Raw genomic sequence first — 57,671 nt, 5'->3', positions numbered from 1 at the left:
TCCCCCGCGATGCTCGTGCTGGTGCTGATCATGGTGATCGACGGCTTCATCCTCGGCCGTCGGGTCAACCGGCTGGTCGACGAGAAGTTCCCGGACAACACCGAAGGTGGCTGGAAGCTCGGTTTCTACGCGGCCAGCCGCGCCTCGCAGTTGCGTCGCATGCGCGCACCGCGCCCGCAGGTGAACCGCGGCGACAAGGTCACCTGAGCCCGGTGCGCACCCTGGTGCTCGGCGGCATCCGATCGGGTAAGTCGCAGTGGGCTGAAACCGCGCTCGCCGCCGAGGCGACCGACGCGCAACCGGTGTGCTACCTGGCCACCGGGCCTTCGACCGTTGACGATCCCGAGTGGGCGGCCCGGGTGGCGGCCCACCGCTCGCGCCGTCAGGGCCGGTGGTCCACTGTCGAAACCACAGACGTCGCAACGCGATTACGTGCGCACCCCGCCGCAACACTGGTCGACGACATCGGTACATGGCTGACCGCGGCGATGGACCGCTCGGGCGCGTGGACCGGCGGCTCGGTCGCCGCGGACGTCGATGACCTGCTCGACGCGGTCGACGGCTTCCCCGCTCCGCTGGCGGTGGTGAGCCCCGAGGTGGGGCTGACCGTCGTGCCGGCGACGGCGGCCGGTCGCCGTTTCGCCGACGAGCTGGGATCGCTCAACCAACGGCTCGCGACGGTCTGCGATCGGGTCGTACTCGTCATCGCCGGGCAGCCACTGGCCGTGAAGGACCCGGTGTGACGGGCTTCCCGGCGGTCAAGCCACCCGATGCCGAGGTCGCCGCCGCCGCCCGTGCGCGCCAGGGCCAACTGGCCAAACCTGCAGGCTCCCTGGGCAGGCTCGAAGACCTCGCGGTCTGGATCGCGTCATGTCAGGGGGTGTGCCCGCCGCGGCCGCTCGAGCGGCCCCGAGTGGTGGTGTTCGCCGGTGACCACGGCGTCGCCTCGGCGGGAGTTTCGGCCTACCCGGCGGATGTCACCGCGCAGATGGTCGCCACCTTCGACGCCGGCGGCGCGGCGATCAACGTGCTGGCCGAGGCCGCCGGCGCGACCGTGCGGGTCGTCGACATCGCGGTCGACACCGAAGAACCGCACTCGCCGTCGATCGGTGCGCACAAGGTACGCCGGGGCAGCGGCGACATCACGGTCGAGGACGCGTTGAGCGCCGACGAGGTCACCGCCGCGCTCGAGGCCGGCCGCCGCGTCGTCGACGACGAGGTCGATTCGGGTGCCGACCTGCTTATCGCGGGCGATATGGGCATCGGAAACACCACCCCGGCAACGACTTTGATCGCGGCGCTCACCGACACCGAGCCGGTCGTACTGGTCGGGCGAGGCACCGGGGTCGACGACGCGGGCTGGGCACGCAAGGCCGCCGCCGTCCGTGACGCGCTGTATCGGTGCCGCAACAGCCTCACCGATCCCGTTGCGCTGCTGCGTATCTGCGCCGGCGCCGATCTCGCCGCGATCGCCGGCTTCTGTGCGCAGGCGGCCGTGCGGCGGACGCCGGTGCTGCTCGACGGCCTGGTGGTGACGGCGGCGGCCCTGCTGGCCGAACGCCTGGCACCCGGCGCCCGCCACTGGTGGCAGGCCGGGCATCTGTCCACCGAACCCGCCCACGAGGTGGCGCTGAACCGGCTCGGACTCGAGCCGATCGTCGACATGCGCATGCGTCTCGGCGAGGGCACCGGGGCCGCGGTAGCACTGCCGGTCGTGCGCGCGGCGGTGGCCACGCTGACGTCGATGGCGACGTTCGACGAAGCCGGCATCACGCGCGTGACCCAGGAGAACTAACCGGTGATCCGTTCGCTTGCAGGGGCTTTCGCGTTCGGCACCGTCGTACCGGTACGGAGTTCGACCGCGATCGGTCGCGGTGTGTTGACGGCGTTGCCTGTGGCCGGCGCGGCGGTCGGCGGGCTGGCGGCGGCCACGGTGTGGGCGGCGTCGTGGGCGTTCGGGCCTGGAGCCCTGGCCGGGGCGCTGGCGGTGGCCGTCGTCGTCGCCGCGACGCGTGCCCTGCACATCGACGGTCTCGCCGACACCGCCGACGGTTTGGGCTGCTACGGCCCGCCGCAGCGTGCCCTCGAGGTGATGCGGGACGGCTCGGCGGGCCCGTTCGGCGTGGCCGCGGTGGTCTTGGTCATCCTGTCGCAGGCCTTCACGTTCGGCGGCCTGACCGCGATCGGGCTGGTGGTGGCGGTCATGGCGGGGCGGGTGGCGGCGGTGCTGGCGTGCCGTCGAGGCGTGCCCGCCGCGGCGGGAAGTGCGCTGGGCGCTCGCGTCGCGGGCACGCAATCGGCGTTGGTGGTCGCCGCGTGGGCGGTCGTGGTCGCCGGGTTGGCCGCGCTCGCGGCTCCCCGGCTCTGGCAGGGGCCACTGGCCGTCGTCGTCGGACTCGCGTGCGGCGCGGTGCTCGTGGCGCACTGCGTGCGGCGCTTCGGCGGCATCACCGGCGACGTACTCGGCGCCGCGATCGAGGTGACGACCGTGATCACGGCGTTGGGGCTCGCGATCCGCTGAAGCCGCCGGAGCGCCCCGGCTCAGCCGAGCCGGGCCATCCAGCCGTGCGTATCGGCGAACGTGCCGCGTTGGATCCCGGTCAACGTGTCGCGCAGCGCCATCGTGATCTCCCCCGGCCCGCCGTCGGCGATGGTGAACTCGCCCTCGGCGTGCTTGACGGTGCCGACGGGGGTGATCACCGCGGCGGTCCCGCACGCGAACACCTCGGTGATCTCACCCGCGGCCGCCTTCTTCTGCCACTCGTCGACGTCGATCTTGCGTTCCTCGACCGCGAAGCCAGCGTCGGATGCCAACTGCAGCAACGAATCCCGCGTCACACCGGGCAGGATCGAGCCGCTCAGCTCGGGGGTGACCAGCCGTGCCGACCCGCCGCTGCCGAAGACGAAGAACAGGTTCATCCCGCCCATCTCCTCGACGTAGCGGCGTTCGGCGGCGTCCAACCACACCACCTGGTCGCAGTCGTTGTCCGCGGCCTGGGCCTGGGCGAGCAGCGAAGCGGCGTAGTTGCCGCCGAATTTGGCGGCGCCGGTACCGCCCGGGCAGGCCCGCACGTATTCGGTGGAAAGCCACACGGAGACCGGTTTGATGCCGCCCGTGAAGTAGGCACCCGCAGGAGAGGCGATGACCATGTAGCGGTATTCGGTCGCCGGCCGCACACCGAGTCCGGGCTCGGTGGCGAATACGAAGGGCCGCAAATACAGCGACTCTTCACCACCGGCGGGTGGGACCCATTGCTCGTCGACGGCAATGAGTTGGCGCAGCGACTCGATGAAGACGTCGTCGGGCAGTTCGGGAATGGCGAGCCGCCGCGCCGACGTGCGCAGCCTGCGCGCGTTCGCCTCGGGGCGGAACGACACGACCGAGCCATCCGCCCAGCGGTAGGCCTTGAGCCCTTCGAAGATCTCCTGCGCGTAGTGCAGCACGATCGCCGACGGGTCGAGTTCGATCGGGCCGTAGGGGATCACGCGCGCGTTGTGCCAGCCTTCACCCTCGGTCCCGTCCTTCTTCCAGTCGATCGAGACCATGTGATCGGTGTGGTAGCGGCCGAATCCTGGATCGGCCAGGATCGACGCCCGTACCTCGTCGCTCGCCCGGTTCGCATTGCGCTCAACCGTGAACTCGAGGGGGCCGTCAGTCATGCGCCGATTGTATATCCGGGCGCTACCGGGTTTTTGCCGCGACGAACGGGGGCTTGACCACCTCGCACTCGACCGCGCGGCCGCGGACGTCGACCGCGACGCGGGCTCCGTCGGCGATATCGGCCGCGGTGTCGAGCAACGCCAGCCCGATGCCGACTTTCAATGTGGGAGAGAAGGTTCCCGATGTCGTCACCCCGACGGGCCGATCCCCGTCGAGCACGGTGAGATCGGCGCGCAACACTCCCCGGCCGACGGCCTTCACACCGCGCAGCAGCCGGGGCGGGCCGGCCTCCTTCTCGGCGAGCAGCGCGTCGCGCCCCCAGAACGCGTCCTTGCGCCAGCCGATGGCCCACCCGCAGCGGGCCTGCAGCGGCGAGAAGTCCGGCGACAGTTCGTGGCCGTGCAGCGGATAACCCATCTCGGTGCGCAGGGTGTCGCGGGCCCCCAGCCCCGCGAGCTCGCCACCGGCGGCGGTGACGGCCTCGAGCAGTGCGTCGAAGACCACGCCCGCGCTGTCCCACGGCGGCAGCAGCTCGTAACCGTGTTCGCCGGTGTAGCCGGTACGGCAGACCCGCAGGGGTACGCCGGCGAACTCGGCGTCGGCGTAGCCCATGTAGTCCATGTCGGTGGGCAACCCCAGCGCGCCGACCGTCTCGGCCGATTTCGGTCCCTGAACCGCAAGCACCGCGTACGACCGGTGTTCGTCGGTGATGGTGAGGCCTGCAGGCGCCCGCTCGCGCAGCGCTTCGACGACCGCGGCGGTGTTGGCGGCGTTGGGCACCAGGAAGATCTCCTCGTCGGAGACGTAGTAGGCGATCAGGTCGTCGATCACCCCGCCGGAGTCGTTGCAGCACAACGTGTATTGCGCCTTGCCGGGGCCGATCCGGCGCAGGTCGTTGGTGAATGCGGAGTTGATGTAATCGGCGGCGCCCGGACCGCGCACCAACGCCTTTCCCAGATGGCTGACGTCGAACAGCCCGACGGAGGTACGCGTCGAGTTGTGCTCGCTGACCGTTCCCGCGTACGAGACGGGCATCAGCCAGCCGCCGAACTCGGCGAAGTTCGCTCCGAGTTCGCGGTGGCGGTCTTCCAGCGGGCCCTTGGACACGTCGTTCATCTCACCGTGCGTCACGCCGATCCACCCTAATGGGGCCGCGAAGTTGGCACACTTGTGCAGGTGGTCGACCTCGACGCGCTGCAAGCCGCCGGGATCGCCGACGCTCATGCGCGGGCCGGGCTGATCGCCTACCTCGACTCGCTGGGCTTTTCCGCCGAGGAGATGGTCGAGGCCGAACGCCGCGGCCGGCTCTTCGGTCTGGCCGGCGACGTCCTGCAGTGGTCGGGGCCCCCCACCTACACCCTGCGGGCGGCCGCCGAACAACTCGGCGTCGACCTCGCCGACCTCGCCCACGCCTGGCAGGCGCTCGGTCTGCGCGTCGCCGGCCCCGACGTGCCCGCGCTGAGCCGCGCCGACGTCGACGCGCTGGCGTCGTGGCGGACGATCAGCGCGGTGACCGGCTCGGACGCCGCGCTCAACTTACTCCGGATCATCGGTGCGACGATGGCGCGCCTCGCCGAGGCCAGCGGAACGATGATCCGGCTGGCGCAGCCCGATCTGTTGATGACGCACACCCACGACGAGCTGACCACCGCACGCGCCTACCGTTCGGTCGCCGCGCTGGTGCCCGGAATCTCGGCGCTGATGGATGCGGTGTGGCGCCACCACATCACCAGCGCCAGGGCTTACTTCGAGGACGTCATTCACGACGCGTCGGCGATGGTGACCTGCGGCGTCGGGTTCGCCGACCTGTCGGGGTTCACGGTGCTGACCCAGCGGCTGAGCCCGACGGAGCTGTCGGATCTGCTGGTCGAGTTCAGTGGCGCGGTCAGCGATGTGGTGCACGGCGACGGCGGCCGGGTGGTCAAGTTCATCGGCGACGAGGTGATGTGGGTGAACTCCAGCCCGGAGCAGCTGGTCAAGGCCGCGACCGACCTGGTCGAGTATCCAGGGGCGCGCGAGAGCGGCCTGGGGGTTCGTGCCGGCCTGGGGTATGGGCTGGTGCTCTCGATCGGAGGCGACTACTTCGGCACCCCCGTCAACCTGGCAGCCCGACTGGTCAGCGCGGCGGCGCCCGGCCAGATACTTGCCGCGCGTGATGTGCGCGGTGCGCTGCCCGATCACCCTGCGGCCCAGCTGGAACCCTTGACGCTCAAGGGGTTCGAGGGTCCGGTCACGGCCTACGACCTTCACGCGGGCTCCTGAAGCTAGGGTTGGGTTTCGTGAGCCCTGCAACCCCCGGATATCAGACCCCGACCGTCACCGTCAGCACCTCGCTGCCCAAACGCAAAGCCGATGGCTCGGTGCTGGTCGTCCCCGTGGTGAACGGGGACGACGACTCAGCGGTGAAGGTGGTGCCCAGCCCGCCCCTCAACGCCGCGGCGGTCGCCGAGATCGAGTCCGCGCTGGCGGCGCTGAACGCCAAGGGCGGCTGCGAGCAGGTCACGCGTGTCGTCGCACCGTCGCTTCCGGTGGGCAGCGTGCTGGCCGTCGGGCTCGGTAAGCGACGGGACGGGTATCCGGCCGATGTCATCCGCCGCGCGGCCGGGGTGGCGGCGCGGTCGCTCAACGGCACCGAGTCGGTGCTGACCACGCTGTCGGGCGTGGACCTCGCGGCGGCGGTCGAGGGCCTGATTCTGGGCGCATACCGGTTCAGCGACTTCCGCAGCGACAAAACCGCACCCAAAGACGCCGGCCTGCGCGAGATCACCGCGCTGACCTCGGACAGCAAGTCGGCCACCAAGGAGGCCGCACAACGTGCGGCGGACATCGCGACCGCGGTGGCCACTGCCCGCGATTTCGTCAACACTCCGCCCAGCCACCTGTTTCCCGACGAGTTCGCCCGGCGCGCAAAAGCTTTGGGCGAAGCAGCCGGGCTTGCGGTCGAGGTTTTCGACGAGAAGGCGTTGGAGAAGGCCGGTTACGGCGGCATCATCGGCGTCGGCAAGGGTTCGTCGCGGCCACCGCGGCTGGTGCGGCTGACCCACAAGGGCGCCCGCCGTAAGGGGAAGCGCGTCGCGTTGGTCGGCAAGGGCATCACGTTCGACACCGGCGGCATCTCGATCAAGCCCGCGGCGAACATGCACCACATGACCTCCGACATGGGCGGTGCGGCGGCCGTCATCGCCACGGTGGTGCTGGCGGCCAAGCAGAAGCTGCCGATCGACGTGATCGCCACGGTTCCGATGGCCGAGAACATGCCGTCGGCGACCGCGCAGCGGCCCGGTGACGTGTTGACGCAGTACGGCGGCATCACGGTCGAGGTGCTCAACACCGACGCCGAAGGCAGGCTGATCCTGGCCGACGCGATCGTGCGCGCGGGTGAGGACAAGCCGGACTATCTGATCGAGACCTCGACGCTGACCGGCGCCCAGACCGTCGCCCTCGGCGCCCGGACGCCGGGCGTCATGGGCAGCGACGAGTTCCGCGACCGGGTGGCCGGTATTTCGCAGTCGGTCGGCGAGAACGCCTGGGCGATGCCATTGCCCGAGGAACTCAAGGACGATTTGAAGTCGACGGTCGCCGACCTCGCCAACGTCAGCGGTTCGCGCTATGCCGGCATGCTCGTGGCGGGTACCTACCTGCGCGAGTTCGTGCCAGAGGGCGTGCAGTGGGCCCACATCGACATCGCGGGCCCGGCGTACAACACCGGAGGGCCGTGGGGCTACACGGGTAAGGGCGGCACGGGTGTGCCGACGCGGACGATGTTCGCGGTCCTGGAGGACATAGCCGCGAGCGGCTGATCAGACGGAGGCCGCGAGCGGCTGATCAGGAAGTAGCCGCGAGCGGCTGATCAGACGGAGGCCGCGAGCGGCTAATCAAGCAAAAGCCGCGAGCGGCTGATCCTCTCCGTGAGACCGACGAAATGGCGGCTTTTACGCGCAAAAACCCGCCATAACGTCGGTCTCGGCGCTTCGTCTCGCTCGGCGCTGATCGGTCTCGGTGCTGCTAGACGACCTTGCCGCGCGCGGCGCTGCGCATCACCTGCGGAAGCAGATGTGCGACGCCGTAGACGATGTGGGCCTCCGGGGCCACAGGGCGGATGGGCTTGTTCTTCTTGACCGCCGACACGATCGCGTTGGCGACCTTATCCGGACCGTACCGCCGCCGGGAGAACGCCTTCTCGAGCTGCGCGCGACGGGCTTCGGCCTGCTCGCGCTTGGCGGCCGGTATGTCGAACCGGGTGGTGTGCACGATGTTGGTGTCGATGACGCCGGGACACACCGTGGTCAGCCCGACACCCGCCTGGTCCAGTTCGGCGCGCAGGCAGTCGCCGAACATGAAGACCGCGGCCTTACTCGTGGCATAGGCGTTCATCGACTGCTGCGGTGAGTACGCGGCCATCGAGGAGATGTTGACGACGTGCCCGCCAAGCCCGCGGTCAACCATCCTGCGCCCAAAGGCCCTGCAGCAGTTGACGACTCCGCCGAAGTTGATGGCCAGCACGCGGTCGTACTCCTCGCGCGGGGTATCGAAGAACATGCCAGCGTGCCCGACGCCTGCGTTGTTGACCACGACGTCGGGCACCCCGTGTTCTGCGCACACCTTTTCGGCGAACCGCTCGACGGACTCTGCGTCCGACACGTCCACGGTGTAGGCGTGCGCGATTCCGCCGCGCGCGGCGACGTGGGCCGCGGTCTCCTTCGCGGTGCCCTCGTCGATATCGCTGACCACGATTTCAGCGCCCCCGCGGGCGAATGCCAGCGCCGTCGCACGGCCGATGCCGCTACCCGCACCTGTGACGGAAACCAGTGTGTGGCTGAAGTGTTCGCGTGGCGTGCCGACCTGCGCGCGCAGGAGTTCACGCGCGGGTGGCTTGCCGGCGAGAAAATCGACGAGCTGTCCGACCGACAGGGCGATGGCTCGCGGATGCGACATCGGCGACCAGTGCCCGGCGGCGAGGTCGCGCCGCCACAGCCGAGCCACCCATTTCTTCGTGTCGTCGTAGACGTGCGGCCGCACGAACGGATCTTTGGTGTTGACGATGAGCTGCACCGGGACGTCGACGTAGTGATCGCGACGTCCGGGCTTCATCGACCGCAGGTAGTTGGCGCCGTAGACCTTGACGCTCTTCGCGGCGTCGGCCTTGTAGGTCGCGGAATGGTGCAGCTGCTCACGCGGGATGCCGTCGCGCACCAACAGGATCTGGCGCACCAGGTTCGCGACGAAGCCACGCACCGCCAGCGGTGCGGTCACCGGGATCGAGAAGAAGCCCATGTAGGCGAAGGACAGGAACTGACTCAGGGCGCGAACGAATCGGCGCGGATGCCACGGGCGCAACAGGCTGCTGGTGACGAAGGCGTTGAGATGGTCGATGCTGGGACCGGAGATCGAGGTGAACGACGCGACCCGGTCGCCGGCACCGGGTCGGGCCAGGAACTCCCACATCGCCGCCGAGCCCCAGTCGTGGGCGAGTACGTGCACCGGCTCGCCCGGGCTCACCGCGGCGACGACCGCGTCGAAGTCATCCGCGTACGCAGACATGCGGTAGGCCGAAACCCGTTTGGGCCCAGTCGAGTTCCCGACACCGCGATTGTCATACCGCACGATGCGGAACCGGTCGGACAGCAAAGGCACAACGCCGTCCCACAGCACGTGCGAGTCGGGCCACCCGTGCACGAAGACCAGGGTCGGCCCCTGCGGATCGCCTTCTTCGTAGACGGCGATTCGCACGTCGCCGGTGCTGTCGACGAACCGCGTAGCGATGTCCCCCATCGCACCTCCCGTGACTTGGCGGAACCGCCGGTACCGTATCAGTGCCTTCTGTCCCTCACGCAAGCGTTCGTCAGCGCTCGTCGAGTTCCCGTCGAGCAGCGCGCCGACGCTCGATGCGGCGCTTCTCGTCGTAGTCCCGCATCCGCTGCGGGTAGCCGACTTTCTGCACGTCGTACACCGGGATCTTCAGTCGGTCGGATAGCCGCCGCGCGCCGGCGTCTCCCCCGGCGCGTCGCCGCGTCCATTCCCCGTCGGCGGCAACCAGCACCACGGTGACGTCGGTGACGGTGGTCTTCGGTTCGACGAACGCTTCGACGCCGGTGTGCGTGGCGACCCACTGCCGGAGATAGTTCAGATCGGCGGCGGGGTCGGCACCCGAACCCCTGCCTTTACGCTTCCCGCGCCCAAACCTGTCGAGGACTCCCACTCGCGTCCGCGCTCCCTCCGGTCATCTCTTTTCGATAGTGCCAGAACAGTGGGTCGGACGGTCTGCGGCGAACTGCGCGTCCGGACGTGACAGGATGGGTATGCAGACAATCACCCAGCACGACTGACGACCGTTCAAGGGAGCGAGGTAGTCAATCACATGGCCATCACCGTTGAGATGCCCGCACTCGGTGAGAGCGTTACCGAGGGGACTGTCACCCGATGGCTCAAGCAAGAGGGTGACACGGTCGAACAAGATGAGCCATTGCTCGAAGTTTCCACCGACAAGGTCGACACCGAGATCCCCGCGCCCGCTTCCGGTGTGCTGAAGAAGATAATCGCCCAAGAGGACGACACCGTGGAGGTGGGCGGCGAGTTGGCGGTCATCGGTGATGCCGACGACGACGGCGACTCCGGAGGCTCCGACGACTCCGAGGAAGCGTCGGAGGAGGACCAGGGGTCCGGCGACGACGAGCAGCCCGCCGAGGAGGAGAAGCCCGCCGAGGAACCGGCCGCGCAGCCCGAGCCCGCAGCCGAGGAGACCGAAGAAGAGCCCGAGTCCGACGACGAGGACAAGGAAAAGCCCGCCGCGAAGTCGTCGGGTAAGTCTTCGGGTAAGTCGACTCCGGTGCTGATGCCCGAACTCGGCGAGTCGGTGACCGAAGGCACCGTGACCCGCTGGCTGAAGAAGGTCGGCGACAGCGTGGAGGTCGACGAACCGCTGCTCGAGGTGTCGACGGACAAGGTCGACACCGAGATTCCCTCGCCCGTGGCGGGCACCTTGATCTCGATCACCGCCGAAGAGGACGACACCGTCGAGGTGGGCGGCGAGCTGGCCAAGATCGGTGATGCCGACGCAGAAGCCGAGCCCGAGCCCGAGCCGGAACCCGAACCGGAGCCTGAGCCTGAGCCTGAGCCGGAACCAGAGCCTGAGCCCGAACCCAAGGAAGAGAAGAAGCCGGAGCCGAAGGAAGAGAAGAAGCCGGAACCGGCGCAGGAGTCCAAGCCGGAACGGAAGCCAGAACCAGAGCCAGAACCCAAATCCGAGCCCAAGTCCGAACCGCAGCCGGCGAGCGAGTCCGGGCCCTACGTCACTCCGTTGGTGCGAAAGTTGGCCGCGGAGAACAACGTTGACCTCGCCAGCGTGAAGGGCACCGGGGTCGGCGGCCGCATCCGCAAGCAGGACGTCCTCGCGGCCGCGGAGGCCGGCAAGGAACCGGCGGCGTCGACCGAACAGGCGGCCGAGGCCCCGGGCAGGTCGCCCGCAGCGAAGGCGCCCGCGAATACCGACGCGTCGGCGGCGTCGCTCGCACACCTGCGCGGCACCACCCAGAAGGCCACCCGGATCCGGCAGCTGACCGCGAAGAAGACGCGCGAATCCCTGCAGGCGACAGCGCAATTGACGCAGACCCACGAGGTCGACATGACCCGGATCGTGTCGCTGCGGGCGCGGGCGAAGGCGGGGTTCGCCGAACGCGAGGGCGTCAACCTGACGTACCTGCCGTTCATCGCCGTCGCCGTGATCGACGCGCTCAAGGCGCATCCCAATGTCAACGCCAGCTACAACGAGGAAACCAAGGAGATCACCTACTACGACGCCGAGCATCTCGGTATCGCGGTCGACACGGAGCAGGGTCTGCTCTCGCCGGTGATCAAGAACGCCGGTGACCTGTCGCTGGCCGGGCTGGCCCGCGCGATCTCCGACATCGCCGCGCGCGCCAGGTCAAGTGACCTCAAGCCCGACGAGCTGTCCGGCGGGACGTTCACCATCACCAACATCGGCAGCCAGGGCGCGCTGTTCGACACGCCGATCCTGGTGCCGCCGCAGGCGGCGATGCTGGGAACCGGCGCGATCGTCAAGCGGCCGCGGGTAATCGCCGACGAGTTCGGCAACGAGTCGATCGGTGTGCGTTCGGTGTGCTACCTGCCGCTGACATACGACCACCGGCTGATCGACGGTGCCGATGCGGGGCGCTTCCTGACCACCATCAAGCGTCGCCTAGAAGAGGGCGCGTTCGAGGCCGATCTGGGTCTCTAGAACGCCTCGAGAGAATCTCGTGTCCGAACCCGTCATCGCGATCGCGGGATCGTCCGGTCTGATCGGCACGGCTCTGGTCTACGCGTTGCGCGCCACCAACCACCGTGTGCTGCGCATCGTCCGGCGCGCACCGTCGAACGCCGACGAGGTGTTCTGGAATCCCGACACCGGCGAATTCGACCCGGCGATGCTGGCCGGGGTGGACGCCGTGGTCAACATGTGCGGGGTCAACGTCGGCGAGAAGCGATGGTCGGGCGCCTTCAAGCAGAGCCTGCGGGACAGCCGCATCGGCCCGACCGAGGTGCTGGCCACCGCGGTCGCCGAGGCCGGGGTTCCGGTGCTGGTCAACGCCAGCGCGGTCGGCTATTACGGCGACACCGGTTCCCAGATCACCGACGAGACGGCCCCGGCAGGTGACGGGTTCCTCGCCCACCTGTGCGTGGACTGGGAGGCCGCCACCTGGCCAGCTCGTCAGGACGGCGCCCGGGTGGTGTTCGTGCGCTCGGGGCTGGTGCTGGCACAAGCCGGAGGCATACTCGGCAGGCTCAAGCCGCTGTTCTCCGTGGGACTGGGCGCTCGGCTGGGCAACGGCCGCCAGTACATGCCGTGGATCAGCCTCGAGGACGAGATCCGCGCGCTGCTGTTCGCGATATCGCACGACGAGCTGTCGGGTCCGGTGAACCTCACCGGCCCGGCGCCTGTCACCAACGCCGAGTTCACCACGGCGTTGGGCCGCGCCGTCAACCGCCCGACACCGCTGATGGTGCCGGGGTTCGCGTTGCGCGCCGCGATGGGCGAGTTCGCCGACGAAGGTCTGCTCGGCGGTCAACGCGCCATCCCCGCCGCGCTCGAGCGGGCCGGATTCGTTTTCCACCACAACACCATTGGTGAAGCATTGGCGTTCGCCACCGCGCGCCCGGAGTAGCGTCGAGGGCATGACGCATTCGATCCGGTCGGCGACGGTGCCGGTCGAGGTGCGCCGACTCGGTTCGGTCGACTACGAGAACGCCTGGCAGCTGCAACGAGCGATCGCCGACCAGCGCGTGGCGGGCGGCCCGGACACCCTGCTGCTGCTCGAGCACCCACCGGTGTACACCGCCGGGCGACGCACGCTCGCCGAGGAGCGGCCGAACCCCGGGGCCGACGGCACTCCCGTCATCGACACCGACCGCGGCGGAAAGATCACCTGGCACGGCCCGGGCCAACTCGTCGGCTATCCGATCATCGGCCTTGCCGAACCGCTCGACGTCGTCAACTTCGTGCGACGGCTCGAGGAGTCGCTGATCAAGGTCTGCACCGACCTCGGTGTGCGGACCGGCCGGGTGGAGGGCCGCTCCGGAGTGTGGGTCGCTGCCGATGAGAACGGCCCGGCCCGCAAGATCGGCGCCATCGGCATCCGGGTGTCGCGGGCGACCACCCTGCACGGATTCGCGCTCAACTGCGACTGTGACCTGACGGCGTTCAACGCGATCGTGCCGTGCGGCATCGCCGACGCCGGGGTGACTTCGCTGTCAGCCGAACTGGGGCGCCGCGTCGCGGTCTCCGACGTCATCGACCGGGTGGCCGACGCCGTGTGCGATGCGCTCGACGGTCGGCTAGAGGTAGCGTTGACGTAGTGACTGTCGTTCCTGAAGGTCGGAAACTGCTGCGTCTCGAGGTCCGCAACGCCGAGACGCCGATCGAGCGCAAGCCGCCGTGGATCAAGACCCGCGCCAAGATGGGCCCGGAGTACCAGGAACTCAAGGCGCTGGTGAAGCGCGAGGGTCTGCACACGGTCTGCGAAGAAGCCGGCTGCCCCAACATCTTCGAATGCTGGGAGGACCGCGAGGCCACGTTCCTGATCGGCGGTGAGCAGTGCACCCGTCGCTGCGATTTCTGCCAGATCGACACCGGCAAGCCCGCCGAACTCGACCGCGACGAGCCCCGCCGCGTCGCGGAGAGCGTGCAGGCGATGGGATTGCGCTACTCGACCGTGACCGGGGTGGCCCGCGACGACCTGTCCGACGGTGGGGCGTGGCTGTACGCCGAGACGGTGCGCGCAATCAAGACGCTCAACCCCAATACCGGTGTCGAGTTGCTGATCCCCGACTTCAACGGTGAGCCGGACCTGCTGCAGCAGGTGTTCGAGTCCCGTCCAGAAGTGTTGGCGCACAACGTCGAAACGGTCCCGCGGATCTTCAAGCGCATCCGGCCCGCGTTTCGCTACGAGCGCAGCCTCGACGTGCTGACCGCGGCGCGCGACTTCGGGCTGGTGACGAAGTCGAACCTGATCCTCGGGATGGGCGAGACGCCCGAGGAGGTGCGGGCCGCGCTGACCGATCTGTACGACGCGGGCTGCCACATCGTCACGATCACCCAGTACCTGCGGCCGTCGGTGCGTCACCACCCGGTGGAGCGTTGGGTGCACCCCGACGAGTTCGTCGAGCATGAGCAGTTCGCGCAGCGCCTCGGCTTCGCCGGTGTGTTGGCCGGACCCCTGGTGCGCTCGTCGTACCGTGCGGGTCGGTTGTACGCCCAGGCCAAATCGGCGTCCGTATCCTGAAGCAATGGCGAAATCCCGCGATCCAAAGGCACTGAAGGCTGCGAAGGCCGAAGCCAAGGCGGCTCGTAAGGCGGCGTCCAAACAGCGCCGCAGCCAGCTGTGGCAGGCGTTCCAGATTCAGCGTAAAGAGGACAAGCGTCTGCTGCCGTACATGATCGGCGCATTCGTGCTGATCGTCGCCGCTTCGGTGGCGCTCGGCATCTTCGCGGGCGGCTTCACCACCTACATGATGATTCCGCTCGGCATAGTGCTCGGGGCGCTGGTCGCGTTCATCATCTTCGGCAGGCGCGCGCAGAAGTCGGTGTACAGCAAGGCCGAGGGCCAGACGGGCGCAGCGGCCTGGGCGCTGGACAACATGCGGGGCAAGTGGCGGGTGACGCCCGGTGTCGCGGCGACGGGCCACTTCGACGCGGTGCACCGGGTGATCGGCAGGCCGGGAGTCATCTTCGTCGGTGAGGGGTCGCCGTCGCGCGTGCGACCGCTGCTGGCGCAGGAGAAGAAGCGCACGGCTCGACTGGTCGGCGACACCCCGATTTACGACGTCATCATCGGCAACGGCGAGGGTGAAGTACCGCTGGCCAAACTGGAGCGCCACCTGAACAAGCTGCCCGCGAACATCACCGTCAAGCAGTTGGACGCTCTGGAGTCGCGGCTGGCCGCGTTGGGCACCAAGGTCGGGCCTGCCGCGATGCCCAAGGGCCCGCTGCCGGCGCAGGCCAAGATGCGGGGCGTGCAGCGCACGGTGAGGCGGCGGTAGGGCAGCTCCGGCCGGCACGCGGTATGTGCACCGCATGTGAGTGGGCAGGCTATTTCGCGAATCGACGCACCGTCCTGCGCGCGGGCGCGGTGGTCCTCGCCGCGACCGCAGCCAGCGCCTGCTCTCTGAGTGACCCGTCCGGGGCCGGCTCCGAGACCACGGCTGCCGACGGCGTCGCCGACTACGTGTTCCGCAACGGCCCGATCTACACCGTCGCAGGCCCCGCGCGGTGGGCGCAGGCGGTGGCGGTGCGGGGCAACACCATCACCCACGTCGGCGACGAGGCGGGCGCGATGGCGCTCGTCGGTCCCGACACCCGGGTGGTCGACCTGGAGGGCCGGCTGCTGATGCCCGGCTTCGTCGAGGGCCACACCCACCCGTTCCTCGGCGCCTTCCTCACGTCGGGTGTCGACCTGCAGGTGCCCACGGGTGCCGACGCGCTGGCCGCGATCGAGCAGTACGCGAAACAGCACCCGACCGGACCGGTGCGCGGATTCGGTTGGCGCGTCGACATGTTCGGTCCCGACGGACCTAATCGCGCCGACCTCGACCGTGTGCTGCCCGACCGGCCGGGCTTCTTCTTCGCCATCGACGGGCACAGCCTGTGGGCCAACAGCAAGGCGCTTGAGATCGCAGGCGTCGGCCGCAACACGCCGGATCCGATTCCGGGTTTCAGCTACTACGTACGCGACGGCAACGGCGATCCGACCGGCTATGTGCTCGAGGTCAACGCCGTTCTCGGTCTCGTCGATGCGATCGAGCCGATCTCACCGCAGACCATGGGGCGGCTGCTCGAAGAATGGCTGCCCAAGGCGTCCGCGGCCGGCATCACGTCGGTGTTCGACGCCGGCGTGCCACCCATCGGCTCGGATCAGGGCGCGCTGATCGGCTTGTACACCGACGTCGAGGACCGCGGTCAGCTGCCGTTCCGCGTGGTGGCCTCGTACAGCGTGCGATCGGCGCCGGTGGACGACGTCGTACAGGCGATGACCGACATCAGGGATCGGTTTACGACCGACCTGGTGCGCGCCGACGTCGTCAAGATCGTCGGTGACGGAACACAGGGCGGATACACCGCATGGCTTATCGAGCCCTATGCGGACAAACCCGATTCCACGGGCGGGTCCCCGTTCACCGAGCAGCAGTGGCACCAGCTCATCGGTCAGATCGACGCCGCGGGTTTCGACGTGCACGTACACGCCTGCGGGGAACGCACCGCCCGCGTCGCCCTCGATGCGATCGAGCGCGCCGCGGCCGCCAATCCCCCGCGCGACCGCAGGCATGCGATCGCCCATCTGGTCTACGTCGAGGACCCCGACAGCCGTCGCTTCGGCCAACTCGGCGTCGTCGCCCAGTTCTCGGCCAACTGGATGTCCGCCGATCCGGACACGCTGCAGAACATGGCTGCCCGGTACGGGCCACCACGACAGAACCTGATGTATCGCCCCCAAGACGTCTTGAAGTCGGGCGGGCGCATCTCGCTGGGTACCGACTGGCCGGCCGCGGGCTATTTCTCGACCTACAAACCGCTCGATGCGATCCAGATCGGTGTCACCCGTCAGCTGATCGGCCAACCGGATGCGCCGGTGCTGGCGCCCGCGAACCAACGGCTGACCGTCGCGGAGGCGGTGCACGCCAACACGCTGGGCGCGGCCTATCAGATCCGGATGGACGACAAGGTGGGTTCGCTCGAGGTCGGCAAGCTCGCGGACATGATCGTCGTGAGCGAGAACATCCTCGCGATCGACCCGCACGACATCGCCGGGGCGAACGTCACGATGACGATGATGAACGGCCAGATCCGCCACGAGGTGTGACGTTCGGCCGCCGAAAGTGAACTTCTGTGCGAGATCCGGCCGGTGTTTCGAGCACAACTTCAGAATCGCGCGCAGGAACGGTAACGGAACAGCGCGGCCCTACCGCCGGACCACCGCCGTGTTGCTGAAGCGGTCCTGGTAGCCGCGGAAGTCCCTATCGGTGAACAGCGCGGGTATGACGAAGAACACCAGCAGCCCGCGCACCGCGGCACGGCCGACGCCGACGTGCTGGCGGTGGTCGACCGAGGCGACCCGCAGACCGAGCGCCCACTGCCCGGGGGTGAAGCCGTACAACCGCACCGAGACGATGCCGAGCAGCAGCCACACCGCCGCGATGGACGTCGACCCCAGCGGTGAGTACAGGAGATCGTCCTTGCTGATGAATCCGAGGTTCACGGCGAGCCCCACCAGCCCGTATGCGATGAACCAGTCGAGCATCAGCGCGCCGATTCGCCTGCCGAACCGGGCGATGGACCCGGGGCCGGTCTCCGGTAAACCGAGGCGCTTGCCGGGATAGTCGTTGGGTCCCGCGTCGCTGGTCGGATCCGGTCCCGACAGCCAGGACCCGAGTGTGCGGGCCATACACTGAAGGATATGGGACTGAAAAGAAGTCCATTGGCCGCCTGCGACTGGCCCTGATGTGATTGCGTAACTTCAGCGCAACATTCGGTTGACGACCGTGCAACATCGTGTCCTTAGCGTCAACGCGCGAGTTACTGGATAAAGGAGACAACTCAGTGGCAGAAAAGACGGCCGACGACATTCTCAAGCTCATCAAGGACGGGGAAGTCGAGTACGTCGACATCCGATTCTGTGATCTGCCCGGCGTCGTCCAGCACTTCTCGATCCCGGCTTCGGCCTTCACCCAGGACGTCTTCGAGGACGGCCTGGCCTTCGACGGCTCGTCGGTCCGCGGCTTCCAGTCGATCCACGAATCCGACATGATGCTGCTTCCGGATCCCGAGACCGCACGCATCGACCCGTTCCGCGCCGCCAAGACGCTGAACATGAACTTCTTCGTGCACGATCCGTTCACCCGCGAGGCCTACTCGCGCGATCCCCGCAACGTCGCACGCAAGGCGGAGAACTACCTGGCCAGCACTGGCATCGCCGACACCGCGTACTTCGGCGCCGAGGCCGAGTTCTACATCTTCGACTCGGTGACCTTCGACTCGAGGATCAACGGCACCTTCTACGAGGTGGACTCGGAGTCGGGCTGGTGGAACACCGGTGAGCCGCTGGAGGCCGACGGAAGCCCCAACCGCGGCTACAAGGTCCGGCCCAAGGGCGGCTACTTCCCCGTCGCGCCCTACGACCACTACGTCGACCTGCGCGACCAGATGGCGACCAACCTGCAGAACGCGGGCTTCGTTCTCGAGCGTGGCCACCATGAGGTCGGCACCGCGGGCCAGGCCGAGATCAACTACAAGTTCAACACCATGCTGCATGCGGCCGACGATGTGCTGCTGTTCAAGTACATCATCAAGAACACCGCCTGGCAGGCCGGCAAGACGGTGACGTTCATGCCCAAGCCGCTGTTCGGTGACAACGGCTCCGGTATGCATGCGCACCAGTCGCTGTGGAAGGACGGCCAGCCGCTGTTCCACGACGAGTCCGGCTACGCGGGACTGTCCGACCTCGCCCGCCACTACATCGGCGGCATCCTGCACCACGCGCCGTCGCTGCTGGCGTTCACCAACCCGACGGTGAACTCCTACAAGCGGCTGGTTCCGGGCTACGAGGCGCCGATCAACCTGGTGTACAGCCAGCGCAACCGGTCGGCGTGTGTGCGTATCCCGATCACCGGCAACAATCCGAAGGCCAAGCGCCTCGAGTTCCGCTGCCCGGACAGCTCGGGCAACCCGTACCTGGCGTTCGCGGCCATGCTGATGGCAGGCATCGACGGGATCAAGAAGAAGATCGAGCCGCTGACGCCGGTCGACAAGGACCTCTACGAGCTGCCGCCGGAGGAGGCCGCCAACATTCCGCAGGCGCCCACCTCGCTGTCGGCGGTCATCGACAAACTCGAAGAGGACCACGACTACCTCACCGAGGGCGGGGTGTTCACCGAGGACCTGATCGAGACGTGGATCTCCTACAAGCGGGAGAACGAGATCATGCCGATCCAGATCCGGCCGCATCCGTACGAGGTTGCGCTGTACTTCGACGTGTAACCGGTAAACAGCAGTCGACACTTCGGGCCGGGCGAGTCAAATCGCCCGGCCCGAAGTGCGTCTGCGCGTAGGGTAAACGCGCATGACGACCACCTTCGATGCCCGTCTTGCCAGATACTCCTCACCTGTTCTGAGCATCTTCCGGATCATCTTCGGTCTGCTCTTCACACTGCACGGCTCGATGAAGCTCTTCGGCTGGCCCCTCGGTGCGGCCGTACCGGTTGGAACCTGGCCCGCGTGGTGGGCCGGGCTGATCGAATTCGTCGCGGGCCTGCTGATCACCGTGGGTCTCTTCACGCGGATCGCCGCGTTCATCGCCGCGGGCCACATGGCCGTCGCGTACTTCTGGATGCACTGGCCACCGCTGGAAGGCCCGGCCGCCAGCTTCTGGCCGTTCGACGCGCAGATGGGCGGCAACGGCGGCGAGGCGGCGATCCTGTACTGCTTTGCGTTCCTGCTCTTGGCGACGACCGGTCCAGGTGCCTGGTCGGCCGACGCCCGCCGCCGCACCCGAGTCGGTGGCGCGGCGCCCGGACGCGTGGTCACCGGCACCGCCGCACCGGCCGCCACTGCGGGGCCGGCCGCCACTGCTGCGCCGGTTCGGCGTCGCGGCCTGCTGAGCCGCTTCCGGCGGTGACGTGATCGCTGGCTGGGGTTAGCTGTCGAGCCGAAGGTCCTTGCGGAACCGCTTCATCCCGTCGATCTTCTCGGCCAACGAAGCCTGCGGGCCGGCGTAGAACATCCACGGCATGGTGATGATGCCGGTGATGCCGCCTGCTTCCGCGCGGTCGAAATGATCGGGGGTGAACGCGTCGGTCAGCGGGGTCAGCACCTCGAAACCGTCCATGGTCAAACCCTTTTCGGCGCGTAGATCGCGCAGCGTGGCGACACGTTCGAGGGCACGGTCGGTGGTGATCAGATCGCCGATCCAGCCGTCGTGGCGCGCCGCGCGGCGAAGCGCGATATCGGAGAGCCCGCCGACGTACACCGGGATCGGCGGCGGTGTCGGCTCCATCTCCAGCTTCGGCGTTGTGTAGAACGCACCGTCGAACTCCGTCCAGCCCGGTTTCCAGAGTTCCTTCATCAGCTCGAGCATCTCGTCGGTGCGTTTACCGCGCCGCGCGAACTGCTGACCCATCAGCGTGAACTCCTCCTCACACCAGCCGACGCCGATGCCGAGTTCGAGTCGGCCGCCGGCCAGGACGGCTGCGGTGCCGATCGCCTTCGCCGCCGAGTAGGGGTCGCGCATCGCGGGCAGATACACCGTGGTGACGAACCGCGACCGTGACGTGACGAGGGCCAGCCCGCCGATCAGCACCCACGGATCGGGCCAGTCGGTGAACGGCTCCCAGCGCCTGCTGCCGTCCTTGGTGTAGGGGTACGGGGTCTCCAACGTCTCGAGGTTGACGACGTGATCCGGGATGCCGAGGCCTTCGTAGCCGAGGTCGTCTGCCGCCTTGGCGATCTCGACGACCTCTGCGGCGTCGAGGAAAGCCAGGCTGACATAGAACTTCATCCGGCGTCCCTCGCCCACGCCGGCTGGATGAACACACCCTCAGCCTCCACCGTGGCCCCCTGTGCGTCGAGCAGATATCCGCGGGCGAACGTCTTGACCCCCTCGGACCGTTCCACGAACGCCTCCGCACGCAGCGGTCCAAGCGGTGTGCCGCGCAGATAACGCAGCGAGATGGTGCCGGTGAACTTCGGCTGGGTAAGGCCGTCACTGGCGGCCTCGCCCAGTAGATGATCGAGCACCAACGCGCAGATGCCACCGTGCACCCACCCCGGCGGCCCCTCATAGGCGCCGCTCAGCGTGAACTCACTCCAGCAGCGACCATCCTGTTCGTGGTGGATCACCATCGGCGGTGCGATCGCATTACGCAGTCCCACAGCGGGATTCGCCCACGCCAGCGGGCGGCCGGTGACCTCGTGCCGCAGGGTGGAGGACACCGGGCGCTGTGTGCTCTCGAGAATCTGTGTGACGGCCTCGATCTTGGCCTGCGCGTCCGCGACGGCGGTCTCGTCGATCTCGGTGTGCAGGCTCGCATAGATCAGTCGGCGCACTGCCTCGGTCAGCGGACCGTACAGCGCACGCTGGCGCTCGTACTCCTCGTCGGTGATCACGTCGAACCCGAAATCCATGCTCACGCATCGAACACTATAAAGAGCAACTGGCCGGTGCGCACTCAGCCACTCGTCGAGTGCCCTCCCCACCGGAATCCGACCGGGTTGGTCTCGAGCGGCTGTGACATCGAAAATTTCCTTCTCAATAAAATGCCGAGCCGAATTATTGCCTCAGCAACATTTCTTCATAGGTATTCAGCAACATGCGTTCGCCGCATCTTGAGAAAGAGAAACCGTGAATCCGATGTTTGCCAACAGAAGGGTTTCCTTTTCCTAGGCGTCAGAATAGGGAAACACCCGATTCCTCCAAGCAAATTCACAGGTAGCGTCCGGCCCTGGACCAGCTGTATCAATAAGGGGGCGTCATGGGCTACGCAAAGCATGTCGGTCGGGTCGGGGCGTTGGCCGTCGCGTTGGGCGTGGGCGTAGCTATGGCAAGCGGCACAGGCGTGGTATGGGCTCAAGATGACAGCGCTTCGGTCGGTACAGATAACGAAAGTCAGCAGACGAATTCGGTGAATTCCCCGGAGGCAGAGACTGCTACGGACCTGCCCAAAGCCGCGCAACAGCCGGATGCCTCGTCCGACGAACGAATCGCAGCACCCCCTGAGCCGCCAGCCGACTCGAAAGGCTCTCTAAAGCTCGACGATGGTGTTGTCATCTCGGCGAACGGGGAGGTTCGCAGCGGCGCCCAGACTAGCCAAAACGACGGCCAGACTAAGCAGGACGACGAGTCGGCTGAGGAGACGGTCGCAAAGGGCACAAGCGATGAAGAAGAGCCCGGCTCAAGCGCACAGCCAGCGCCGCCCCAGATTCCTGAACCCATGATCTCCGAGCCGCTTCCTGAAGCGGCGCCGAAGCGGAGCCAATCGGAAGCCGTCGTTACTGTGAAAGACGATGGTAGGCCGCTAGGCGCAGTCGCGATGAGCATCGAACCCCCGGCGTCATTCACTTCGTTCAACGATCCGCCGGCTCGGATAGCCGTCCCAGTCGTGAATTCGACGCCGCTTCTCGGCGCGCGTATCGAGCCGATTGTCACTTCCCTAGCCCACACGGTGCCCGCCAGTGGGTCCATCGTGGTCGGCGCAGCGCCGACAACACCCACCGAGCCGGCAAGTGTGGTAACTCGGGTGCTCGCGACGCTGTTGGACGCCTTCTCGTCAGGCTCGCCGGAGCTTCCGGTGAACTCCCCTGTCATGTGGGTGCTGGCGGCGGCTGCGAGCCGTCGGTTCGGCGCCGGCCCGGACATAGCCGAGGCCGAAACTTTCAAGATCGACGATATCGACAACAGCCTCATGCTCGCCGCCGCCGCGAACGGCGCCCCTACGGTGGATTTCGTGGCGTCCTCGCCCACCAAGACCGGTGTGATCAAGGGCCAGTTGATCGCGAACGACCCCGAAGGTGATCGTCTCACCTACGCCGGATCCACCATGACGGCCAAAGGCAGCGTGGTCGTCGACAGGAAGGGCAGAGTCACCTATACGCCCACTACTGTCGCCCGCCACAACGCTGCGGCTCCCGACGCGGCCCTGACGGGTGCCGGCGAAGACAACTTCACCGTCACGGTCGATGACGGCCAGGGAAACTCCGTGCAGGTTCCGGTTTCCGTCACGATTCTTCCTGCTAATTCGGCGCCCACCAACGGCGCTGTGTCGCTGGGGAAGCCGAATCCGGTGACGGGCGAGGTGACGGGAACCCTTACTGCGAGAGACCGCGACGGTGACGACCTGAGCTTCAGTGGCCCGCTGACAACCAGCAAAGGGTCGATCGCGTACAACAGCGCCAACGACACCTTCACGTACACACCAACCCTCGAAGCTCGCCAAGCCGCGAGCGTTCCGAAAGCAGCCAAGACCGCTAAGACGGACACGTTCACCGTGACGATTTCCGACGGCTACGGGGGTACTGGAACCGTCACGGTCAATGTGGCCATCGCTCCGATCGCCCCGAACCAGCCACCGACGGTCACCACCTCGTCGGGTGCCACCTCCTACACCGAGCAGGCGGCGCCGAAGACGATCGACAGCGGACTGACGCTCGCCGACGCCGACAACAGCACGCTGACCGGCGCAACGGTATCCATCGGTAGCCCGAATTCCGCTGAAACACTTGCGTTCACTGCGCCAGCGGGCAGCGGCATCACCGGTAACTACAACAGTGCCACGGGACAACTGACCCTCACCGGGTCGTCCAGCGTCGCCAACTACCAAACCGCGCTGCGCTCGGTCACCTACGAGAACACCAGCGACACCCCGCCCGCGACGCGCACCGTCACCTTCACCGTCGCCGACGGCACCGCCGCCAGCACACCGCGGACCAAAACCGTCGCCGTCACCGGTGTCAACGACGCACCCACGGTCACCACGTCGGCGGGTGCCACCTCATACACCGAACAGTCCGCGCCGAAGGCGATCGACAGTGGACTGACGCTCGCCGACCCAGACAACACGACACTGACTGGCGCGACGGTGTCCATCGGCAGTGCGAGTTCGGCTGAGACACTTGACTTCACCGCACCAGCGGGCAGCAACATCACCGGCAGCTACAACAACACGACCGGAGTGCTGACCCTCACCGGCACCTCCAGCGTGGCCAACTACCAAACCGCACTGCGCTCGGTCACCTACCACAACACCAGCGATACCCCGTCCGCGACGCGCACCATCGGCTTCACCGTCACCGACGGCACCACTCCCAGCGCTGCGGGAACCAAAACCGTCGCGGTCACCGCAGTCAATGACGCGCCGACAATCACCACGTCGGCGGGCGCCACCAACTACACCGAGCAGGCCGCCCCCACAGCAGTCGACACCGGCCTCACCCTCAGCGACGCGGACTCCGCGAACCTGACCGGGGCAACGGTGACCATCGGTAGCCCGAATTCCGCTGAGACACTTGACTTCACCGCACCAGCGGGCAGCGGCATCACCGGCAGCTACAACAAAACGACCGGAGTGCTGACCCTCACCGGCACCTCCAGCGTGGCCAACTACCAAACCGCGCTGCGCTCAGTCACTTACCACAACACCAGCGACACCCCACCGGCCACACGCACCATCAGCTACACCGTCACCGACGGCACCACCCCCGGCACCACCGCCACCAAAACCCTGGCCATCACCGCGGTCAACGATGCACCCACACTTTCCAGCAGCAGCGGCGATGTCACCACCGCCCCAGGCACACCGGTCACCCTGGACTCGATGATCACCATCACCGACCCCGACGACACCACCCTGACTGGGGCCACCGTCACCATCACGTCTGGTCTGCAAACCGGCGAGGACGTCTTGGAGTTGAGTCCCAACCCACAAAGCGGGATCACCGGCACCTACAACGCGGCCACCGGAGTGCTTACCTTGACCGGCCCCGCCACCGTCGCCGACTACCAAGCTGCCCTGCGCGCCGTCACATACACCAATACCGACACAACCCCCATCACCAACCCACGCACCGTTTCCATCACCGTCACCGACGGCGACGTCTCAAGCAATGCCGTCAACCACCAAGTCGCAGTCACCGTCAGCAATCTGGCACCTGCGGTGACAACTTCGGCCGGCCCTACCGACTACATCGAGCAGCAGCAGCCCGTGGAGGTCGACAACGGGTTAAGCATCAGCGATGCTGATTCGACAACCCTGTCGAGTGCAGTCGCGGAGATATCCACAGGCTTCCAGTCCGGTGACACGTTGGCGTTCACCGCCCCCGCGGGCAGCGGCATTATGAGCAGCTACAACAACATGACAGGCGTGCTAACGCTGACCGGCACCTCGAGTGTTTCCAACTACCAGCAAGCGCTGCGCTCCGTCACGTTCGCGTCAACCACCGATGCCCCCGTCGCGACCAAGGTGATCACCTTCAAGGTCAACGACGGGATAGCGGCCAGTTCACCGGCGACCAAGTCCATCTCGGTGGAGGCCGAAAACGACGCGCCACGGCTCACCAACAGCCCAGGCGCTACGACGCTTCACCTAGGATCACCGGCGGTCATCGACAGTGGCCTGACCATCACCGATCCGGACTCATCGACGCTCGAGGCTGCCGTCGTCGCGATCGTTTCGCCGAGTGACGGCGACACGCTGACATTTACCGCACCCGCGGGCAGCGGCATCATCGACGCTGACCAACGGGCCGAAATCCTGGTGCTGACCGGCACCGCGTCCGTGGCCGATTATCAGGCCGCGCTGCGGTCGGTGACCTACCAGAACACCAGCGGGAATCCGCCAACGGAACGGACTATTGCATTCCAGATCAGTGATGGTGCGGACGTCAGTCAGATCGCGACCAAGGTCGTCTCGACCACCGCGAACAACGTTGCACCCCAAATCATTACCACTGTCGGCAACACCTTGTACACCGAGCAATCCGCACCCGTGGCAGTCGATGGCGGCCTGACACTGATTGACACCGATTCGGCGTCGCTGACGGGGGCCACCGTGCGACTCGACGAGGTGCAACTGGGTGACACCCTGGCATTTACCGCACCCGCGGGCAGCGGCATCACCGCCACTTACAACGAATTCACCGGAGTGCTCGCGCTGACCGGCACTTCCAGTGTGGCCAACTACCAGCAGGCGCTGCGCAGTGTCACGTTCACGTCAACAAGCGATGCCCCGGAGACAAGCAAGACTTTCATCTTCGCAATTAGTGACGGTGTTGCCACCAGTGCAGCGGCGACCAAGACCATCACCGTCACCGCGGTCAACGACGCACCCGCCCTGTCGAGCACCAGCGGCAACGTCGCCGTGCCGCCAAACACAACGGTCAGGCTGGATCCCACCATCACAGTGTCCGACCCAGACGGCGAAATCCTCACCGGCGCCACCGTCGCCATCACCGGCGGGTTCCAGTCCGACGGAGACGTCCTCGCCCTGACGCCCAATCCGCAAAACGGCATCACCGCGGCCTACAATGCTGGCACCGGTGTGCTTACCCTGACCGGCGCCTCCAGCGTCGCCAGCTACCAGGCCGCGCTGCGCGCGATCACCTACACCAACACCAGCGCCACACCCACCCCGACACCACGCACCGTCGCGTTCACAGTCACCGACGGCAACCTCCCAAGCAACGCCGTGGTGCACCAAGCCACGATCAGCCCGGTTAATGCGCCACCGACCGCGATGGCGACGTTTGGCGCACCCGACGCGAGTCGTGCGGTCAGCGGCAACCTCAATGCCACTGATCCCAACAACGATACGTTGACCTACACCCTCACCGGCGCACCGTTGCGGGGTGAGATCGACCTCGGCTCCGACGGAGCCTTCATATACCGTCCGAACCCGGAAGCCACCCTCGCCGCCTACCTCGGGTCGGGTCCAGGCGCGGACTCGTTCACCGTCGCGGTGTCCGACGGACACAACCCGCCGGTCGAAATCACCGTCAACACCCTGCCGATCGAGCCATCGCCGGGCGTGGTCGAATCGTCCTTCTCTGTTGGCGTCGGGATGTTGGATCCATACATTGAGGTGTTCGGCTCAAGGGTCTACGTAGCCGGCAACGGCGTATGGGGAGTTTACGATGCCGCGACTGGAGACCCAATCGCCCAAATCGTTATGGGCGGAGTCGCCGCCACCGTTCAGTCGGCGATCAGCGAGGATGGTCTCGTTTACGTAGCCTCGGCGTACGACGACAGGGTGTTCATATACGACGCGATCAGCGGCGAGTTCATCGACGCTATAGAGCTCGAGGAGGCGCCGCAGTCAATAGTCGTGCGGGGAGGCCGTGCCTACGTCGCACACGCTAACTCATATTCAGTCATAGAAAACGGCACCGTGACGACGCTGCCGCTGGACGCCGACGGCATCCCCGTCGACACGCGGGGATTCGCCATCGGAGTCAAGGGGATTTACAGCCCCTCTGTCGACGGTGTGGCTATCTTTGACCGGCAGACCTCGACCGTTCTCGGCACTGTTCCAATCGACTCTCTCATCGATCCGGTGGACATGGCCCTCAGCAGCGACGGCAAACGCCTGTACGTGCTCCTCGGCAGCTCGACGGTAGCCGTAGTGAAACTCGCCAAACCGGACATTCCGGATCCGACGGCGAGCACGCCGCCGCCGGGCCAGCCACCCGGTCAGGGTCCCGGTCCAAACTTGACCCCGCAATACACTGTGCACACTACGAATTACGTCACAGGCGCAATCTCCGGAAGTGTGTCGGTTCCGCCGCCCGCCAGCGATCCTGGTGGCACGACGACATACGGAGGTTCAACGACGGGGCCGTTCGGTACCTTGGTCGTCAACCCCGACGGCGGCTTCGTGTTCACACCCAACTCCGACGCGCGAGACTTTGCCGGGGAAACTCCCCAGACGGACAGCGTGGTTGTCTTCGTCACAGCGACAGACAGCTACGGCAATACAATCGCCATCCCGGTGACCATCCAACTGATCCCCGCCGGTTTCACCCCACCCGGCGTGTCGAGCCCAGTCCGGTTCGTCAACCTCCTCCAGAGGAAAGAGGCAAGTTCAGCCAAGGACGTCGGGTTCAACCTCGTCGACATCCAGGTGTTAAGGACCGAGCCGAAGCCGTTCCTTGAGGGAGACCATTGGGAGTATCAGGTCCAACACTGGACTCTCACCGGGCAACCACCTCAGGTCTATGACCCAGAGACGGATTCGATGGTTACCCCGGAGGTGTATGTCGTCTCACTTCTCAATCCTCTGGAGGACGACTTCACCGGTAATGGCTACGTAATCGGCTATCGGAAGATGGAACTCGGGGAAAGCATCCACATCAAATACGATTACGTCCCTCCAGCGGGGGCGTATGTCACCTATGCGGTGGTGGCTTTCCGGCCTGGCACTTTCCCCGAAGAACTGTTCCACACCCGGATACCCGGCCAGGTCGGTGGCTACATCTTCGATAACGAGATACCCACTGAGGTGTATAACTCCTGGTTATACGACTTCAATTACACCGAAGAAGAGTTATCAATGCAGGAGATCAGGGCTGCCTATGAAAGGCAGCATGGGGCCCTCGTAATGACCGCACAGGTCGCGAAGAACTTCGCCAAGAGTTTCTATGGTGTGAACCCGCCAAGCACCGGCAAGCTGTTGCTGTTCGCCGTGAAAAACGGAGACATCTTCACTCTCGTCGAGAATCCCGAAGAATGGCCCGACAATACCAACATGCTTCTTCTACAAAGTCCGACCCTCGTTGGCGATCCGCCTACAATCGGCATACCGTAGATCGGCGGCCGGTGCATCAACAAATAATGGCGCTGCCGACGACTTCGTCAGCCCGACTCGTACTTCTAGTCGCTATTCAAGTCGACCCGACGTAGATACTCATTCGTTGAACCTATCCTCCGAAAACCTTGCGCACCACTGCTTTTGCACGCCTCGTCACCCGCAGGTAATTGTCGAGGAACTCTCCCCCGTCGTCGGTGTCCCACCCCGCGGCCACCGCGACGGCGTTCAGCTGCCGCCCGGGCCCGGGCAGCTGATCGGTCGGCTTACCCCGCACCAGCACCAGCGCGTTACGCGCGCTGGTCGCCGTCAGCCAGGCCTGCCGCAGCAGTTCGACGTCGCCCTCGGCGATCAGTTCCGCGGCGCCGATCGCGTTCAGCGACTGCAGCGTCGAGGTGTTGTGCAGCGCGGGCACCTTGTGCGCATAGCGCAACTGCAGCAGCTGCACGGTCCACTCGATATCGGCGAGGCCGCCGCGTCCGAGTTTGGTGTGGGTGTTCGGGTCGGCTCCGCGCGGCAGCCGTTCGGCGTCCACCCGCGCCTTGATCCGCCGGATCTCCTGCACCGCTTCGGCAGACACACCGCCGGGTGGGTAACGGATCTTGTCGATCATCAGCAGGAACCGCTCCCCCAGGTCGAGGTCGCCGGCCACGCGATGGGCCCGCAGCAGCGCCTGCACTTCCCACGTCTGGACGTAGCGCTGGTAGTAGGCCTGATACGAGGACAGGGTGCGCACCAGCGGGCCGTTGCGGCCCTCGGGGCGCAGGTTCGCGTCGACCTCCAGCGGCGGATCCGAACTCGGCGTCCCGAGCAGGGCGCGCACCTGCTCGGCGACCGTCACCGCCCATTTCACCGCGGCCGATTCCTCAACGCCCTCTTCGGGTTCGCACACGTACATCACGTCGGCGTCGGAGCCGTAGCCCAACTCGCCACCGCCCAGCCGACCCATGCCGATCACCGCGATGCGGGCCAGCGGACCCTTGTCGGTCGTCTGGGCGCGGATCACCGCCTCCAGCGCGGCCTGCAGCACCGCCACCCACACCGAGGTCAGCGCGCGACACACCTCGGTGACTTCGAGCATGCCGAGCAAATCGGCCGACGCGATGCGCGCGAGCTCACGCCTGCGCAATGTACGCGCCGCCGCGATGGCTCGCTGCGGATCGGAATACCGTGCGGCCGAAGCGACCAGAGCCCGTGCCACCGCTTCGGGTTCGGCCTCGAGCAGCTTGGGCCCGCTCGGACCGTCGGCGTAGGACTGGATGACTTCCGGCGCCCGCATGAGCAATTCCGGGACGTACGCCGAGGTGCCGAGCACCTGCATGAGGCGCTTGGCGACGGCCCCCTCGTCGCGCAGCGTCGCCAGGAACCACCGCTGTTCGGACAGGGCATCGCTGATGCGGCGGTAGGACAGCAGCCCCGCATCGGGATCGGGCGTGTCCGAAAGCCAGTTGAGCAGCGTGGGCAACAGCACCTGCTGCACGCGGCCCCGGCGGGCGCTGCTGCCCGTCAGGGCGGCCAGATGCGTCAACGCGCTCTGCGGGCCTTCGTAACCCAGCGCGGCCAGCTGTCGCTCGGCGGCCTTCTGGGTCATCCCGTCCGAAATGCTCACTGCCGGTTGACCGACCGACTCCAGAAGCGGTTGGTAGAACAGCTTTTCGTGCAACCGCGACACCCGCAGGCTCTGGCGCTTGAGCTCTTCGCGCAACACGCCAAGCGCATCGCGCGTGCCGTCGGGCCGCACGTGCGCGGCCCTGGCCAGCCAACGCAGCGACTCGTCGTCGTCCTCGTCGGGAAGTAGGTGGGTGCGCACCATCCGCTGCAGCTGTAGCCGGTGCTCGAGCAGGCGCAGGAATTCATACGACGCGGTGAGGTTGGCGGCGTCGTCGCGCCCGACGTATCCGCGCTCACCGAGTGCGGCCAGCGCGGCCACGGTCGACGCGACGTGCAGCCGCTCGTCGTTGCGGCCGTGCACCAATTGCAGGAGCTGCACGGCAAATTCGACGTCGCGCAGCCCGCCGGTGCCCAGTTTGATCTCCCGCGAGCGTTGCCCTGCAGGCACGAGCTCCTCGACCCGCCTCCTCATCGCCTGCACTTCGGGGACGAAGTCCTCGCGCTCGCTGGCCGTCCACACCATCGGCATCAGGGCGTCGACGTACGCCTGACCGAGTTCAGGGTCGCCCGCGGCCGGCCGCGCCTTCAGCAATGCCTGGAACTCCCACGTTTTGGCCCAGCGCTCGTAGTAGGCGACGTGCGAGTCCAGCGTGCGCACCAGCTGGCCGTGTTTGCCTTCGGGCCGCAGCGCCGCGTCGACTTCGAAGAACGCGTCGGCCGCGAACCGCATCAGCTCGCCGGCCACCCGGGTAGCCAACGCGTCAGCGGGCTCGGCGACGAAGATGACATCGACGTCGCTGACGTAGTTCAGTTCGCGCGCACCGCATTTGCCCATCGCGATGATCGCGATCCGGGGCGGTGACTCGCCCCCGGTCGTCTTGATCGCGAGGTGCAGCGCGGCGGCCAGTGCCGCGTCGGCGAGGTCCGACAGGTGCTCGCCGATGGTCGGGAAGGGCAGGACCGGTTCGTTCTCCACCGTCGGTGCCAGGTCCAGGCTGGCCAGCACCAGCACCCGGTCGCGGTAGAGCTTGCGCAGCGGCTGCAGCGCGGTCGACGTGTCGGACGCCTCGTCGGCCAGCGCGACGAACATCTCGCGCAGCGCGTCACGGGTCGGCAGGGCGACGTCACCGGCGAGCAACCGCCAGTTCTCCGGAGTCGCGATGAGGTGGTCACCGAGGGCCAACGAGGAACCCAGCAGGCTGAACAGCCGGCCCCGCAGGCTTTTGTCGGTGAGCAGAGCCCGGTTGAGTTCGTCCCAGCCATCGCCCAACGCCTCGGCCAACCGGACCATCGTGCGCAGCGCGGTATCGGCGTCGGGGGCACGCGACAACGACCACAGAAGCTCGACGTGCGCGTCGGTGTTCCAACCCAACAGGTCGAGTTCCGCGGGCGCGGTGGGTTCGACGAGCCCCAACCGGCCTGCGCTCGGCAGCTTCGGACGCTGCGTCGCTGGTTTGGCCACGCCTAAAAGGTAGCGCAGCACCTATGTCGGCTAACCACCTACAGAGACAGGTAGGCCTTCAGCTCGAACGGTGTGACATGGCTGCGGTAGTTCTCCCACTCCGCGCGCTTGTTGCGCAGGAAGTAGTCGAAGACGTGCTCGCCCAAGGCCTCCGCGACAAGTTCGGAGTTCTCCATCTGCTCGAGCGCGGCGCCGAGGCTGCCGGGAAGCTCCTTATAGCCCATCGCGCTGCGCTCTTCGGGGGTCAGCGTCCACACGTTGTCCTCGGCCTCGGCAGGCAGCACGTAGTTCTTCTCGATACCGCGGAGCCCCGCAGCCAGAAGCACCGCGAACGTCAGGTACGGGTTGCACGCCGAGTCGGGGCTGCGCACCTCCACGCGCCGCGACGAGGCCTTGCGCGGGGTGTACATCGGCACGCGCACCAGCGCCGAGCGGTTCGCCGCCCCCCAGGACGCCGCCGTCGGCGCCTCACCGCCGTGCACGAGGCGCTTGTAGGAGTTCACCCACTGGTTCGTGACGGCGCTGATCTCCTTGGCGTGCTCGAGGATCCCGGCGATGAACGACTTGGCGACGTCGGAGAGCTGCAGCGGGTCGTCGGGGCTGTGGAACGCGTTGGTGTCGCCCTCGAACAGGCTCATGTGCGTGTGCATGGCCGAACCGGGATGTTCGGCGAACGGCTTGGGCATGAACGACGCCCGCACCCCGTCCCCGAGCGCGACCTCCTTGACGACGTAGCGAAACGTCATCACGTTGTCGGCCATCGACAGCGCATCGGCGTAGCGCAGGTCGATCTCCTGCTGGCCGGGCGCGCCTTCGTGGTGGCTGAACTCGACCGAGATGCCCATCTGCTCGAGCGCGTCGATGGCGTGCCTGCGGAAGTTGGGCGCCGAATCGTGCACGGCCTGGTCGAAGTAACCGCCGTTGTCGGCGGGCACGGGCGGGGTGCCGTCGTCCTCGCCCGGCTTGAGCAGGAAGAACTCGATCTCCGGGTGGACATAGCAGGAGAACCCGAGATCGCTGGCCTTGGCCAGCTGCCTGCGCAGCACGTGGCGCGAGTCCGCCCACGACGGGGAGCTGTCGGGCATGGTGATGTCGCAGAACATCCGGGCCGAATGATGACGGCCCGAATCGTCGGCCCACGGCAGCACCTGGAAGGTGGACGGGTCGGGGCGGGCCACCATATCGGCTTCCGAGACCCGGGCGAAGCCCTCGATCGACGAGCCGTCGAACCCGATCCCCTCTTCGAAGGCGCCCTCGAGTTCGGCCGGGGCGATCGCGACCGACTTGAGGTATCCGAGCACGTCGGTGAACCACAGCCGGACGAAGCGGATATCGCGTTCCTCCAGCGTGCGCAGCACGAATTCCTTCTGCCGATCCATGATCGCAGCGTAGGCACCGGCTGTTAAATCGGTGTTACACGGCGGCTGCATTCGATGGGCTGATCACCAGATCCGGCGCATCTGCGCACCCGTTCGACGGTGCCGCAGCTGGGCTCGGCGCTCATCTGGGGTGAGCACCTGTGTGCCTTCCGGGAGATGGTCGAGCACGTCGGCGACCGGCACCTTCGTGACCGTGACGTCGGGGAACTCCTCGGCCTTATAGAACCGTGCCTGCAGGATCCCCCACGGCCAGTCGGCCTTGTCGAGCCAGTTGTGCACGCCGGGGTCGCGCTTGGACACCACGCCGCGAAACCAGCCGTCGGGGTCGATCCGCGCCTGAACGTCGTTGAGACTGGATTGCCGGTTCACCCAGTCCACCGTCGAGAACCGGTCGTCGGCCACCAGGATCTGCCAGTAGTAGCAGTTGGCCGGCACGGGGAACTCGACGATCAACGCCTCCTCGTCGGCGATCTGATGGATGCCGTCGTAGTAGGCCTGCTTGGTGGCCAGGCCACCACCCTGCTGGATCCACTGCGACCGCAGGAGCACATTGAAACCGTGGTGCTCCCGGTAGTACCGGACCAGCTCCATGTCGAAGTCGATCATGCCCTTGATCCAGTCGCCCAGTTCCGAGAACCGCCGCGCGATCTCGGCAGGTGACATGTCCTCACCTGCGTCGTCGAGGCGGTTGATCGCGACCTGGGCGTCGATCTCTGCGTTCCAGTCGCAGGCGCATTTGCGCATCAGCAGCTTGCCGACGTCGGGGTTGAGCGACCACCAGTCGCCGTCGTAGGAGTCGGGACGTTCGGCGGACATGATCACGCGGAAGGAACCGTCCTCGGCGATCGTCAGGTCATCCAGGTCGTGGGTGATGGCCTGGAACTTCATCTGCCGCTCGACACCCTTGAGACTCTTCATCATTCCGGGTGCCTGCTGGGTGACCTCGACGAACCGCACTGTGCCGCGACGACCGACGAGTTCGTAGACGCCCGACCCGTCGACTTCGGCGCTCAGGTACACGTAGTCCGGGTTGGGCCCGCCCTGATTGCACGCGTAGTTCCACAGCGGCATGAACACCGGCCGCCGCGAGTCGGTGTAGACGTGGCAGAGGTAGCCGCACGCGAGGATCGACAAGGCGAGCTTGTTCATGTCCTGCACTTCGGCTTCGGAGGCGCCGTCGGGCCGCCACGTCGCCAGCAGGTGGTCGGCGACCCCCTTCAGCGCCTCCATCTGGGTGTCCCAGCTGGGTAATGCGGTCATCGTGTCAGCCCTCCACCGTGACCTCGAAATGACGGATGTAGAAGTCGTAGTCGGATCGGATCTGGTCGACCGAGAGGCCGAACTGCTCGGCGGTGTACCTATGCGTTCCCTTGGCGCCCATGGCGTTGGCGTCCTGCCAGTCGAAAATTGCCTGTGCGACATCGGGTTTCAACTCCAGTCCCAGCCAGTCATAGAGACGGCGCACGGTGCCCCTGGGATCGGCGACCAGCTCGCGATGATGTACGTCGAGGAAGCGGTCCTCACCGATGCGTGCGCGGTCGGCGATGGCGCTCTCCATGCCCTCACGCAGGTGATCGCACACCTCGCGGCCAAGGGCACACAGGTCCCGTTCGCCCGCCGCGGGCGGGAAGATCGTGGACACCAGGCTGGTGTAGGACGGCACGACCTTGGCCGGGTCGCGGTGTGTCATGACGAAGCGCATGTCCGGGTAGGCATTAGCGAGCGCCTCCAGGTGGAACTTGTGGTGAGGTGCCTTGAACAGCCACAGCTGCGGTGGGCACGTCGACCCGAGCAGCTTCACGACCCTGCGGTGGTAGGCGTAGGTCTCGGTCAGATCGGCGCGCCGCCACCACGATCGGTAACCCGCCACCGGCAAGGTCATTTGCTGGCCGTGGAACGCCATCCCGAGGATCTCGGTGTCCTCCATGGTGGCGTCGACCTCGAAGATGTGCATGGCGGCTTGCGCGGCGGGTCGCTCCTCGTGCATCCGGATGAACGCCTGCCTGCGCGGGTCGTCCGCCTCGCCGCCGGCCAGCGGCGGCGGAACGGGTTGGTACTGCTCCCATCCGCGCAGGCACCGGAACTGCGGATCGAGCGACAGCATGTCAGCAAGGGCGGTGGTGCCGGTGCGCGGCAACCCGTTGATGTCGATGGGGCCTTCGATGCCGACGTCCTCGACCTCGGGGTGTGCCCGGTAATAGGCCTCGACCTCGAGGCGATTGATCAGCCTGCGGCGCAGATCGCCGATGACGGCGGCATCGGTGGCGGGGTCCAGATCGCCGTCCCGTTGCAGGCTGTCCAGCAGCACGGTGAGCCCTTCGCGGAAGTCTCCGGGTCCAAAGTCCGCGTGCCCGCATTCGGCGACCGCTTCGTCGAGCAACTGTTGCGGATCGGGATAGCGCATGCGCGTCACGCCTCGACGCGGTCGGGATAGTGGTGAGCGGCCATCGCGCGAAAGCCGTCTCGCCAGTCCACCGTGCAGGGTCCGGTGATCGATGTTCGCTTGGTGTGGTCGCCGACCGAACCGACCGAGGCACCGGGGACAGGCTGCACATCCACCCGCGGCGACACGCCGAGAAGTTCACCGAAGTACGTGCACCACTGCTGGACGCTCACTGGGGTGTCGCCCGCGAAGTTGACGATGGTGGCGGGAACGCTCGCCGCGTCCAGCAGCGCCGGAACCTGGGCGTTGATGTCGTCGTAGTGGATCGGGCTGTACGGCAACGGGTCCCATCGGGCGACGACGGGTCGTCCGTCCGCGACGGCCTGCAGGTGCCACAGCGGCAGACCGCCCCGCTCGCCATACGCGCTGCCCATCCGGGCGATGACTGTGGGTATGCCGAACTCGCGTGCACAGTATCTGGCGACGGCCTCCTCGGCGATCTTGACGATCGAATACGGTTGCGGGCTGGGCAATCCGGCATCGCCGATCGGATCATTCTCCCGGAATGGGTGCCACGGGTCAGGGTGGGGTTTGTAAACGGTGACCGTCGACATCACCAGCGCCGCCTTGACACCGCGGCAGTGGGACAGCAGCAGCCCGGTTCCTTCGGCGTTGACGCGTAACCCACGCTCGTAGTCTTCGCCGAAATCGGCGGCGATGTGCAGGAGATAGGTGAAATCGGTTGGCAGCTGGGAGAAATCCCCGTCTGAAAGATCGGCGCTGCGGGTGGTCACACTGAGGGCTTCGACCTCCTCGCGCGCTGCCGGGTCGGAGAACCGGGCAATCCCCCACACCTCGTTGTCCCTAGCCAGCATCCTCGTGATGCCGTAAGCGATGCGACCGGCCGGTCCCGTGATGAGGACGCGTTCCCCGCTCAGCATTGCGCGGCCGTGCCATGATCGTGCGCATGGATCTGTTCGAACAGCCTTGGCCCGAAGGAGATTTTCGATTCTTTCAACTCGGGCACGTCGTCTTGGATGTCCTCGAAGCCGCCGCCAGTTGGGCGCGCGTGTTCGGGGTCGGACCGTTCCACGTGCTTCCGGTCGCCGATCAGGTGGCCAACTACGGGGGTGAGATCCGCACGGTCCGGATCCAGGTCGCGGTGGCTCAAGCCGGCCCCGTACAGATCGAATTGATCCAGCAGCATTGCGACACACCCAGCATCTACTCTGAGTGGAGTCGGGGCGGAACGAGCTCGTTTCACCAAATAGCCACAATCACAAGATATTACGATGTCAAGACGGCGCACTTCGCGTCGCTGGGCTATCGGATTGCCGCACAGAGTACGGGTGGCGGTTTCCGCGTCGCCTACATCGACACCGTCGCGGATTTCGGGTTCTACACGGAGGTCGTCGAGGCTCCGCCCAGCTTTCTCGACCAGGTGCACCGCATCTCCGAAGCCTGCTCTGACTGGGACGGCAACGATCCGGTCCGCATCATGACCCGCGACGGCTACCGGGTGCCGGCGGATTCCAGGGGCCACCCCCGGACTCTAAAGTCTTAGAGACAACGGTGGCAAGCATCTGGCAGGATCCACCCGTGATGGCCACCGATGAGATCGACCCGTTGACCGACCTGTCCGGCCCGCTGCAGGGAACCGCGCTGGAGAAGGCGGTGCTCGAGTCCCTCGACACGCTCGAGCGGGCGTTGGAAATGACATCGTTGGGCGACAACCGCTTTCGGGCGACCAACGAACGAGACCGCTTCGGCCGGATCTTCGGCGGCCAGCTGCTCGCCCAAGCCCTGTACGCCGCGTCGCACACCGTCGACGAGCACGCGCCGCATTCCCTGCACGCCTACTTCGTCCAGACCGGCGCCTCGGACACGCCGGTCGACATCGCCGTCGAGGCCGTGCGCGACGGACGATCGATGGCGACCCGTCGGGTCACCATCGCCCAAGGCGACCGCACCCTGCTCACCGCCCTTGCGTCGTTCCACACCAATGCCGCCGAACCCGAACTCGAGCGCCCGCAGCCCGACACCCCGGCTCCGGAGGAGATGCCGCTGCTGCAGCACTGGGTGCACCAGGTCCCCGCGCAGCTGAGGAAGAACGCGCAGAACTGGGTCGACGTTCCACCGGCAGTGGAGATGCGCATCGCGGAGCCGACGAACTTCCTGGGTGGCAGGCAGACGCCCGAGCCCCGGTCGCACTGGATGCGGTTGCCCCGCCCCGTCGGTGACGAACCCGCACTGCACAGCGCGATGCTGGCGTACGCGAGCGACTACCTGCTGCTGGACATGGCGTTGCGCAATCACCCGCACCCCGCCGATTACGCATCGATCGCGGCGGTCAGCCTCGATCACGCGCTGTGGCTGCACCGGCCCGTCCGCTTCGACGAGTGGCATCTGTACACCCAGGACACCGTGGCCGTCACCGGACATCGTGCGCTGATCCGCGGCACCATCCGCGACGCGGCGGGGCGCACCGTGGCCAGCACCTCGCAAGAAGTGCTGATCCGCCCGATCGCGAAGTAGAGATGGCCGCGCGTCGGGCGCCAGACAGCCGTCAACGGCGCCGCGAATTGTGTGACGCCGGCATCGAGTTGCTCGCCGAGCTGGGCGCCAAGGGCCTCAGTCATCCGCGAGTCGACCGCCGGGCGGGGGTGCCCGATGGGAGCGCGTCGTACTACTTCCGGACCCGCACCGCGCTGATCCACGCCGTCGCCGAGCGGGTGGCCGAACTCGACCTCGCGGACCTGCGTTCGGTCACCGAAGCCCACGTCGACACGTCCCGGCAGGCCGCCGTCGCGAGGCTGGCCGAGGTGGTGATGAAGTCGCTGACCGGCACCGGGCTCACCCGGACACGCGCGCGAATCGAGTTGCTCCTGCAGGCCAGCCGCGATTCGGCGATATCCGCTGTCTTCCATACCAATTCGCAGACCTATCTCAGATTGCACCGAGAGCTCGCGGAGCGATCACAACCGGACGCGGCCGACCCCTCCGCTGTCGACGACCGGGCTCTGCTCACGGTGATGTTCATCAGCGGGCTCATGCTCAGCGCCGCGGCGGGCAGTGAGCCGGCCATCGAGCGCGATCGGCTGGAGTATTTGCTCGCCCAGATCGCTGCGAGCCGACCCTGAGGCGTCGCATGGGTTTCGACGGCACACCCCGCGGGTAGTCGGCGTTCATTCGGGGGGTCGCGCCGCTGAGCCGATGCGAGGAGCGACCATGAATCTCAAGAAAACCGCAATATCGATGAGCTTGGCCGGGGCGGTGGGGGGCTTCGCCGCACTCGGGTTGGGTGTGGGCGCCGTGCAGGCCGACCCGAAGTTCCCGTCCCCGCCGGTGCCTCCCATTCCGGGCCCACCGCCGGTTCCCAAGGTCGACGTGCCAAGGGTCGAGGTACCGCGAGTCGAGGTACCGCGGGCACCCGAGGTGAATGTGCCACGGGTCGAGGCTCCGCGGGTCCCGGACGTCGACGTGAACGTGCCGCCGGTCGAGGTGCCGCCGCTGCCCAAGGTGGACGTGCCGCCTGTTCCGGCCCCCGTCGTCGATGTCGACGTGCCCAAGCTGGAGCCGAACCTGCCCGACGTCGACGCCTACTTCGGCCTGCCGGGCGCTCGCATTCCGCCTGGACAGCTGATGAACTCGGCAACCATAAACGGGGTCCCGAATCCGTTCTTCAACATCCCACCCGGACAGCTCAAGAAGATGCGCACGGTCCAGGGTTATGAAAACCCGTTCTTCGATAAGGCACCGGGCCACTGGGAGATCCCTGCGTCGGTCGTGCCCGACGCCTGGCCGGGCGTTCCGGGGATCGACGACTACTTCGGCCTGCCGGGCGAGCAGATCGGCGCGGTACAACTGAGGGCATCGGCCACCATCAACGGGGTGCGCAACCCCTTCTACGGAATCCCGCCGGATGAGCTGAGGAAGCTTCCGACGGTGCAGGGTTTCGAGAACCCGTTCTTCGACGGCGCCCCCGGCCACTGGGAGATTCCGTAGCGGTCACAGCGCAGCCGAAGACGCCCCGCCTGTGATCAGTCCGAGGAGCAGGTGGTGTCGGTCGGCGGCAGCGTCAGGTCGACGAGGTAGTTGGCCGCGATGTCGTCGACGCAGTTGTTGCCCTGGAACACCACGGTGTGCTGGGTGCCCTGGAACGTCACCAGAGTCCCACCGAGTTGCTTGGCCAGCTCCACACCTGCCTGGTACGGCGTCGCGGGATCGTTGGTCGTCGACACCACCAGCGTCGGTGGCAGCCCCTCCACCTGAAGTTCGTGCGGTTCGCTCGTCGGCGGCACCGGCCAGAACGCGCACGTGCCCAACGGTGCGTGCCCGGTGAACTCGCCATAGCTCATGAACGGTGCCGCCTCGCGCACCCGCCGGTCCTCCTCGACGACCTTCGCGCGGTCGGTGACGGCGGGCTTGTCCACGCAGTTGACCGCGACCCGTACATCGGTCGAGTTGTTGTAGTGGCCCTGGGCGTCGCGGCCCATGTACAGATCGGCCAGCGCGAGCATGGTGTCACCGGCGCCCCGCTCCATCTCGCTGAGCGCCTGCGTCAGGTGCCGCCACAGGTCCGGCGAGTACAGCGGCAGGATGGTCCCGACGATGGCGTCGGAGTAGCTCAGCCCCCGCGGATCCCGCGTTCGCAGCGGCTTTTCCACCAGCGGGTCGACCAGGCTGTGGTAGACGTCGTTGGCCTTCGCCGGGTCGGTGCCCAGCGGGCAGGCGGGGTTCTGCGCACAGTCGGCGGCGTAGTCGTTGAACGCGGTCTGGAAGGCCGCGGCTTGGCGGACGTTGGCCTCGGTGGGATCGGCGTTGGGATCGACCGCCCCGTCGAGGACCATGGCGCGCACCTTGTCCGGGTAGTTCTCGGCGTAGGTGGCGCCGATGCGGGTGCCGTAGGAGTAGCCGAGGTAGGTCAGTTTCTCGTCACCGAGCGCTTGGCGCATCGCCTCGAGATCCTTGGCCACATTGACGGTGCCGACGTTGGCGAGGAACTCCTTGCCCATCTTGTCCTCGCAACGCTGGACGAACTCCTTGGTCTCCTTCTCGATCTCGGCGACCCCCTCCGGGGAGTAGTCGACCTGGGGTTCGGCGCGCAGCCGGTCGTTGTCGGCGTCGGAGTTGCACCACAGCGCCGGGGTGGAGTTCGCGACGCCACGGGGATCGAAGCCGACGAGGTCGAAGCGCTGGCGCACCGACTCGGGCAGCGAGCCGACGATGCTCGCGGCGGCCTCCACCCCGGACTCCCCCGGCCCCCCGGGGTTGATGATCAGCGAGCCGATCTTGTCGCCGGTGGCCTTGAACCGGACCATCGCGATGCGGGCGACGTCGCCGTCGGGCTCGTCGTAGTCCACCGGGACCGACAACATGCCGCACTCGGCGTCGGCGGGAATCCGCGACTCGTCGGACTGTTCGGTCTGGCATTTGGCCCATTCGATCGGGGTGCCTGGTGGCGGCACCGCGACGACGGCGCGGCCGTCGACCAGTTGGCTGCATCCGGTGGCCGCGAGCAGCACAGTGGTCGCGAGGACCCCGATCTTGGCGTTCATGGCTCAACATGCTGCCATGAACCCTCATCGCCGCTGGCTAGGGCGCTATCGCGTGGCGGCCAACAGCTCGTCGAGGGCGGCGGAGAAGTCGTCGGCCATATCCCACAGGTCGGGCAGCAGTTCCGGGCAGGACACGATGCCGACGTTCAGCGAACCGGACAGGGACATCACGGTGATGTTGAGGCCCGACCCGTGGAAGATCGGCCCGAGCGGATACATCGCCTTGGCCTCGCAGCCCAGGTAGTACAGCGGCACCTGCGGGCCGGGAACGTTAGAGATGACGAGGTTGTGCACCGGCCGCGCACCGCTGAGCCGGCTCGAGGCGTAGACGCGCATCGCGACACCGAACACCGCCGGGGCGGCGAACTGCGTCCAGTCCTGCAGCAGCGTCGCCCCAATCGCCGAACTATGTTGCTTGGCAACCGAATTCGCCTCGGCGATCGATTTCAGCCGAGCCGCCGGATCCTCGATGTGGGTCTCCAGCCGCGAGAACATCCCCGACACCTGGTTGCGCCCGGGCCGGTCGGACTTGTCGTGGACGGAGACCGGCACCATCGCGACGAGGGAGTTCTCCGGCAGTTGGCCGCGGTCGGCGAGGTACTTGCGCAGCACGCCGGAGACCAGCGCCATCACCACGTCGTTGACCTTGACCCCGAAGTGGTTCTTGACGGTCTTGATGTCCTCGAGATCCAGTTGCGCGAACGCGACGTTGCGGTGCCCGGTGACGTTCACGTTGAACACCGTCCTCGGGGCGGCGAACGGCGGCGCCATCGAGAGGCCGGAACGGGCGCGACGGACCGTGTCGACCACGGAGGAGACGGTCATAGGCACCGCGCTGGCCAGCTTCAGCGGCCGGGTGGCGAACTTGACCGCACCGGAAACCGCGATCTCCAGTGAGCTTGCGTCCCCGGAACCGTCGACGGGATCCGGTGGCGGCGCGTCGGGTTCGGTGCTGCACAGCTGCGACATCATGCTCGCGCCGGTGACGCCGTCGACGCCTGCGTGGTGCACCTTCGTCATCACCACGAGACGCCCGCCCTCCTGCGGGTTGGTTCCGTCGATGTTCTCGATCACCCACTTCTCCCACAGCGGGCGGCTGCGGTCGAGCGGCAGCGACGCGATATGTCCGCAGATCTCTGCGAGCTCGCGGGGGCCGCCGGGCGCGGGCAGGCCGATGCGATGCAGATGGCGGTCAACGTCGAAGTCCTTGTCCTCCACCCACACCGGATGGTCGAGGTTGAACCGGCTGTCGGCCAGCTTGTCGCGGAACTCCGGCATCGCCTTGATCCGCATGTTCAACTCGTCCCGGAACCGGTCGAACGTGTAGCCGCCGGGCATCGTCGAGGTGTCCAGTTCGAGGATCGAACACACATGCAGCGGCTGCTGCGCGGTCTCGAGGTACAAGAAGCTGGCGTCGAGCCCGCTGAGCCGTTGCATGTCGGAATGCTATGCCCGGTGACGGCGGGTGTGAGCAAATCCACTCAACAGGCCTTTTAACATCTCGCGCACAGAGTGGCAGACTGAGGGGCGTCAGCGAACCCGGGGACCGATTTCGGCCTCGAGGATTCGACCCGACCCACCCAATTGGGGGACAACGATGTCTGAGCAGACCGTGTACGGGGCTGCCGAGGCCAAACCACGCACCTCAGCCGAATTGTCCGCTCCGCGGACGAAGGTCCGCACCCTGCATCTACAGAAGTGGAAGGCCGAAGGCCACAAATGGGCCATGCTCACGGCCTACGACTACTCCACTGCCCGCATCTTCGACGACGCAGGCATCCCGGTGCTGTTGGTCGGCGATTCGGCCGCCAACGTCGTCTACGGCTACGACACCACCGTGCCCGTGTCGATCGACGAGCTGATCCCGCTGGTACGCGGCGTCGTGCGGGGTGCGCCGCATGCGCTGGTCGTGGCCGACCTACCGTTCGGCAGCTACGAGGGCGGGCCCCAGCAGGCGCTGGCCACCGCGACCCGCTTCCTGAAGGAGACCGGTGCGCATGCGGTCAAACTCGAGGGCGGCGAGCGCGTGACCGAGCAGATCGCAACGCTGAGCGCGGCCGGCATCCCCGTGATGGCCCACATCGGGTTCACCCCGCAGAGCGTCAACGGTCTGGGCGGCTTCCGGGTCCAGGGCCGCGGCGACGCCGCCGAGCAGACCATCCACGACGCGATCGCCGTGCAGGAAGCCGGCGCGTTCTCCGTCGTCATGGAGATGGTGCCCGCCGAACTGGCCACTCAGATCACCGGCAAGCTGACCATCCCCACCATCGGCATCGGTGCCGGCGCGAACTGCGACGCGCAGGTGCTGGTGTGGCAGGACATGGCCGGTATGACCAACGGCAAGACCGCGAAGTTCGTGAAGCGCTTCGGTGATGTCGGTGCCGAATTACGCCGCGCCGCAGAGCAATACGCCGACGAGGTGGCCAGCGGGGTGTTCCCCGCCGACGAGCACTCCTTCTAGGCGAACTCGGCTTTTCGCTTGGCCAGGAAGGCGTCGACGCCTGCTCGGCCGTCGTTGGAGACAGCGCGGGCGGCGATCAGCCGTCCCTCGAGTTCCATCTGTTCCTCGAGCCCGTTGCCGAACGTTCCCAGCAGCAGCTGCTTGACCCCACCGTTCGAACCGGCCGAGGTGGCCGCCATCTGATCGGCCAGCTTCGAGGCCCGGTCGGCCAGCTCGGCGTCGGGGACCACCTCGGTCACCAGGCCCCACTGCGAGGCCTCCTGCGCGGTGAGGGTCCGGTTGGTGAGCATGAGTTCCTTGGTCTTGGTGATCCCGATGAGCCGCGGAAGGTAGTAGGAGGCGCTGCCGTCGGGGCTCAGACCGACGCGGGTGTAGGCCATCGTGAACGATGCCGACTCCGCGGCCAGCACCAGATCGCCGGTCGCCGCGAGCGAGAACCCCGCGCCGGCCGCGGTGCCGTTGACGGCGGTGATCACGACCGCGTTCATCCGGGCCAACGTCGAGATCGCCCGATGCAGATCGTCGGCGACGCCCTTAATCTGCGCGCCGCGATCCGGCGCCGAGGCGAAGTCCTTCAAATCACCACCGGCGCAGAAGAACCGGCCCGACCCGGTGAGCACCACGACCTTGGTCGCGTCGGTGTCGCACTGCTTGGCCGCCGCGGCCAGTTCACGAGTCATGGTGCCGTTCATGCCGTTTGCGGCATCCGGCCGATTCAGCGTGATGCGGGCGATGGCACCGGTCTGCTCGAAGGTCAGCGTTTCGTATTCGGTCACAGAGGGACACTATCTTCTCCAGCCTCGGCCTCCGTCCCCCCGTGTTCACCTGCATGTGGCAATCTGTCTCGCACCATGGGCAAATCCAGCGACACGTCGACGCGGCATCTGGAGGTCGAGCGCAAGTTCGACGTCGGCGAATCGACCGTGTCACCGTCGTTCGAAGGGTTGTCGGCGGTGGCCCGGGTCGAAGGATCACCTGCGCACCATCTGGAGGCCGTGTACTTCGACACCCCCGATCACGACCTCGCGGCGCGGCGCATCACGCTGCGCAGGCGCACCGGTGGTCCGGACGAAGGATGGCATCTCAAACTTCCCGCAGGCCCCGACGCCCGCACGGAGGTCAGGGAGCCCCTCGGCGATGAGAACGAGGTGCCCGAGGCGCTGCGCGACATCGTCCTGGCCATCGTGCGCGATCATCCGCTGCGTCCCGTCGCGCGCATCTCGACCCGGCGCACCGTCAACATGCTCTACGGTCACGACGGCACGCCGGTCGCGGAGTTCTGTGACGACCAGGTGACGGCGTCGGCCGAACCGGGCGGTCCGGAGCAGGCGTGGCGCGAATGGGAGCTCGAACTCACCGACGGCGCCGACCGGGAACTGCTCGACCGGCTGTCGAACCGGCTGATCGACACCGGCGCCGAAGCCGCGGCCAGCGGTTCGAAGTTGGCGCGCGTCTTGGCGGAGTCGTCGGCGCCTGAGACTGCCTCCGCATCGAGCGACGCCGTGCACCGGGCGGTGGCCGAACAGGTCGAGCAGCTGATCGAGTGGGACCGCGCGGTTCGCGCTGACGTGCCGGACTCGGTGCACCAGATGCGGGTCACGACGCGCAAGATCCGAAGCCTGCTGCAGACCTCCCGGGACGCGTTCGGCATCTCCGACGACGCCTGGATTCTCGACGAGCTCAAGCAACTGGCCGCAATTCTGGGAGTGGCGCGCGATGCCGAAGTGCTGGCCGAACGCTATGAGGAGGCCCTCGATGAGTTGCCGACGGAGTTGGTCCGCGGGCCGGTGCGGGAGCGGCTGGTCGACGGGGCCAACCGGCGCTATGCGGCTGGACTGCGCCGGTCGCTGATCGCCATGCGGTCCCAGCGTTTCTTCCGGCTGCTCGACGCGCTCGAAGGGTTGGTCGCCGCGGAGCCGGCGCTGTCACAGGACGAAGATGAGCGCACCCAGGCGACGATCGACGCGGCCTACAAGCGGGTACGCAAAGCGGCGAAGGCGGCCGCCGCGGCTGAAGCCGACGACGACAAAGACGAGGCGTTGCATCGAATTCGCAAGGGCGCTAAACGTCTTCGATACACGGCCGCGGCGACCGGCGAGTCCAAGGTCTCGGATCGGGCCAAGAGCATTCAGTCGCTGCTCGGTGACCACCAGGACAGCGTCGTCAGCCGGACCCACCTCAGCCAGCAGGCCGATGCCGCGCACGCCGCGGGCGAGGACACGTTCACCTACGGTCTGCTCTTCCGGATGGAGGAGGAACTCGCACACCGCTCGCGGGAGCAGTTGGACGGCGCGCTCAAGAAGCTTGCCAAGGCGGTGCGCAAGGCGCGCTGACCCTTAGCGGCTCGCCCGGTCAGGGGGCGGATGAGTTGGCCTGTAAGCCGGAGTATGACCCCTGCACGTTTGCCTTCGGGGGATGTGTTTGTTGGTCCCCAAAACTCCTGTTCAGGGTGTTGGATCCGTTGACACTCGACGGCGGCTGCTGAAGCTGCTGCGGACGCACTGCGGACGATGACCCCGCGTCCTAAGTGCCGCGGGCCCCATCTGAACGGGCGCGCGACGCTCGCTTCACACATCTTCGCGCCGCTGCGACCGTGCTAGACGTGAAGTCACCGGAGCGACGCCGCGACCGCTCCAGCCTGGTCAACACGCACTCAAGCTAAAAAACGAACACCGCGGGGCTTGGTAAGCATCGATTTGTCGGACTCCGGCCGTACCTTAATCAGGACGTTGAGAGGAGGTCGGCCCGTGCCGGTCGAAATTGGGCTCCGTGAGCAAGTGGAGGGTGGCGCGGGCTTAGCGCGCACTTCGACAGCGAGCGTGTCGCCAGCAGCGGAGGCGGCCTCACTGTTCGAAACGCGGCTCAGCCAAACCATCGAATCTTACGACTCGAACGCAGAGATCTACGCAGAGCGATTCCAGTTCGTCGATCTCGGCGAGGATCGCCGGCGGTTTTTGCAGCACCTCCCTAAGTCGACTGGTCTAGTCCTGGATGCCGGGTGCGGCCCAGGACGAGATCTTGGATTCTTCATGCGTGATGGGTTCCCGGCGATCGGGCTAGACAAGTCAGCCGAATTGCTTCGAATCGCACGCAGTGCTGGACATGCTGTTGTCCACGGAGACCTCCGTGAGCTCCCATTCGAGTCAGGGTCCTTTGCAGGGATATGGGCATGCGCATCGCTCGTTCATCTCCCCAACGCCGAATTAGCGTGTGCGCTAGCCGAGTTCAAGCGTGTGCTTCGCCCCGGCGGAAGTCTTTTTGTGTCCGTGCGACACGGGTGCGGCATCGAAGAGCGTTTTGATCCGTCTGGTCACCGCAGATGGTTCTACCTGTATACAGCACCTGAGATTCGGCGGCTGCTGCTAGAATCCGGCTTCGTCGACATCGATGCTGAAGTACAACCGGGGGCAGCGCATGGAACTTGGATTAATGCTCATGCACGGAGCGCAGGCAACCGCGACATCGCGGATGCTTGCTGATTCACAACCGACCTTGCTTGCATCCTTTGAACTAACTGCACCTCGCGCCACACTGATTGCAGCCTGCGCAACACTGCTCGCAGCCTGCATAGCCGCAATCGCCTCTGTAGCAGGGGCGATAATGACAAAAAACACAGCGAACCGTCAGAAACAGAGCGAAAAAAATAAATTAGAGATTGAGAACTGTCGGAAGCAGTTGGGCCAATTGTATGAACCCCTTGCAATCCGCCGATTGAAGAGCCGTCGTCTTTACGATAAACTGCGTGACGAAATGAATGTTGCCCCGGTGGGACAGCAAGAGTGGCGACTGGTCGACCATATCGTCGACGTAAAAAATGGGACCAAGGCCGCGAAATCGGCAGTTGTTGAAATCCTAAAGATCAACGACGAGATCGAATCTCTTATGACGAAGAATGCTGGCCTGATTGAAACCTCGCCGCGTCATGATTCTTTTGATCGATTCATTCGCCATAACGCTTTGCTTCAAGAGGCGTGGAAGCAGGGCACTAATCAGAAGCCCAATGCTCGTGAGAAATTTCCGTACGAGATCGATGATGATATTGAGAGCGACGTCTTGAGCATCAGACAGAGATTGAATACATTGTTGGCTGCGTGATTGCGCGCTGGTTCTTGTTTTGAAAGCTTCTCTGTCCGCGCCCGTGTGGCAAGCGGCAGAGTCGGTGCACGCGTGCAGGCGCTCGCGATTACGGGCGGCTGGCCCGTCGCGTCGAATGCGCAATGTCGGTAGTACGACCGATCTGCCGCAGCAAGTCCACGACGCTTAGTTGCTGCTCACTTTCTTGATCGGTCCTCCCCATTCGTAGCTATCCCAAGCCTGATCCAGGATGACATTCCTCGAAAGTTCCATGTCAGCAAGGCCGGTAGAGATCTGCCACCCATCTTTTGTCGGGTCAGTTAGAAAGTTGGCCAGAAATGTGCCGACGTCTTGGTCCTGAAGAGTTACCAGTCTCTCGATGTCTTGGCTTGCGCACACACTAGTCGGCATGTTCGGTGATGCGCCGATGAGGTCTCGAATCGGCTTCGCGTTTGCGATGGCGAAGGGCTCCATCGTCACTATCAGCCCCACCCGTGGCAGGTTGGCCGGAATATGGGCGAACGCGGCGTGCTGCGTGGCTATCAGTTCATCAGTTACGTTCAGCTGCTTATAGGCGCGTCCGAGCATCCGCTTGAGTTCGTCGCCCGCGTCTGTCGTGCCGACGCGCACCGCCTCGGTCGGCCTTACTGACTTGACCTCTACGAGGATGATCACGCTGTCGCAGACGACGATCCAGTCCACACCCCGCTTAGCGCCCTTGTCATATACGACCTCTGGATGAACTATCACGTTGGGAATCGTCGCCAGTTGTCGACCGACGTACTGCTCGAAGAGGTCTCCGACTTCGTCGGTGAAGCTGTTACCCCATAGCTTCGCGCCCGCGTAGTAGACCCCCAGCGGGCTGATTTTCCGCGAAATTTCATGGAGCACTGGGACAAGCAGATCTGACACAATCCCGGACACCACTGGTTTGTCGCGTAGCGGATTGAATGTGAATCGTCTGAACTCGTCAGCAAGTTTCGGTCGCCGCTGCTCCCTGAACCAAGCCGTTGGTGCCTCGTAGTTTCTTTCGACGGTTTCGGCGAGCACGGTGACTGGCAGCACGGCGGTTATGGCGTCGAGTTCGGGTTTGTCGAACCACGCAGCGGAGAATCGGCCTCCGTTCTTGCCAGCCGCTGCTTGCACGAAGAACCCGGTTCCCACGTACTGCGACAGCGTGCAGCCGAACAGATCGATGTCCCAGCGCGGCTTGATGATCTTCAATGGCTTTGAGGGCATCGTTTTCTCGAATATGGCTGCGGTGCGGGTTGCTTCGTTGAAAGGTGGCTGGTAGTAGTCCTGTTCAGAAGTAATACGCAGCATGAACTTGGTGAGAGTGTCGGGGTGGTCACTTGATCCGAGTTCGGGGTCGTTCACTGCGACGTAGGCGGCACAGCACTGGAGCACGTCATCTTGCGTTGCCCTAGACCTGCTTTCGTTGCCCGAAATCAAGCTGATTCGGGCAATGTCCGCAAGCGCCCATGGGGTGTACTTCTTGAACGGGCTCTTCAACCACGAACCGGGCTCCCAGTAATTCGCCGCGGTCTGAGCTACTAAGGGAAGCAGCGAAGATGGTGAGTGCCTGCGGACTCGCGCCACATACTCGGCGTCACGGATGCTGCCATTGTAGACGTTAGGCATCGGAACTAAAGGCACTCGCCGGCGTGGACCTCGAAGCACTTGTCGCACTTGCGTTCCGGTTTCCGCCGGCTTGACTGGTCACTGGCGCCGAGGCGGATGTGTTCCATCGGCCTCGACCGAATACTTGGGTACATCTGCTGAAGTTGTGCGAAGCAAGTATTTAGATGCTGGCGCAGCTCCGTTGACATCTGGTAGTGCCGCAATTCGTCATATAGCCCTGCCTGATTGTCGGCCCGTGTCTTGTTGGAGGCGAGCTCGTCGTCAAGCGTCATACGGACCGTCTCCCGGATCTTGGCGATTCTGGACGGCTGGACTGGTTCCCGGTCGAGGACGGACTCCTCGGCCATCTCGTCATCGGTCAGACCACGCTCCATGCCGAGGAACACCTTGGCGTAGCGGGTGCGAGTATGGGTTCGCAGAATTTGCTCGATCTCCGCTCGGAACGGATTCTGGTCGGACATCTGATTCCTCCTGTACTGGATAGCCGTGATACGCCGTCCCCGGCATCGTGGATGCCCGGTGCCGGGGCGCGTAGTCCATCTATAAGACGTCCTTGACCTTCGTCATCAGCGACTCCAGGAACATGCCCCAGTGGCCGCGGAGTTCGCCATACTGCTCGAGCGGGTTGTCGTTCATCGACTCAGCCTTGCCGTACGCGATGATCAGCAAGGTGAGCGTCTCGATTGTCCGCTGGGCAGTGCGAACAACCTCGCGGTCATATCGGGCGCCGGGCGCGCTGTCGGCAATGTCCTTGAGCGGTTGCCACATCTCGCGGTAAAAGCGGTGTCGAGTGTTGATCCGGATGATTACCTGACCGGCGACGTGAAGAACGTCGATGAACTGCTTGCCGGGGAAGTCAACGGATTCGATGACGAAGGGCAAATCCTTATGCTTCTCGACGTAGGTCTCTTTTTCCTTCTCCGGTGCGTCACCTAGAACATCGGTTGCGAGATCCGCGAGTGCTTGATCGGGGTCGGCGTCGTCGCCCTTGGCGCGGCCCTTGGGCATAGTCCGGTTCGCCCCAGCAGCGGCTTCTGCGATCGCGCCGTGTTCCCCGACGTGCTCCCGAGACTTACGCTGGGCTTTACCCCAATGCTCGTCGAGTCGATTGCCGGCTTCTGGGATCGCTTGCGCGAGAAGCTTCTTGATTTTGTCTCGCAGCTCGTCGTGCGGCTCGGCTCCGCGCTTCACATTACGCACACCGAAGTAGTCGTCCAGCTCGGGTGCGAAGGCTACTTCGATCCCGATGAACCGGTCGGGGTCCTGCACAGCCTTCGGGAAGATGCGCGGGACGTTGGTGTAGCTGATCTCGCGGTCCATGCGCATGAAGCTGATAGCGCCTAGGTTCTCAACAATTCGTAGCTTCTTGGCGAGGTTATCGCCGCCCGATCCGCGACTTCGGGTAACGGCCTGGGGATACAACGTCACGGTCAACCAGGCGCTGTGGCCGCCAATGTTGATCTCTTCCCGCATGATTGGTTCGGCGGTGAAGTCCAGCGGGTCGGGCTTATAGGGTGAGTCCTTGCCGTCGCCCTTGGTGTAATACTTGGTGAGCACATCCTCGGCCCATGTACCGCGCATCGTCATCAGCGGGTCATGTGGAAGGAGGCTGAGGCCGTTGACGGAGATGTCGATGCCGTCGTTGATGAACACCCGAAAGATGCGAGATAGCTCCTTCTCGACGTCCAGTCGGAGGCCGTCGAAGTCCTTGGCGCGTCGACCGTGTTCGAGGCGGTCGACCTTCGACCAAACCACCAGCGTGCCACTGCCTTCCGGCAGCAAATCGACGAGGTCGTCCGGTACCGATTCACCGTCCGGCGGTGCTATAACGATCTGCTGGCCGGCAGCCTCGGCGTCGGTGGCCTCTTCGAGATCAAAGGAAACATGTCGCCACGGGTCACTGCCCGCCGTGCGCGACCACACGTCGAGCCGCTGGCCGAAGTTCAACGCGGCCAGCTTGGCGCCCACACCGAACTTGCCGATGGTGTCGGTCCGCATGTAGCGCGTGGAGTACCCGATTTGCGGGTAATGCTGCAGCACCTCATCTGCCATGCCGTCGCCGTCGTCGACGAAAGAGATGCGGTGCACATGCCGTTTGCCGTTCAGGTCGGTGCCCTCATCCATCTGCACTGCAATGTGATTGGCGTTGGCCTCAAGCGAATTGTCGATAACTTCACCGAGGGCGGCCGGCAAGCTGTATCCGGAGTCGCGCAGGGAACGCAGCGCTTGCCCGGTCAGGATGACGGGGACGCCGGACGGGGCGGTGGTGTTGGTTGTCATTTTTACTCCTTAGTAATCGATTGGTAGGGAAGAGCGTTGGCTAGACCCGAGTCCGTTCGGGGCTCGCAGAAGGGGCAGGGCCCCTGTCCAGTCGGGGCGGCTGGGTGAATCTTGTTGATTAAGGTGTCGCTGTGCTGATGCCACCACCAGGCCTCCAGCAGGAACGCGCCCCAAGCGTCGCGGGCGGTTTCCCACGTCACATGGGTCGCGTGATGCAGGTGATTATGGGTGGCCAGCCGGGCACGCAGGCATCGATCAGATCGGCCCACATAAACCGGGCGCTCACCCTGCAGCAGCAGGTACGTCCCGGGGGTTCCCGCGGGGATCAGAGACCGAACGGTGCGTGGGTTGAGCTGGAACGCCAGCCTGGCCGGAGGGGTGGCTGCGATCAGCACGACCTCGGGCCACGCCTGAAGGTAGGACACGGGGGTCATTCGGCCCCCTCAGTGAGATGGAGGTGGGGGGTGAGCAGTGTGGCCATCGCGGCGCGCCACCTGTGGGCCGTCGCGCGGCTGATTCCGATAGCCTGGGCCGCCTCTGCGACGGTGTCGCCCGCCATCATCCGCCTGACGAACGCGGGGCCCTTCGACCCAAGGGTGGTGGCCACTTCGAGGGCGCGGTCACAGAACGCGCTGGTATTCGCAGTGACTTCGTCGGCGACCGAAATGGTGTCTGCGATGTCGGCGCCGTCGTCGGTGACGGCGATACGTCCGTAGGTGAGGCATCCATACGCCTGAACAGCGGCTCGGCCACGCTGGCGGGACCGGTAGTACGTGGACTTGGCGTTACGCCAACAGTCGTAAATGATGAACTGCGCTTCGCCCTCGGCGTCGGCGCGTTCGACGCCGTACCCGACGGCGATCTCGGCGATCTTCTCGTCGTCGGAACCCGGGGGTGACTGAATCGCGCGGGACTGAAGAACTTCAATTGCCGTAACGGCGCCTGCAGACATAGCTGCAGAGATAGTGGTACTCATGAACATCCTTACCGGTGTCCTACGGCCATTGCTGTGCCGCTGAACCCTGAATGTGTAGTTGTTCGCCCGGTCGCTCCTTTGGCCCCGCCGCCCTCCAGGTACGGCAAGACATGACCAAACGTTGTGACGAGGATAACACGTGAGCCCGACAAGAGATTCCGCTTGGCAACCTCGCGCAGCGCCCTCAACCTTTACGGCACCGCTGCAGGCAAATCTGTCTCACCGATCCATCGCCTGCGGCGCTCGTACCCACTCAACTGCCCGCGCGTGTCGGCGGGGCCTTCTAACCTCCACTCATGCCGTCTTCACAGTGGGATCTCAAACCTGGTGACACGCTCAGCCGCGCCGACCGGAAGGACCGCTTCGGCGGCAGCCTGCAAGGCGGCATCGCGCACTCGGCCAGAACGCCGAACATCTTCATCTACACCGACCCGGGCGCTGGCACTGAACACGGTTACGAGGACCACTGGGACACGAGCGGCGACATCTTCTACTACACAGGAGAAGGCCAAGAAGGGGATCAGAGGTTCGACAAACCTCCTTGGGGCAATGCCGCGGTCAAAGACCACAAAAAGACCGGCAGAGCAATTCGCCTGTTTGAAGCAGCTGGCACGAAGCCCGGCAGCGACGAGGTCATCCAGCGATATGTCGGACGCTTGGATATCGATGACACAGCGCCGTACGCCATCCAACGCGGGCCCGACCGCAATGGCGTCGAACGAGAAGTCATCGTCTTCAAACTGCACCGAGTGCCGGAAAGCGCCGAGGAAGCGCACGCCGGCAGCGCCGCTATCGAGGCGGTCAACCCTGGTATCCGTGATGATGCGGTTGATGGCGCAGCTTTGCTCGCCGAGCTCCGGGAGATTCGAGTCGACGTTCACGAAGGCCGCAACGTTCCATACAAGTACGTAGTGCTGCTGTGGGCTATCTCGCGATCGTTATCCACAGGACAGCGGCGGTTCAAGTTTCAAGACGTCAGCCATGACCTCTCAGCTGCTCTGAAACCGTTCCAGGTATCTGCCAGCCGACCCGACCCGCGCAACCCCTGGTTCGCGCTAAAAGAAACACCCTTGTGGTGGGACCTAGGAATGCCAAACGCCGCCGGTCTGACCTATAAGGAAACCCGCGAACTCAACCTCGAGGGTGGCCTGAGTGTAGGCGCGTTCAACCTCGTGGTCAGCGATCGGGACTTCACATCACGCGCGATCCAGGCAATCGCCAACATCATCGGAGATTCCCCGGAGGTGCAGGCGTTACTCGGCACCCTTCAGCTCGACAACCTAAAACTAGGTGATGGGCAGATCGCAAAGGTTAGGAGGATTCCAATCGAGAATCAGCTGACCGAAGATTTCGCGGTCGAGTACAAAGCGCTCGGTCGCAAAGATCGCACCCGCAAGGAAGCCAAGCTTCAGAAGCGCTATGCGGACTATCTTCGTAAAACGCTGCAGCACAAGACCTGTCGGCATGAGATCGCTATCGACAATCAAGTGCTGTACACCGACCTCTACGACGAGACAACGCGCGACCTCATCGAAGTGAAATCGTCAGTCGAGCGAAACACTATGCGCCTTGCTCTTGGCCAGATACTCGACTACGCCCAGCTACTAACACCGGCACACCTCACCATCCTGGTGCCAGACCGCCCAACCCAGGGCATCATTAATCTTTTCCACCAACACGGAGCCCGGGCCGTCTGGCCCACGGGCGACGTTTTCATTTCATCGAAGTGATCGCACGTAGATCGCAGATGTCGGCGTTTGCGGGCGTCACGGTTAAACTCAAGCGCTCGCAACGTCCCTCAGTCGGGGGTCGTGCCCTAGATACAACTGTGCCACTGCTCTATCCAGGACCGTGATGCCCTGAGCGGGACGCCCACCGGCATAGCCCAAAACGGTTTGGATGCGCCAGTAGACCGTTTCCGCGGAGCCGCGAGTGCAACCCACGCGCTGCATAAGTCCTTCGAAGCCCTCCTCTGAAAGCCACTTGCCTTCGTTGGCGATCACTGCTTCGGTCACCTGAACGGTGTCGAAGATCGTCCACTTCTTGCGAGCGGTCGTCACGCGGTCCCCCTTTGTAGACGTGCGGTCGAGAATCATGGTTGCAAAGTTTGCTGCACCTCTCAAGGCGTTTTCGCACGTCGAGCGAGCGCGGCGGGGCGACGTGCACCAGGGGCCACGGCGTCGGCCGGCCGGCCGGCCGGCACGCGCTCAGATCATCGACTCGTCCCACGCCCCGTCTGGCGTCGTGGCGATCGCCGATTTCCAACCCGATCCCGACAGGCCGGCAGCCGCGGCCGCGTCCATCGACTGAATGGGCCGCAATGTTGATCTGCTGCCGACTCGTCCGCTGCGGTGCGCCGCAATCTGCATGATTTTGTACGTCGCTGCGCCGCTTTGACACGCTTGGGTCCTACAGTCGTCTCATAGGCGCTTATTCATTGCCGAGAAACCAGCGCGAAGTTGGGCCGCTTACCGCGGTCAAGGGGGACCTGAATGGCGACGGGAGCCAACGCGAACTACTGGAAGGACGCTCGCCTGCCCGGAGTTCTGAAACACAACCTGCTGAAGCGATACCTGCCGGTGTTCCTCATCAGAACCTCGTCGATCGCCGGGCGCGCCGCCTACTTCGACGGTTTCGCCGGGCGCGGCGTCTACGAAGACGGCAAGCTGGGTTCAGCTGGCGAAATGCTGGAGTTCGCAACCGGCCAGCTGTACGGGCCCAGAGGCGTGCCCATCTCCCTGTATCTATGCGAGAAGAAACGCAAGTTGTTCGCGGTGCTGGATGAACTCTGCGACACGTACCGCGCCAAGAACCTCGATGTGCACACCCACCGCGGTGACGCCAAGAAATACCTGCGCGACAGTCTGCCGAAGTTCAGTGAACTGCCCGCTTTCTTGTTCCTCGACCCCTGCGGCGTCGGGATACCGTATGAGGACCTGGTCGCGGCTATAAACCGCGGCGGCGACAACCCTTGGCCGCCAACAGAAGTCATGTTGAACTTCAGCATGTTGGCGCTGCGCCGGATTGGCGGCCACGTAACCTCAGCGACGCCGAACGAGGCGACCATGAAGACCCTCGATACCGCCCTCGGAGGCGACTGGTGGCGGGCCTACTTCAAGGACGGCGTCAACGACGAGGCCGTTGACAGCGTGCTCGCCGAGTTCGGCCGACGGCTGGAAGAGGCCACCGGGATGACCTTGATTGCCATCCCCGTTCACCGCTGGCCCAAGCACAAATCGCTTTACTACCTCGTATTCGGCACTCGGCACCCGGCCGGCATCTGGCACTTCGCTCACGCCGCCGCCAAGGCGACCGATGATTGGTGGACGGAAGCGCGCGCGAAACTGAAGGAGCTCGAAGGGGCTACGCTCTTCGACTTCGAGGAGGGTCCACTCTTCGACCCCACCCGCACCATCAAAGACGTCGAAGAGGACGCAGTGCCGATTATCGCGGCGCATATCCGTCGCCTGCTCGACGAGCACGGCAAGTTTCGGCTCGGCGATTACCCGGTGGAAGTCTTCGGCCCGTTCCTGGGTCGCGTCCGCGAGTCAGCAGCGCGGCAGGCCGTCAAGCATCTGCACAAGGCGGGCCTCACCGCCAGCGACGGCAAAGGTCCGAAAGTCGAAGATCTGGTGGTGGAGCCAGCTACGCAGTAGCGGGCATTTCATCCCAGAGCTGGCCATCAAGTTGCCGCCCAAGGGATTTCGGCGTGCGACCGCCCCATTGCTTGAAGAAGAACGCGACGCCGGCGTCCTGGCACGCGTCCCGGATGTCGCGTACCCATTCCCCGTCGACAGGGCGATGATTCGCGCCGGACTCACCGCCGGCGATCACCCAGTGGATGCCGTCAAGGTTGAGCCCGTCGAGCGGTCCTATTAGTGGCTCACACGACAAGAAGCGCACGGCTGCGGGTACGTCGCGCAGATGGTCGACTCGCGGCAGCACATCCGCGTTCTCGACGGACACACCCATCCACAGGTTGGCTGGCCAGTCGAGATTGTCGCCGAGCCGGCGCAGCCGCAAGCTGCGCTTGGTGAGCACCTGGTACGTGTGCTGAGGCGTCTCGCGGCAGACGTCGAACACGTCGCGAATGAAGCTGACCGGCACGCGGGCGTGGAACAGGTCGGACATTGAGTTCACGAAGACGACGCGCGGCTGGCGCCAGCGGCGCGGCTCGTCGAGTGCCTGCGGATGGACGGTCACGTCGAAGCCCGGTCCGGATGTGCGCAGATCACCGTCGTTCTGGTACTTCTCAGATCCCATGGCCTTCAGACGTTTTGCCAACGTCATGGCGTAGCAGTGGTCGCAGCCGGCGGACACGCGATCGCAGCCGGTGACGGGGTTCCAGGTGGCCTCGGTCCATTCGATCGCCGATCGGTCAGCCATGCGCCCACCCTCACAAGTCCGTTGCACTCACCCTAGGTCACTGCGATGGGTCAACACGTCAGGACCGCCAACCGTGTTGTTGCAGATCGCCGCAACGCTGTTCGATCGCACAAGTTATCGGCCGGGTCCGACACCCGGCGGTGAGCACAACGGCGCACGGTCACTCCGGCGGGTGTTCCGCCGCGGCACGCGCCGCAAGGTAAGTCCGCATGGCCGGCCCTGTCTGGATCCGAACGCGCAGCATCCGCATGTACCCGCGCATCCACAGCTTCGGCAGGACCAATGACTCGCCGCCGGCGTACGGGTTGCGGTCGCCAGGATCGGCGAGTGAGCCGGCGTACAGCGCGTAGAGGTATTCCGCGCGCTTCGACACCCGGCAAGCATGCGGGCACGCGCACCCGGAACGTCGGACCCACGCCGAAGACGAGGACCAGGACCACGACGGCGACCAGGCCGGCCGGCCCGCCGGCGCTCACGTCATCGACTCTTCAGGCGTCGCGGCGACCCGGTCCTGTTGTCCACGGCGGTACTTCGTCCGCAAGCTGACGCCAGTCCGAGCGCGATAGCCGGCCGCGTATGCCGTATGCGTTGTCGTGTTCCACGCGCGGCACACGTCGCAGTGACACCGCTTCTGCCGATACCCCCTGCGAGTGCCGTGCTCCCACCGCTCCGCAGCGGCCTTCACGCATGCTCCGCAACGGCGGCGATCCGGCGGCGCGCTGTCCCGGTACGTCGGCACCAGCCGGCCGCACCTGATGCACGGCACGTCAGCACGGCGAGGCACGGCTCGCTCCTTCCCGGCGGTTGTTTTTTGTGGGGGACCAGGGGGGGCCTTGCCAACGCCTTGGCTCTGCCCCTTATACACATCTGACGCTGCCGACGAAGGCTTAGCCTACGTCCTCGGCGGTCCTCTCACCATGACACACACAATCAGCACTCGTCATCCCTCCACGCTGACCGCG

At 65.7% G+C, this 57,671-nt stretch carries 48 protein-coding genes (1 of these 48 running past the window's edge); 25 read left to right on the top strand and 23 right to left on the bottom strand.

Features of this window, described 5'->3' with window-relative positions; all coding sequences use genetic code 11:
• The 4 genes in view from CEX88_RS10640 to CEX88_RS10625 are tightly spaced (at most 5 nt apart) and all read left to right on the top strand, a layout consistent with a single transcriptional unit that may run on beyond the window.
• On the top strand, positions 1 to 207 hold the 3' end of the coding sequence (locus CEX88_RS10640) for a DUF3043 domain-containing protein (protein ID WP_420799211.1). 417 nt of this gene lie to the left of the window's left edge; the window shows 207 of its 624 coding nt (coding positions 418–624); its start codon lies beyond the left edge, outside the window; its stop codon occupies positions 205 to 207.
• Positions 208 to 212: 5 nt separating this feature from the next.
• Positions 213 to 743, top strand: coding sequence for a bifunctional adenosylcobinamide kinase/adenosylcobinamide-phosphate guanylyltransferase (locus CEX88_RS10635; protein WP_094293464.1), 531 nt, complete (start codon positions 213 to 215; stop codon positions 741 to 743).
• On the top strand, positions 740 to 1,795 hold the full coding sequence (cobT, locus tag CEX88_RS10630; RefSeq protein WP_094293463.1) for a nicotinate-nucleotide--dimethylbenzimidazole phosphoribosyltransferase: 1,056 nt from the start codon (positions 740 to 742) through the stop codon (positions 1,793 to 1,795). The genes CEX88_RS10635 and cobT overlap by 4 nt, the downstream gene beginning before the upstream one ends.
• A 3-nt stretch (positions 1,796 to 1,798) precedes the next feature.
• Complete coding sequence (locus tag CEX88_RS10625; RefSeq protein ID WP_094293462.1) at positions 1,799 to 2,521, top strand: adenosylcobinamide-GDP ribazoletransferase; 723 nt, start codon at positions 1,799 to 1,801, stop codon at positions 2,519 to 2,521.
• 20 nt (positions 2,522 to 2,541) lie between these two features.
• Here CEX88_RS10625 and CEX88_RS10620 read toward each other — a convergent pair whose 3' ends face one another.
• A complete protein-coding gene (locus CEX88_RS10620) occupies positions 2,542 to 3,660 on the bottom strand; it encodes a branched-chain amino acid aminotransferase (RefSeq protein ID WP_064394031.1) in 1,119 nt (372 codons plus the stop codon).
• Positions 3,661 to 3,682: 22 nt separating this feature from the next.
• A complete protein-coding gene (gene gcvT / locus CEX88_RS10615; protein ID WP_094293572.1) occupies positions 3,683 to 4,777 on the bottom strand; it encodes a glycine cleavage system aminomethyltransferase GcvT in 1,095 nt (364 codons plus the stop codon).
• A 60-nt stretch (positions 4,778 to 4,837) separates the two neighbouring features.
• Between gcvT and CEX88_RS10610 the strand changes: the two genes are divergently transcribed.
• Together CEX88_RS10610 and CEX88_RS10605 are read left to right on the top strand one after the other, a co-directional pair.
• Positions 4,838 to 5,923 (top strand): adenylate/guanylate cyclase domain-containing protein, encoded by a 1,086-nt coding sequence (locus tag CEX88_RS10610; RefSeq protein WP_094293461.1) that lies wholly within the window; start codon positions 4,838 to 4,840, stop codon positions 5,921 to 5,923.
• A gap of 17 nt (positions 5,924 to 5,940) precedes the next feature.
• Positions 5,941 to 7,461 (top strand): leucyl aminopeptidase, encoded by a 1,521-nt coding sequence (locus tag CEX88_RS10605; RefSeq protein WP_094293571.1) that lies wholly within the window; start codon positions 5,941 to 5,943, stop codon positions 7,459 to 7,461.
• A gap of 205 nt (positions 7,462 to 7,666) precedes the next feature.
• On the opposite strand, the gene CEX88_RS10600 is transcribed toward CEX88_RS10605, so the two are convergent.
• The gene (locus tag CEX88_RS10600; protein ID WP_094293460.1) at positions 7,667 to 9,433 is read right to left on the bottom strand and encodes an SDR family oxidoreductase; all 1,767 of its coding nucleotides are present in this window, start codon (positions 9,431 to 9,433) and stop codon (positions 7,667 to 7,669) included.
• A gap of 70 nt (positions 9,434 to 9,503) precedes the next feature.
• Positions 9,504 to 9,860, bottom strand: coding sequence for an oxidoreductase (locus CEX88_RS10595; protein ID WP_094293459.1), 357 nt, complete (start codon positions 9,858 to 9,860; stop codon positions 9,504 to 9,506).
• A 159-nt stretch (positions 9,861 to 10,019) separates the two neighbouring features.
• Here CEX88_RS10595 and sucB point away from each other — a divergent pair, with 159 nt between their 5' ends.
• From sucB to CEX88_RS10565, 6 genes are read left to right on the top strand one after another with little or no spacing between them, the layout of a single operon-like run.
• Positions 10,020 to 11,897 carry a 2-oxoglutarate dehydrogenase, E2 component, dihydrolipoamide succinyltransferase gene (sucB, locus tag CEX88_RS10590; protein WP_094293458.1) on the top strand — a complete coding sequence of 626 codons (1,878 nt, stop codon included), beginning with the start codon at positions 10,020 to 10,022 and terminating at the stop codon, positions 11,895 to 11,897.
• Between the two features lie 19 nt (positions 11,898 to 11,916).
• Positions 11,917 to 12,822: a TIGR01777 family oxidoreductase gene (locus CEX88_RS10585; protein WP_066842811.1), complete on the top strand. Its 906-nt coding sequence runs from the start codon at positions 11,917 to 11,919 to the stop codon at positions 12,820 to 12,822.
• Between the two features lie 10 nt (positions 12,823 to 12,832).
• Complete coding sequence (gene lipB, locus CEX88_RS10580; protein ID WP_066842812.1) at positions 12,833 to 13,513, top strand: lipoyl(octanoyl) transferase LipB; 681 nt, start codon at positions 12,833 to 12,835, stop codon at positions 13,511 to 13,513.
• Positions 13,513 to 14,439 carry a lipoyl synthase gene (gene lipA, locus CEX88_RS10575; protein WP_094293457.1) on the top strand — a complete coding sequence of 309 codons (927 nt, stop codon included), beginning with the start codon at positions 13,513 to 13,515 and terminating at the stop codon, positions 14,437 to 14,439. The genes lipB and lipA overlap by 1 nt, the downstream gene beginning before the upstream one ends.
• Before the next feature lie 4 nt (positions 14,440 to 14,443).
• Positions 14,444 to 15,196, top strand: a complete 753-nt coding sequence (locus CEX88_RS10570; RefSeq protein WP_066842815.1) for a DUF4191 domain-containing protein — start codon at positions 14,444 to 14,446, stop codon at positions 15,194 to 15,196.
• 23 nt (positions 15,197 to 15,219) lie between these two features.
• On the top strand, positions 15,220 to 17,013 hold the full coding sequence (locus CEX88_RS10565) for an amidohydrolase (RefSeq protein WP_094293456.1): 1,794 nt from the start codon (positions 15,220 to 15,222) through the stop codon (positions 17,011 to 17,013).
• 99 nt (positions 17,014 to 17,112) lie between these two features.
• Here the strand turns inward: CEX88_RS10565 and CEX88_RS10560 are convergent, their stop codons facing one another.
• Positions 17,113 to 17,595, bottom strand: a complete 483-nt coding sequence (locus CEX88_RS10560; protein WP_066842817.1) for an RDD family protein — start codon at positions 17,593 to 17,595, stop codon at positions 17,113 to 17,115.
• A 155-nt stretch (positions 17,596 to 17,750) separates the two neighbouring features.
• On the opposite strand from CEX88_RS10560, the gene glnA (CEX88_RS10555) reads away from it, so the two are divergent.
• Positions 17,751 to 19,187, top strand: coding sequence for a type I glutamate--ammonia ligase (glnA, locus tag CEX88_RS10555; protein WP_064394040.1), 1,437 nt, complete (start codon positions 17,751 to 17,753; stop codon positions 19,185 to 19,187).
• Between the two features lie 82 nt (positions 19,188 to 19,269).
• A complete protein-coding gene (locus CEX88_RS10550) occupies positions 19,270 to 19,824 on the top strand; it encodes a DoxX family protein (protein WP_066842819.1) in 555 nt (184 codons plus the stop codon).
• An 18-nt stretch (positions 19,825 to 19,842) separates the two neighbouring features.
• On the opposite strand, the gene CEX88_RS10545 is transcribed toward CEX88_RS10550, so the two are convergent.
• Together CEX88_RS10545 and CEX88_RS10540 are read right to left on the bottom strand one after the other, a co-directional pair.
• Positions 19,843 to 20,703 carry a TIGR03619 family F420-dependent LLM class oxidoreductase gene (locus CEX88_RS10545; protein WP_094293570.1) on the bottom strand — a complete coding sequence of 287 codons (861 nt, stop codon included), beginning with the start codon at positions 20,701 to 20,703 and terminating at the stop codon, positions 19,843 to 19,845.
• Positions 20,700 to 21,329, bottom strand: coding sequence for a PaaI family thioesterase (locus CEX88_RS10540; protein WP_094293455.1), 630 nt, complete (start codon positions 21,327 to 21,329; stop codon positions 20,700 to 20,702). The genes CEX88_RS10545 and CEX88_RS10540 overlap by 4 nt, the downstream gene beginning before the upstream one ends.
• A 347-nt stretch (positions 21,330 to 21,676) precedes the next feature.
• On the opposite strand from CEX88_RS10540, the gene CEX88_RS26510 reads away from it, so the two are divergent.
• Positions 21,677 to 28,498: a tandem-95 repeat protein gene (locus CEX88_RS26510; protein WP_126315850.1), complete on the top strand. Its 6,822-nt coding sequence runs from the start codon at positions 21,677 to 21,679 to the stop codon at positions 28,496 to 28,498.
• A gap of 112 nt (positions 28,499 to 28,610) precedes the next feature.
• On the opposite strand, the gene CEX88_RS10530 is transcribed toward CEX88_RS26510, so the two are convergent.
• The 5 genes from CEX88_RS10530 to CEX88_RS10510 form a co-directional block, all read right to left on the bottom strand.
• Positions 28,611 to 31,571, bottom strand: a complete 2,961-nt coding sequence (locus CEX88_RS10530) for a bifunctional [glutamine synthetase] adenylyltransferase/[glutamine synthetase]-adenylyl-L-tyrosine phosphorylase (protein ID WP_066841797.1) — start codon at positions 31,569 to 31,571, stop codon at positions 28,611 to 28,613.
• A 38-nt stretch (positions 31,572 to 31,609) separates the two neighbouring features.
• A complete protein-coding gene (glnA, locus tag CEX88_RS10525) occupies positions 31,610 to 32,950 on the bottom strand; it encodes a type I glutamate--ammonia ligase (RefSeq protein WP_066841796.1) in 1,341 nt (446 codons plus the stop codon).
• A gap of 63 nt (positions 32,951 to 33,013) precedes the next feature.
• A complete protein-coding gene (locus CEX88_RS10520; RefSeq protein ID WP_094293453.1) occupies positions 33,014 to 34,210 on the bottom strand; it encodes a DUF1214 domain-containing protein in 1,197 nt (398 codons plus the stop codon).
• Positions 34,211 to 34,214: 4 nt separating this feature from the next.
• Positions 34,215 to 35,354 (bottom strand): sulfotransferase family protein, encoded by a 1,140-nt coding sequence (locus CEX88_RS10515; RefSeq protein ID WP_094293569.1) that lies wholly within the window; start codon positions 35,352 to 35,354, stop codon positions 34,215 to 34,217.
• Positions 35,355 to 35,359: 5 nt separating this feature from the next.
• Positions 35,360 to 36,274 (bottom strand): NAD-dependent epimerase/dehydratase family protein, encoded by a 915-nt coding sequence (locus CEX88_RS10510; RefSeq protein ID WP_094293452.1) that lies wholly within the window; start codon positions 36,272 to 36,274, stop codon positions 35,360 to 35,362.
• 26 nt (positions 36,275 to 36,300) lie between these two features.
• On the opposite strand from CEX88_RS10510, the gene CEX88_RS10505 reads away from it, so the two are divergent.
• The 4 genes from CEX88_RS10505 to CEX88_RS10490 all read left to right on the top strand — a co-directional run bounded on the left by CEX88_RS10505 (position 36,301) and on the right by CEX88_RS10490 (position 39,338).
• The gene (locus CEX88_RS10505) at positions 36,301 to 36,897 is read left to right on the top strand and encodes a VOC family protein (protein WP_238382037.1); all 597 of its coding nucleotides are present in this window, start codon (positions 36,301 to 36,303) and stop codon (positions 36,895 to 36,897) included.
• 38 nt (positions 36,898 to 36,935) lie between these two features.
• Positions 36,936 to 37,868, top strand: coding sequence for an acyl-CoA thioesterase (locus CEX88_RS10500; protein WP_066841793.1), 933 nt, complete (start codon positions 36,936 to 36,938; stop codon positions 37,866 to 37,868).
• A 2-nt stretch (positions 37,869 to 37,870) separates the two neighbouring features.
• Entirely contained in the window at positions 37,871 to 38,473 is a 603-nt protein-coding gene (locus CEX88_RS10495; protein ID WP_094293450.1) for a TetR/AcrR family transcriptional regulator, read from the top strand.
• 88 nt (positions 38,474 to 38,561) lie between these two features.
• On the top strand, positions 38,562 to 39,338 hold the full coding sequence (locus CEX88_RS10490) for a hypothetical protein (RefSeq protein WP_202931443.1): 777 nt from the start codon (positions 38,562 to 38,564) through the stop codon (positions 39,336 to 39,338).
• A gap of 35 nt (positions 39,339 to 39,373) precedes the next feature.
• Here the strand turns inward: CEX88_RS10490 and CEX88_RS10485 are convergent, their stop codons facing one another.
• Together CEX88_RS10485 and CEX88_RS10480 are read right to left on the bottom strand one after the other, a co-directional pair.
• The gene (locus CEX88_RS10485; protein WP_066841790.1) at positions 39,374 to 40,891 is read right to left on the bottom strand and encodes an alpha/beta hydrolase; all 1,518 of its coding nucleotides are present in this window, start codon (positions 40,889 to 40,891) and stop codon (positions 39,374 to 39,376) included.
• A gap of 45 nt (positions 40,892 to 40,936) precedes the next feature.
• Positions 40,937 to 42,328, bottom strand: coding sequence for a WS/DGAT/MGAT family O-acyltransferase (locus CEX88_RS10480; RefSeq protein ID WP_066841789.1), 1,392 nt, complete (start codon positions 42,326 to 42,328; stop codon positions 40,937 to 40,939).
• 160 nt (positions 42,329 to 42,488) lie between these two features.
• Between CEX88_RS10480 and panB the strand changes: the two genes are divergently transcribed.
• Entirely contained in the window at positions 42,489 to 43,352 is an 864-nt protein-coding gene (gene panB / locus CEX88_RS10475) for a 3-methyl-2-oxobutanoate hydroxymethyltransferase (RefSeq protein ID WP_066808497.1), read from the top strand.
• On the opposite strand, the gene CEX88_RS10470 is transcribed toward panB, so the two are convergent.
• Positions 43,349 to 44,128 carry an enoyl-CoA hydratase/isomerase family protein gene (locus CEX88_RS10470; protein WP_094293449.1) on the bottom strand — a complete coding sequence of 260 codons (780 nt, stop codon included), beginning with the start codon at positions 44,126 to 44,128 and terminating at the stop codon, positions 43,349 to 43,351. The genes panB and CEX88_RS10470 overlap by 4 nt on opposite strands.
• Before the next feature lie 75 nt (positions 44,129 to 44,203).
• Between CEX88_RS10470 and CEX88_RS10465 the strand changes: the two genes are divergently transcribed.
• The 3 genes from CEX88_RS10465 to CEX88_RS25910 all read left to right on the top strand — a co-directional run bounded on the left by CEX88_RS10465 (position 44,204) and on the right by CEX88_RS25910 (position 47,447).
• The gene (locus CEX88_RS10465; protein WP_094293448.1) at positions 44,204 to 45,685 is read left to right on the top strand and encodes a CYTH and CHAD domain-containing protein; all 1,482 of its coding nucleotides are present in this window, start codon (positions 44,204 to 44,206) and stop codon (positions 45,683 to 45,685) included.
• 414 nt (positions 45,686 to 46,099) lie between these two features.
• Entirely contained in the window at positions 46,100 to 46,831 is a 732-nt protein-coding gene (locus CEX88_RS26590) for a class I SAM-dependent methyltransferase (protein WP_202931442.1), read from the top strand.
• Entirely contained in the window at positions 46,740 to 47,447 is a 708-nt protein-coding gene (locus CEX88_RS25910) for a hypothetical protein (protein WP_126315849.1), read from the top strand. The genes CEX88_RS26590 and CEX88_RS25910 overlap by 92 nt, the downstream gene beginning before the upstream one ends.
• 165 nt (positions 47,448 to 47,612) lie before the next feature.
• On the opposite strand, the gene CEX88_RS10450 is transcribed toward CEX88_RS25910, so the two are convergent.
• The 5 genes from CEX88_RS10450 to CEX88_RS10430 all read right to left on the bottom strand — a co-directional run bounded on the left by CEX88_RS10450 (position 47,613) and on the right by CEX88_RS10430 (position 52,323).
• Positions 47,613 to 49,067, bottom strand: coding sequence for a hypothetical protein (locus tag CEX88_RS10450; RefSeq protein ID WP_094293445.1), 1,455 nt, complete (start codon positions 49,065 to 49,067; stop codon positions 47,613 to 47,615).
• Between the two features lie 5 nt (positions 49,068 to 49,072).
• On the bottom strand, positions 49,073 to 49,528 hold the full coding sequence (locus CEX88_RS10445) for a hypothetical protein (RefSeq protein WP_094293444.1): 456 nt from the start codon (positions 49,526 to 49,528) through the stop codon (positions 49,073 to 49,075).
• 79 nt (positions 49,529 to 49,607) lie between these two features.
• Positions 49,608 to 51,347: an ATP-binding protein gene (locus CEX88_RS10440; RefSeq protein ID WP_094293443.1), complete on the bottom strand. Its 1,740-nt coding sequence runs from the start codon at positions 51,345 to 51,347 to the stop codon at positions 49,608 to 49,610.
• A 2-nt stretch (positions 51,348 to 51,349) separates the two neighbouring features.
• Entirely contained in the window at positions 51,350 to 51,781 is a 432-nt protein-coding gene (locus tag CEX88_RS10435; RefSeq protein ID WP_094293442.1) for a hypothetical protein, read from the bottom strand.
• Positions 51,778 to 52,323 (bottom strand): helix-turn-helix domain-containing protein, encoded by a 546-nt coding sequence (locus CEX88_RS10430; RefSeq protein ID WP_126315848.1) that lies wholly within the window; start codon positions 52,321 to 52,323, stop codon positions 51,778 to 51,780. The genes CEX88_RS10435 and CEX88_RS10430 overlap by 4 nt, the downstream gene beginning before the upstream one ends.
• 296 nt (positions 52,324 to 52,619) lie before the next feature.
• Here CEX88_RS10430 and CEX88_RS26285 point away from each other — a divergent pair, with 296 nt between their 5' ends.
• Positions 52,620 to 54,053, top strand: coding sequence for an SRA domain-containing endonuclease (locus CEX88_RS26285; protein ID WP_238382036.1), 1,434 nt, complete (start codon positions 52,620 to 52,622; stop codon positions 54,051 to 54,053).
• A 48-nt stretch (positions 54,054 to 54,101) separates the two neighbouring features.
• Here CEX88_RS26285 and CEX88_RS10420 read toward each other — a convergent pair whose 3' ends face one another.
• The gene (locus tag CEX88_RS10420; protein ID WP_094293440.1) at positions 54,102 to 54,419 is read right to left on the bottom strand and encodes a hypothetical protein; all 318 of its coding nucleotides are present in this window, start codon (positions 54,417 to 54,419) and stop codon (positions 54,102 to 54,104) included.
• 396 nt (positions 54,420 to 54,815) lie between these two features.
• Here CEX88_RS10420 and tcmP point away from each other — a divergent pair, with 396 nt between their 5' ends.
• Positions 54,816 to 55,979, top strand: a complete 1,164-nt coding sequence (gene tcmP / locus CEX88_RS10410) for a three-Cys-motif partner protein TcmP (protein ID WP_094293438.1) — start codon at positions 54,816 to 54,818, stop codon at positions 55,977 to 55,979.
• Here tcmP and CEX88_RS10405 read toward each other — a convergent pair.
• Together CEX88_RS10405 and CEX88_RS10400 are read right to left on the bottom strand one after the other, a co-directional pair.
• Positions 55,969 to 56,709: a DUF5131 family protein gene (locus CEX88_RS10405; protein ID WP_094293437.1), complete on the bottom strand. Its 741-nt coding sequence runs from the start codon at positions 56,707 to 56,709 to the stop codon at positions 55,969 to 55,971. The genes tcmP and CEX88_RS10405 overlap by 11 nt on opposite strands.
• A 160-nt stretch (positions 56,710 to 56,869) precedes the next feature.
• Positions 56,870 to 57,082, bottom strand: coding sequence for a ribosome modulation factor (locus tag CEX88_RS10400; RefSeq protein WP_094293436.1), 213 nt, complete (start codon positions 57,080 to 57,082; stop codon positions 56,870 to 56,872).
• Positions 57,083 to 57,671 lie beyond the last annotated feature (589 nt).

It is taken from the genome of Mycobacterium neumannii (assembly GCF_002245615.1).
Lineage (GTDB): Bacteria > Actinomycetota > Actinomycetes > Mycobacteriales > Mycobacteriaceae > Mycobacterium > Mycobacterium neumannii_A.
This window is presented reverse-complemented; position numbering and strand designations above follow the sequence as displayed.

What these genes read in the sequence shown, in the direction of transcription:
- CEX88_RS10620 (WP_064394031.1), bottom strand. Translation starts at nt 3,660, where the DNA reads ATGACTGACGGCCCCCTCGAGTTCACGGTTGAGCGCAATGCGAACCGG.
- gcvT (WP_094293572.1), bottom strand. Translation starts at nt 4,777, where the DNA reads ATGAACGACGTGTCCAAGGGCCCGCTGGAAGACCGCCACCGCGAACTC.
- CEX88_RS10600 (WP_094293460.1), bottom strand. Translation starts at nt 9,433, where the DNA reads ATGGGGGACATCGCTACGCGGTTCGTCGACAGCACCGGCGACGTGCGA.
- sucB (WP_094293458.1), top strand. Translation starts at nt 10,020, where the DNA reads ATGGCCATCACCGTTGAGATGCCCGCACTCGGTGAGAGCGTTACCGAG.
- lipB (WP_066842812.1), top strand. Translation starts at nt 12,833, where the DNA reads ATGACGCATTCGATCCGGTCGGCGACGGTGCCGGTCGAGGTGCGCCGA.
- CEX88_RS10570 (WP_066842815.1), top strand. Translation starts at nt 14,444, where the DNA reads ATGGCGAAATCCCGCGATCCAAAGGCACTGAAGGCTGCGAAGGCCGAA.
- CEX88_RS10565 (WP_094293456.1), top strand. Translation starts at nt 15,220, where the DNA reads ATGTGCACCGCATGTGAGTGGGCAGGCTATTTCGCGAATCGACGCACC.
- CEX88_RS10560 (WP_066842817.1), bottom strand. Translation starts at nt 17,595, where the DNA reads ATGGCCCGCACACTCGGGTCCTGGCTGTCGGGACCGGATCCGACCAGC.
- CEX88_RS10550 (WP_066842819.1), top strand. Translation starts at nt 19,270, where the DNA reads ATGACGACCACCTTCGATGCCCGTCTTGCCAGATACTCCTCACCTGTT.
- CEX88_RS10545 (WP_094293570.1), bottom strand. Translation starts at nt 20,703, where the DNA reads ATGAAGTTCTATGTCAGCCTGGCTTTCCTCGACGCCGCAGAGGTCGTC.
- CEX88_RS10540 (WP_094293455.1), bottom strand. Translation starts at nt 21,329, where the DNA reads ATGGATTTCGGGTTCGACGTGATCACCGACGAGGAGTACGAGCGCCAG.
- CEX88_RS26510 (WP_126315850.1), top strand. Translation starts at nt 21,677, where the DNA reads ATGGGCTACGCAAAGCATGTCGGTCGGGTCGGGGCGTTGGCCGTCGCG.
- glnA (WP_066841796.1), bottom strand. Translation starts at nt 32,950, where the DNA reads ATGGATCGGCAGAAGGAATTCGTGCTGCGCACGCTGGAGGAACGCGAT.
- CEX88_RS10520 (WP_094293453.1), bottom strand. Translation starts at nt 34,210, where the DNA reads ATGACCGCATTACCCAGCTGGGACACCCAGATGGAGGCGCTGAAGGGG.
- CEX88_RS10515 (WP_094293569.1), bottom strand. Translation starts at nt 35,354, where the DNA reads ATGCGCTATCCCGATCCGCAACAGTTGCTCGACGAAGCGGTCGCCGAA.
- CEX88_RS10510 (WP_094293452.1), bottom strand. Translation starts at nt 36,274, where the DNA reads ATGCTGAGCGGGGAACGCGTCCTCATCACGGGACCGGCCGGTCGCATC.
- CEX88_RS10505 (WP_238382037.1), top strand. Translation starts at nt 36,301, where the DNA reads ATGGATCTGTTCGAACAGCCTTGGCCCGAAGGAGATTTTCGATTCTTT.
- CEX88_RS10500 (WP_066841793.1), top strand. Translation starts at nt 36,936, where the DNA reads ATGGCCACCGATGAGATCGACCCGTTGACCGACCTGTCCGGCCCGCTG.
- CEX88_RS10495 (WP_094293450.1), top strand. Translation starts at nt 37,871, where the DNA reads ATGGCCGCGCGTCGGGCGCCAGACAGCCGTCAACGGCGCCGCGAATTG.
- CEX88_RS10490 (WP_202931443.1), top strand. Translation starts at nt 38,562, where the DNA reads ATGAATCTCAAGAAAACCGCAATATCGATGAGCTTGGCCGGGGCGGTG.
- CEX88_RS10485 (WP_066841790.1), bottom strand. Translation starts at nt 40,891, where the DNA reads ATGAACGCCAAGATCGGGGTCCTCGCGACCACTGTGCTGCTCGCGGCC.
- CEX88_RS10480 (WP_066841789.1), bottom strand. Translation starts at nt 42,328, where the DNA reads ATGCAACGGCTCAGCGGGCTCGACGCCAGCTTCTTGTACCTCGAGACC.
- panB (WP_066808497.1), top strand. Translation starts at nt 42,489, where the DNA reads ATGTCTGAGCAGACCGTGTACGGGGCTGCCGAGGCCAAACCACGCACC.
- CEX88_RS10465 (WP_094293448.1), top strand. Translation starts at nt 44,204, where the DNA reads ATGGGCAAATCCAGCGACACGTCGACGCGGCATCTGGAGGTCGAGCGC.
- CEX88_RS25910 (WP_126315849.1), top strand. Translation starts at nt 46,740, where the DNA reads ATGCTGAAGTACAACCGGGGGCAGCGCATGGAACTTGGATTAATGCTC.
- CEX88_RS10450 (WP_094293445.1), bottom strand. Translation starts at nt 49,067, where the DNA reads ATGCCTAACGTCTACAATGGCAGCATCCGTGACGCCGAGTATGTGGCG.
- CEX88_RS10445 (WP_094293444.1), bottom strand. Translation starts at nt 49,528, where the DNA reads ATGTCCGACCAGAATCCGTTCCGAGCGGAGATCGAGCAAATTCTGCGA.
- CEX88_RS10440 (WP_094293443.1), bottom strand. Translation starts at nt 51,347, where the DNA reads ATGACAACCAACACCACCGCCCCGTCCGGCGTCCCCGTCATCCTGACC.
- CEX88_RS10435 (WP_094293442.1), bottom strand. Translation starts at nt 51,781, where the DNA reads ATGACCCCCGTGTCCTACCTTCAGGCGTGGCCCGAGGTCGTGCTGATC.
- CEX88_RS10430 (WP_126315848.1), bottom strand. Translation starts at nt 52,323, where the DNA reads ATGAGTACCACTATCTCTGCAGCTATGTCTGCAGGCGCCGTTACGGCA.
- CEX88_RS26285 (WP_238382036.1), top strand. Translation starts at nt 52,620, where the DNA reads ATGCCGTCTTCACAGTGGGATCTCAAACCTGGTGACACGCTCAGCCGC.
- CEX88_RS10420 (WP_094293440.1), bottom strand. Translation starts at nt 54,419, where the DNA reads ATGATTCTCGACCGCACGTCTACAAAGGGGGACCGCGTGACGACCGCT.
- tcmP (WP_094293438.1), top strand. Translation starts at nt 54,816, where the DNA reads ATGGCGACGGGAGCCAACGCGAACTACTGGAAGGACGCTCGCCTGCCC.
- CEX88_RS10405 (WP_094293437.1), bottom strand. Translation starts at nt 56,709, where the DNA reads ATGGCTGACCGATCGGCGATCGAATGGACCGAGGCCACCTGGAACCCC.